Source organism: Mucilaginibacter aquariorum (assembly GCF_024498135.1).
GTDB classification, from domain to species: domain Bacteria; phylum Bacteroidota; class Bacteroidia; order Sphingobacteriales; family Sphingobacteriaceae; genus Mucilaginibacter; species Mucilaginibacter aquariorum.
The window spans coordinates 1-57,671 of record NZ_JANHOH010000010.1; the positions used below are offsets into that span (position 1 = coordinate 1).

Sequence of the window (57,671 nt, forward strand, 5' to 3'; positions counted from 1 at the left end):
GTCCACAATCTCCAGTTTGAACGCTAAACTGTAATCTTTTTGGGTCTTCCTTTGGTAAACCTTAACTTCTTGTTCTTTCATCTGTTAACACTTTTTGTGTCAACTTATTTTAGGACGCTACAACAATATAAAACAAAAAGGCAAGCTAAGCTTGCCTTTTTTGTTTTATAGGTCATATCACTTGTCCCGAGAGATCCTGAAACAAGTTCAGGATGACGGCTCCGGTTTTGACTTTTGAATTTTTCCTTTTGACTTTGCAACCTACAACATCCCACCATCAACAGGAATAACCTGCCCGGTGATGTATGCTGCCATATCTGATGCCAGAAACACGCAGGCATTGGCCACATCTTCGGGTTCGCCGGCGCGTTTCAATGGGATAGCTGCCGACCAGCCTTCAACCACTTTAGGGTCTAATACCTCGGTCATTTCCGTGCGGATAAAACCCGGTGCTACCACGTTGGTACGGATGTTACGCGAACCTAATTCTTTAGCTATGGATTTAGAGAACCCTATAATACCCGATTTTGAAGCCGCATAATTGGCCTGGCCTGCATTACCCTGTACCCCCACTACCGAGCTCATGTTGATAAAAACACCCTTACGGTTCTTCATCATAATTTTAGAAGCGGCCTTGGTAACGTTGAATATCGATTTAAGGTTCACGTTCAGTACATCATCCCATTGTTCTTCGGTCATGCGCATTAGCAGGCCATCTTTGGTTATACCCGCATTGTTCACTACAATATCTAAAGTGCCAAAATCGGCAACAATATCGTTGATCAGTTTTTCGGCTTCGTCAAATTTTGAGGCATCGCTGCGGTAACCTTTTACCTGCGTGCCAAAGCTTTGCAGCTCCTGCTCAAGCGCCTGGCCTCTTTCAACCGATGATAAATATGTAAAGGCAACCTTAGCGCCATGCTCTGCAAATTTCTCTGCTATTTTACGGCCTATACCTTTTGATGCACCTGTTATCAGTGCTGTTTTTCCTTCTAATAATTTCATAATTTAAGTATGAGTTTTCGAGTGGGTGAAGGTAAGTAATTAGTCGGAAAGACAAAAGCAAGTAATCTACAGGGACTGTTAAAAGCTATACGTTAAAAAAATATTGCCGGCATAAGAGTTAAAACCGGGTGTAGTCGAGCCACCCTCCCGGGAGTTATAATTTGCGCCAACAATGCCCAGGCTGTACCTTGCTTCTAAGCCTATACTTATATTATTACTTACCGGAAGGTTGAAGCCTGCTTTAGGCCCGATATAGATAGCACTGGTACTTGCCGATTGAGATAAAATTACGTTTTCGCCATCCTGCATACTCATTTCATATTTGGTGATCATATATCCACCGTTTACGCCTCCATAGAGGCTGGCAAAACCGCCCAACGGCACCTCGTACGCGATACCGGCGTATAAGCCAATACCCGAGTAATTGCCATAAGTAGCGGTATAGGAGTATGTATCGTCTTCGCTGTATGTAAAAGTGCTTTCTTTTGGTTTGTATTGGCGATAATCTATTGTGCCCGAATACACCAGGCTGCCCATTCTTTTACGAACGGTTACACCAAATGTAGGTGCACCTTTGTAAATCTCTTTTAAGTCGCCAAGGGGAGATTCATAGCCGCCATTTAGGGATACCGACCAGCCATCCTGCGTTACATAACCACCGCTATTATGGCTGCTGCCGCTAAGTACGTCACCATCACCGTTGATGCCTGGTGTGTTACGTCGTTGTGCCTTTGAAGGCGACCAAATAATTACCAATAAAATAAAAAGGATTGAGTAAACCCAACGAACGGGGTTCTTAGAAGAATTAGGGTACATTGTTAGATAAGGAATAGTTTAAGTTGCCCCTAATTTATGAAAATTTATTTACCCGAGCGAAAAAGTACCAAGATTCTCAATAAAGGGCTAACTAAATATCCCCCACCTCAAACACTTGGCGCTATTGGTTAGGCTTATACACACATTAGCGCTACCTGTAATATGATAACAGCCAAGATCATTCGCCACCGCCATAAGTACCACCATTATATGACAATTAGGTCAACCGCTGGTGTAGAAGAGCTGTATGAATAAGCAGCAAGTTCCGTTTGTTCCGTTCCACTGAAATGGAACAAACGGAACAAGTGGAACACATTGATAATATATACTGACGAGATCTTGTCAGTATTAAATAGAAATCACCAAATAAAAAACGACTTTTTTCGTCCTTTTTCGCCCCTATTCCGGCCTTTTTATGGTGCCGGTAAGGGAAAGGGGGCATTGGACTATTAATTCATAAACATTTGATTTATAAGTAATTAATTATTTATCGCTTGTTCCACTCTGTTCCGGATGGAACAGGGTTTTTTGCCGCCCTTGTTGGTGTTCCGGAAGAAACAAAATAACGCTCAGCCTCCTGATTTTGGCTAAAGCCTTATGGGCTTTTGTTTGTAATCCGTTGGCTGAAGCCAACGGCAATGATATACACAAGTGATTCTTATAATTTCTATTTCATTGCCGTCCCATTTATGGGACGGATAGAGAGGGTAGAAAATCGGCTTTAGCCAAAACTCTAATCTTCCGAACACTTATAGTGACAATACCAACAATGGCGAGAAAAATTAATACTACATTTGATAGCAATATCATCGTTAATGAAAACAAAAATTAACATATTTTTTACGTTATTATTATTAACAACTTTAAGTTGTAAAGGCCAGGCTCAAAAAAAAGCAGATATTCCAGCAGAAAAATTCTCGATTATTGAGACCCGCTTAAGTGATGGCAGACCAGCGATAGGTTCTTTTAATATTGCTTACAAAAATTACAGTCATAAGCCTAAATATTTATGGTGTTTAAAGATAAACATGGCCCTCGAATTAAAAAACGTAAGTAAAAACGGGCTACCAATTAAAGCTGAATCTGACATTGCCAACAGGTATGAGGACTCGTTGATAAATGTTATTAAAAAAATAGCTACAGTACATTACATAGGCCATTTATACAACGACAGCTTCCTGGATATCTTTATTTATCTGGATGATCCTGAAAAAGTAAACCGTTTTTTGCAAGCCGAGGTAAATAAGAAAACCGTGACCCGCCAATTTGCCTATGAAATTAAACAGGACCCAACATGGAGTACAGTAGTCCCGTTTTTGAAATAGATTCCTACAATCCCTCTTGATATTCCTGCCGCCCTTGTTGGTGTTGTCACCAACAAGCCGTTATACAATATACGATATTTGGTACCTGCCTAAATGTTGTTGGTGACAACACCAACAACGGCGAGTTAAATTAAAAACTATATTCGTGTATATTATAACTATATGCAAACCAGCTTACCCACTGTCACACTAAAACAAATAATTCTGGCGAAAACACACTATCTCTATATACTAATTGGATTGTTTTTAACATCTGGTGTTTATATCCTTTTAACTATCCTGAACATTTTTATTTGGTGGTTTTGGTTTGGCGAAGGTGAAAGTTCTGATGAAAGATATCACCCCGTAATAGCCCAGTTATATGCAATATCACCCTTAGTTATAATTTATATTATTTATTGTCTGTTGATATTTAGAGGCTTAAAGTCTCATAACCTTCCCCGTGTAAAATCATTTGTAATTTTAACACTGCTAATGATCGTGTTTCATTTAATGAGAGATGTCCTTCTTTCGGCGGTTGTCTAAAAATAAACCTAATACAATGAAAAATCTATTTTTCACCCTGCTCTTCATATCCGCGAGTTTTTCTGCATACGCACAATATAGTGCTCAAATAAAAAATGGTGCAGATATTTTGGCGAAAGCAACCTTGAACGGTGATTACAAAACGCTTGTAGATTACACTTATCCTAAAGCCGTAGCAATGGCAGGTGGGAAACAATCAATGATCAGCCTTATCATAAAAGGAATGGACGATATGAAGAAAAACGGACAGGGATTTAAACTTGTTACGACAGGTGAACCTGGCAAGGTGTATCGTTCCGGAAAAGAGTTGCATAGCGTTGTACCGCAATACATGGAAATGATTTATAAGAATGGATATTTATCATTCTCAACAAGTATGCTTGCAGTTAGCCAGGATGATGGTAAAACATGGAGTTATATTTCTGCCGGGAATATCGCTCCTGAACGATTAAAAAGTATGTTCCCCGATTTAAATAAAAATCTTGTGATCATTAAATCTACAGAACCCGTCTTCCATACTGAATAGCATTACTTTGACTCGTAGCCGGTGTTATCATCCTAACTATCCAACAGGTCAATGACGAACACCTCTATAAAATCGCTCTACAACCCTTCCTGATACTCCTTCTGCAGCTCCAGCAGGCAATTAGCGCACAGGCAGCCATCATATAGTTCGCTTACATACTGCACCTCGTTTATGCTCAACTGCACGGTACTGCACTGGCATTTGGTGAATGAATTTGCTTTACATTCAAATGGGGTGCTGCAGCGTTCGCAATGGAGTACTTCGTGTTTCGCGGATATGATCATCTTTAGTCCATAGTCTATGGTCGATAATCCATAGAAGCTGCACAATAGTAATTTAAATTCTTTTAAACGACATCACTTAAACGTAAAAAGACCATAGCCAATATAAATGGGCTATGGTCTATGAACTATGGTCTATCGACTAAATTAGGCTAATTATGCAGAGCAGGTAACGCAACCCTCTTCCATTGAGCAAGATGGGCCGGCCGGCATTTCTTCCTGGCTGTTATCTCCAACAACTTCGGGTATAACGGCTTCCATGTTTTTGCCGCCGCCCTGGTTCTCAACTGTAAATTTAACCGCTTGCGATGCCGCTTGTGTACGCAGGTAATACATACCTGTTTTTAAGCCCTTCTTCCATGCGTAGAAGTGCATCGAAGTCAATTTAGACGCATTTGGTGAGTTGATGAACAAGTTTAATGATTGCGACTGGCAGATATAAGCGCCCCTATCGGCAGCCATATCTATAATGTTACGCATCTTAATTTCCCAAACAGTTTTGTAAATGTCTTTGATATCCTGTGGTATCTCGGCAATGTCCTGGATAGAACCGTTTGCGGTAATAATCCTGTCTTTCATGTTTGTATTCCATACACCACGGTTTACCAGGTCGCGCAGCAAGTGTTTGTTTACAATAATAAACTCACCACTTAATACACGGCGGGTATAGATGTTTGAGGTATATGGCTCAAAGCACTCGTTGTTACCCAATATTTGTGAAGTAGACGCGGTTGGCATTGGCGCTACTAACAGTGAGTTACGCACACCATGGTTCATTACATCTAAACGCAGGTTTTCCCAATCCCAACGGCCGCTTTCCGGTTTTACATCCCAAAGGTCAAACTGGAACTTACCTTTTGATAAAGGCGAACCTTTAAAGGTTTCGTAGGCGCCATCTTTAATAGCCAGATCTTTAGAAGCCGTCATGGCAGCAAAGTAAATGGTTTCAAAAATGTCTTTGTTCAGTTGTTTTGCTTCATCACTTTCAAACGGTAAACGCAGTAGTATGAAAGCATCGGCCAAACCTTGTACACCTAAACCAATTGGGCGGTGGCGCAGGTTAGAGTAACGCGCTTCTTCAACCGGGTAATAGTTATTATCGATGATCTTGTTCAGGTTTAATGTAGCCTGGTAAGTTACTTCGTATAGTTTAGCGTGGTCAAACTCGCCGTTAATTACGTAACGTGGTAAAGCCAGTGAAGCCAGGTTACAAACCGCTACTTCTTTATCAGAAGTGTACTCCATTATCTCGGTACAAAGGTTCGAGCTTTTTATAGTACCCAGGTTTTGCTGGTTAGATTTCGCGTTGGCAGCATCTTTATACAACAGGTATGGTGTACCGGTCTCTACCTGGGCATCTAATACGGCAAACCAAAGTTCTTGCGCCTTGATGGTTTTACGGCCACGGCCTTCTTTCTCGTAACGCTCGTATAATTCTTCAAACTCCTTACCGTGGCATTCTGCCAGGCCTGGTGCCTCGTGCGGGCAAAACAATGTCCACTCTTCGTTAGCTTCAACCCTGCGCATAAACAAGTCAGATACCCAAAGGGCATAGAACAAGTCGCGAGCGCGCATTTCTTCTTTACCGTGGTTTTTACGCAGGTCTAAAAATTCGAATATATCTGCATGCCATGGTTCCAGGTAGATAGCAAAAGCGCCTTTACGCTTGCCACCACCCTGGTCTACATAGCGTGCGGTATCGTTAAATACTTTTAGCATTGGGATGATACCGTTGCTTGTACCGTTTGTACCGCTGATGTATGAACCTGTAGCCCTTACATTGTGGATGCTTAAACCAATACCACCAGCGCTTTGAGAGATCTTGGCAGTTTGTTTTAATGTATCATAGATCCCCTCGATGCTGTCATCTTTCATGGTTAACAAAAAGCATGACGACATTTGTGGTTTTGGTGTACCCGCGTTAAACAAGGTTGGTGTGGCATGTGTAAACCAACGCTCGCTCATCAGGTTGTATGTTTTGATAGCGCTATCGATATCTTCTTTATGGATACCTACCGATACACGCATGAACAGGTGCTGCGGGCGCTCGGCAATTTTACCGTCAATTTTTAACAGGTACGATTTTTCAAGGGTTTTAAAACCGAAGTAGTCAAAACCAAAATCGCGGTCATATATAATGCTGCTGTCTAAGATATCGGCATTAGCCATAATTATCTCATAAACATCATCGGCCAGTAAAGCGGCGTTTTTACCGGTTTTTTTGTCAACGTACTCATACATACGTTTCATGGTTTCAGAGAACGACTTAGTGGTGTTCTTGTGGAGGTTGGACACCGCAATACGTGAGGCAAGCAAAGCATAATCGGGATGTTTGGTAGTTAACGATGCTGCTGTCTCAGCTGCAAGGTTATCCAGTTCGGAGGTGGTAACACCATCAAACAAACCTTCAATTACTTTTTTTGCCACATCAATTGGGTCAACCAGGTTAAACCCATAGCACAGTTTCTCTATACGTGCTGTGATCTTGTCGAATTTTACCGACTCTTTTCTTCCGTCTCTTTTTACTACGAACATTTTGCCACCTCCTTATTCCCTGCCAACCCGACAGGGGGTATTTTATATTAGTTAATTAGTTTATTCTTGTTTCTTAAAGCCCTCTCCTTTGGAGAGGGTTGGGTGAGGCTCCTTAAAAATCCTCGTCCAGCGAAAACGCTTTACTTTCGGCACTGTTCATTACACCGCTTTTTTGGTAATCGCCCACTCTTTTTTCAAAGAAATTGGTTTTACCCTGCAGGCTTATCATCTCCATAAAATCAAACGGATTTGATGCGCCATATACTTTAGGATACCCCAGTTCGTCTAACCATCTGTCGGCCACAAACTCGATATACTGGCTCATCATTTTGGCATTCATACCAATCAGGCTCACCGGCAGGGCATCGCTTACAAATTCTTTTTCTATCTCCACTGCGTCTGTAATAATTTTGGTTGCAGCTTCTGTAGATAATTTATTATCCAGCATTTTGTACAGCAAGCATGCAAACTCGCAGTGCGAACCCTCGTCACGGGATATCAGCTCATTACTAAAGGTTAAGCCTGGCATTAAGCCACGTTTTTTTAACCAGAATATAGAGCAGAAACTACCACTGAAGAAGATGCCTTCTACCGCGGCGAATGCCACTAAACGTTCTGCAAAAGTTCCGTTGTTTATCCAGCGCAGTGCCCATTCCGCTTTTTTACCTACACAGGGTACGGTATCAATAGCATGGAACAAGCGGTCTTTTTCGGCCGGGTCTTTAATATAGGTGTCTATTAGTAAGGCGTAGGTTTCTGAGTGGATATTCTCCATCATTATCTGAAAACCGTAGAAACAACGCGCCTCAGGTAATTGCACCTCGCTCATAAAATTAATGGCCAGGTTCTCGTTCACAATACCATCGCTCGCCGCGAAAAATGCCAATATGTGCGATATAAAATGTTTCTCGCCCGAGTTTAAATTTTCCCAATGCTTCATGTCGTCAGACAGGTCGATCTCTTCTGCCGTCCAAAAGCTGGCTTCAGCTTTTTTGTACATTTCCCAAATAGCGGGGTATTTAATTGGGAGGATAACAAAGCGATCTTTGTTTTCCTTTAGCAGTAATTCGGTTTCCTCTTTCATGCGAGATAAATTATATTTTAAAAATTCTTTGCCTCTTTTAACACTATCTAAATTTGCTTTTGTAACGAGCCGACAATAGACAGAGATTCCATGTGAGTTTTTTATTAAACCGCGAAAAAATTGCTTTTTCGCATTTATTTACTCACTTTTCACCCCCCTCACCAATCGTTACTAAACTATTTTCAGTTGCACATTAGCCCATGTAAAACATGGTGTCTCTTTTCTGTTTCGATAGAACTACCGATAACATAGATAGCGTTAAAAGAACTTCTACTTCAAAGATAGGTCATGATGCTATTTAATGTTAGTCAAAGTTTTTAACATCACCTATGAGTTATGAACACTTTGGCGCCCGCGGTAAAAATTATTGTGTGATGACAAAAAATTCAATCCACTTGTAAACAGCAGCTTAGCGCTACATTTTTTATTTTAGAGTGTGAAGCTATGTGAATTTTTCTAAAAGATTTAGAGGTTATGAACATCTACCTAACAGCCTTAAAAGCAATGCAAACGCTTAAGCTAAAACACTTTGGAAACGCAGTTTTACCACTTGGAAATTCCTAAAAGGAGTAACGTTTTTGCAACAAAAAACAATGTGGAAAAAGAAAAAAACATCCCTGCTATTTTGTGCGGGGATAGCAATTTTTAAATTTTAGAGGCCTGTATTATTGACTTATTTTTTCAGTTCGTCAACCGGTATAAATTTCATAGAAACTGAGTTTACGCAGTGCCTTGTATTTTTAGGCGTCATATACTCACCCTGAAAAACGTGACCTAAATGGGCACCACAATTAGCACAAAGTATTTCGGTACGGCGGCCGTCGGCATCGGTTTCCCACCTTACGGCTCCGGCTATCTCGTCATCAAAGCTTGGCCAGCCACAATGCGATTCAAATTTTGATTCGGATGTGTAAAGCGGGGCATCGCAACGCCTGCAAACGTATACGCCTTCGGCCTTGTTGTTTAGCAGCTCGCCGGTAAACGGGCGCTCTGTTCCTTTATGTAATATGATATATTCCTCTTCGGGGGTTAATTGATTATACATTTTAATTAGTGATTTATTGAATTAGCGAATTAGTGATTAAAGCTCAAAAAAGCAGCCCTTTCACCTTTGATTCTATATAAATATACGACAATTTGGTGGCAAATTTTTTTTGTAAAGAGGATGTTTACACAGGTTTGACGGATGAATAGTATATTTACTTGTTAACTATTTGAACGATGAAGAATATCCTTATTGCGGGCTTTTTAACCCTTGTTGAAACTGTATATCCTAACCAAAGCCGCCCGGTTAAAATCCCACCCAGATTTGAAAATTACCTTACTTCCAAAGATAATGCGAGACGTGCTTTTTTTAAATTCGATAAAAATCGTGATAGCTATTTGTTTAATAAAACCAGTTGCCAATATGATCTATCTAATGATGATGTTTTAAGAATTGAAAAATTAATTAGCAAACGAGTTACAGCATATAATAAAACTGCAAATAGTACTATTAAGCAGCCTGAGAAATACTATAAGCAGTTTGTAGCTATTATAAATACTAAAAGGGAAAAAGAAGTGTGGGTAAACTGTTGTTGCTCCGTTCAAAATACCTGGAAAACTAAAATTCAATTTGTGGAAGATGGAGGCACATGCTATTTTCAAATAAAAATTAACCTAACAAAAAATAGGATTAACTCTTTTATGACGAATGGTTTAGCATAGCAGCAATAATACTCGATGTATAATATCATCCTGGTGAAGGATCTTTCTTCGCTGCTTCAGCTGAACGTAAGCTGAAAGCTTACCTAAATGCAAAGGCATAGTCCACTAATGGCTCGACAAGCTCACCATGACAAGCCTTAAACAATCATTTCACCATCCCGATATGATACTCCTGTATCAGCGCCGGATTCTCTGGCGTTAAGGTAAAACTCACCCTGATATTCGCTTTCTCGCCCGTCATAATAAAATAGCCACGCAGGTTATTTTCGGCTATTACTTCGCCAACGCTCGTAATTTTTCCGGCTTTAGCATAAACGTCGGTCGCTTCTGCTTTTAGCTTATCAGGGAAATAATCCATAAAAAAGTTATCGGCGAATATACCGGTGGATTGCGGGTTGTTCCAATCAGGCAGCAGTTGTACCAGTTCATCGCGGCGTTGGGTTAATATGGCTGATGCAGGTAACGTACGGGGCTTTATACCAGATAGTGCCAGCAGCGTATCTAAAGCAATAGTATTAGCCCTGCCCCCGTTGGCGTAGGTTAAATTGGCAAACGATACTACCCCCACCCCATAATCGGGCAGGATATTCCATTGGCTGCCAAAGCCGGGTAAACCACCACTGTGGCCAACATAAACACGGTTATCACAATCTTTAGCCCAGCGCAAGCCATAACCATAAGCAGAAACCGTAGGGCATGGCCTGCCTGTTGTAGTTTTAGCATTGGCTGTTAAATAGTTTACATCCCATGGGTATTGCATCTCGCGCACCGAACTCCTTTTTACAGGTCCATCCTCGGCATCATCCCTTGCAGGCCAGGCGTTCATGTGCACAGCCATGTATTTGCTAAAATCTTCAATAGTGGTTATCAACCCACCCATAGCGCCGTATGCACCGTCGTGCAACAGGGGCTGCTCCACCCATTTATCATCGAGCCAGCGGTAACCAAGCGCCAGTTGCCCTTTGGGCACTTTGGTATATTCCCAATAAGTATGAGTCATGCCTAAGGGTTTTAGGATATTATCGTTAATATAAGTTTCGTAGGTTTTGCCGGATACTTTTTTAATGATGTAGCCTAATGTTGCAAAACCCAGATTGCTGTACTCATACCCTTGTCCCGGGTTGTTGGAGAACGAAACGCCTTTCTTATAAATAGCGATCAAAGCATCATCAGATACAGCCAGTTGCCTGTCGCCCCAGGGGTTATCTTCGGGATAGCCGGCGGCATGGGTAAGCAGGTGGCGAATGGTTACCGGCACGGCATCTTTTGTGAGATACTTATTATTCTTCATCTCGGGGATGTACAGGTATGCCGGGTCGTCCAGTTTTAGTTTGCCCTCATCGCGCAGTTTTAGGATGGCCATGGCGGTGAGGCTCTTGGTCATACTCGCGATGCGGAAATCTGATTTGGAGGTTACCGGTGTTTTCGCCGCGACATCTGTATAGCCCACATTGCCTGTATGGATCAGTTTGCCATCAACCACAATACCATAAGCCATGCCGGGCCAGTGGTTTTTCTCGGCATAATCCTTATACAGTTGGTCTATAACAGGGAATGTGGCTTCAATCTTTTTTAGCCTGTCGGGATCGGTAAAGGTTGCGGGTTTATATTGAGCGAAGGTGCTAGTGGTGGATAATAGCAGTAGCAGGTAGAAGTAGTTTTTCATATTAATGATCTGGATTACCGAATTTAGGAATTCTTTTTGTCATCCTGAACTTGTTTCAGGACCCCTCAGGATAGTTCGCCACCTTGCTTATGGCTGCCGAAATAAATTCGGCATAACGGATTGTTTTGCGTTAGGGAGTGCAGCGGATACCGGCCCTGTGATTAAGGCCTGTGCAGTATGAGCGAAAAGCCCGGGCCGCAGGCAACGCCCCTAATAGTTCAAGAATGTATGTCGGCGATTAGATGCTTCGCTATCGCTCAGCATGACAAATTGGACAAAAAAAATCCCGGCCAAATGACCGGGATCTCCATATATCTTGATTCTTGACTCTTATCGTCCTGAATCTATTTAAGCTTAGCTAACTCCTCTGCCATGGCAGCGCCAATTTCGGCAGGAGATTCTACTACACGGATACCACACTCGCGCATGATCTTCATTTTAGCGGCAGCTGTATCATCGGCACCGCCAACAATTGCACCGGCGTGGCCCATACGGCGGCCCGGAGGCGCAGTTTGGCCGGCAATGAAACCAACGACAGGCTTTGTACCGTTCTCTTTGATCCAGCGGGCAGCATCAGCTTCCATGCCACCACCAATTTCACCAATCATGATGATACCGTGTGTTTCGGGGTCGTTCATTAATAATTCAACAGCTTCTTTGGTTGGGGTACCAATGATTGGGTCGCCACCAATACCAATAGCGGTAGTAATACCTAAACCGGCTTTAACAACCTGATCAACCGCTTCGTAAGTAAGCGTACCTGATTTTGAAACTACACCAACGTTACCTTTTTTGAAGATAAAGCCCGGCATAATACCAATTTTGGTTTCGTCTGCAGTAATAATACCCGGGCAGTTAGGGCCAATAAGGCGGCTATCTTTATCGGTTAAATACTCTTTCACCAGTATCATATCCTTTGTAGGGATACCTTCGGTGATACATACAATAACTTTGATACCGGCTTCTGCGGCCTCCATAATAGCATCGGCAGCAAATGCAGGCGGTACAAATATGATAGATACATCAGCACCGGTTGCATCAACCGCGTCTTTAACGGTATTAAAAACTGGTTTGTCCAGGTGTTTCTGACCACCTTTACCCGGTGTAACACCACCAACTAACTGTGTGCCATACTCAATCATCTGGGTAGCATGGTAAGTACCTTCGTTACCTGTAAAACCTTGTACTATAACTTTAGAATCTTTATTTACGAGAACGCTCATTGGCTTTTTTGTTTTGTATGGCAAAGCTAAAAAAAAAATCGCCCCTCCACCCTTTAATGGGTTAATTTTTCAAAAATTACTTTTAGGTTATGTACCCATACATCTAAAACTTACAGCAGAAAAAGGCATCAATTTTAATCATAACATAGTTTTAATATCATTTTGGTTATTTTAGCCTGCAAACAAACACCTATCCATCTCATGAAAAAACACCAATTGTTACTTTTAGGTTTAATTTACTGCCTGTTTTTTACCACTAATGCAAATGCGCAGTTTGGCAGCTTTGGCAAAAAGCTACTCGACAAAGGCACCGAAATGGTATCGGGCGGCGGGCTTAACAAGATCCTGAAACAACCGCAAGCCATTACTACTAATTTTAAGGACGTTGATAAAACAGGCTCCAAGCCACCCTCTTATTTAGAAGGGCAACAACCACAGCCATTGTATTTATTGCCAAAAGCGCCAAATGGCGGCTATAAACTTTGCGCCGGCTTTTACGAAATGACCAACAAAAGCTATTGCCTGCATGCCGGTACACGTGGCCCAAGTAAAGGCGATGGTTATATGCTGGCCCCGGTGCTTGGCCCTAAAAGCGAGGTGGTGATACGCATACTTAAAAGTGCCGAGCAACACCCTAACGTTAAACAGCATGATATACAAGTATTACTATGGGCTATTATTGCCCGCACGCGCTTTGTTGATATGGGGACTGATATTAAGCTAACTGCAACTACCCTATTAACTACGCAAGAATTGCTGATGCTGGAAGGCGGCGCACTGGGCGTATTGCCTGCCAATGTGATGGATAAAGCCAAAGGCCAGTTACCACCTGCGGTACAGGCAGTTTTTGAAGCAGAGAACAACATCCGCAGACTTGCAGCATCCGGAAACTCATCTTACGAGGAAATGGAAAAGTACGCTGTGCTTGCTGGTATTGCTGCCCAGCCGGACCCTGAAGTACCGTCGGGCATTTGGTCGCTGCATCCGGATGGTTATTATGTTAGATATTTCCCAAGCGGTTATTCCATTACACGGGTACAGGTATACGTGCCACAAGAATTGGTAGGCACCAAACCCGACTTAGTTTATGATGGCCCCAAAGGTATTGCCTGCCCAGCCAACGTAGGCGCACAACGCCTAGCACAAACCAACGAACCGCTAAACCCGGACTATACCAAAAAACTAACAATAATTTGCAAGTAATTAGTTTTACAAGGGCAGCTTAAACAAGCTGCCTTTTTTGTATTACATTATTTCCCGCCTGTTAAAATCTGTTAAACGCTATTCATTGTAAAATTATAGCCTTATATTTATATCAACACATTTTTACCGATGAGATACCTGTTAGCCTTATTGTTTTTGCTGCTTTGCATTCAGGCGAATGCGCAAATAGTTACGGGCTTTGTCATCGATAAAAAAACCCGTAAACCAATGGAGTACATTATGGTGGCGGCTTCTACTACCAACACCATGACCAACGAGCAAGGTGCTTTTACCCTGCGGATATCAAAGATCACCGATACCCTGCGCATTAAGGCCATGGGATATATGCCTTATACAAAAGCAATTACCCCATGGAACGGGCAATTGAAACTGATAGAGCTGGAAACTGCATCCATCAGGCTGAATGAAGTAGCCATTGTAGCCAAGCGCAACTTTATCCGTGACAGTGTAAATAACCGAAAGCAGTTTGCCAAAGAGTTTGCCTTTAAAGGTCCTACTTTTAAAGAGATAATGCGGCCAACCGCCATCAATATACCGTTTGCCTGGGCCACAATTGATCTGTTATCTTTATTTCGCTCGATAAATAAAAAAAATACGAAGGAATATCATCTGCAGCAAACTATGCTGCGTTACGAGCGGGAAGATCATACGGCCCAACGCTTTAACCGTGCCCTGGTTGGGCGGATAACTAACCTGCAAGGCGACGCCCTGGATGATTTTATAACCGAATACCGCCCCACCCCTGCCCAGATAAATGTAATGACCGATTACAACCTGGTATTTTATATCAAAGACAGCCTGCGGAAATTCAAGGCAAAAAACGAAAAGGGCATAGGCAGCAAGCCGGATTTCAAGGTGGATACAACATTAGCAGATTAGCTTGCTATCAAAAACTCCCCCTTCAGGGGAGTAATACCCATTAACAGACATAAAGGTAATTTACTGGTTAGGATTCCCTCCCTGGGGAGGGGTGTGTAGGGATGTGTAGTGGCAGGGAGGGGTTTATTCGCCCTGCTTTACGCCGAAACCCCTCCCTATACCCTCCCGTTGGGAGGGAATCGCACAAGCCTCATGCTTTTTTTTACTCATGCGCTATTACATTCAGGGGGGGCATTATAAACTCCTTCTCACTCTTCGCCACCACTATAGTTGCTATGCCATTGCCAATCACATTGGTGATAGCCCGTGCTTCGCTCATAAACCGATCTACCCCCAGCAATATAGCCACACCTTCAACAGGAATAATTTTAATAGCCGCCAGCGTGGATGTGAGCACAATAAAGCCACTGCCGGTTACCCCCGCCGCACCCTTTGAGGTGATCATGAGGATGCCGATAATGGTAAGCTGCTGCTCTATCGAAAGGTCTATCTTAAACACCTGCGCCAGGAAAATTACCGACATGGAAAGATAAATAGTTGTACCATCCAGATTAAACGAATATCCTGCGGGTATCACCAATCCGACTACTGATTTTGAGCAGCCAAACTTCTCCAGCTTTTCCATCATCCCCGGCAGGGCCGATTCTGATGAGGATGTGCCCAATACGATCAGGATCTCTTCCTTAATATGTTTCAGGTATTGCCACAGGCTAAATTTGTACAGGTAACAGATAATATTGAGCACTACAAATATGAACAGGAACATAGTCAGGTATACCGATCCCATCAGCAACGCCAATGGCTTAAGAGTTGCAAGTCCATAAGTACTAATGGTATACGCCATCCCGCCGAAAGCGCCGATAGGTGCCACCTTCATTACGATGTGCATCATGTTAAAAAACACTTTGGATAGTTTATCAAATGTTTTAATAACCGATTGCCCCGTCTCCCCCATCCGGCTAAGGCCGAAGCCAAATAGTATAGCAAAGAAAAGGATCTGCAGGATATCGCCTTTGGCAAAAGCCTCGAAGGCATTGGTGGGGACAATGTGGGTTATAAAATCGCCCCATTTCATTTCAGATGCTGCCTTTTCATAAACGGCAAGCTTACTGGCATCAACCTTAACATGGTTATTGATAAAGTTGGCACCGGGTTTTATCACATTGGCTACTGTAACACCAATTACAAGGGCCAGCGTAGTAACTATTTCAAAGTAAAGCAGGGCTTTACCACCTACCCGGCCAACCTTTTTCATATCACTCATGCCGGCAATACCCAGCACTATGGTAAAGAAAATAATAGGGGCTATCAGCAGCGTTATCAGGCTGATAAAGATCTTGCTGATCATCTGCGCGGTTGGCGCAAAATCTTTAAAAAACAATCCCACTACCACGCCCAATATTATGGCAATGATAACCTGGAAGGTGAGGTTGGTGACAAGGCGTTTCATTACAAACAATAATACGATTATTTATAAACAAGTTAGCCCGAGCCGCAAAACCAATTTAAGGTAAATGCGTACATTGCTTATCTCATTAAATGCCTGCCGAAATGAATACTTCTCCAAATAATCAACAAGCTGCTAAGGCCCAAACTTTTAAAGCATTACATGAACGAACAGGGCTTTTTGTGATCCCTAACCCATGGGATGCCGGTTCGGCAAAAATGCTTGCGGCTTTGGGTTTTGAAGCGCTGGCTACCACAAGCGCCGGACTTGCTTATGCGCTGGGTCGTCCTGATGGTAGCGTCAGTCGGGATGAGGCCCTGGAAAATTCTCGCGCAATTGTTGAGGCGACAAGCCTGCCCGTGGCTGCCGATCTGGAAAATGGGTATGGAGATGATTCCGAAGCATGTGCAGAAACTATCCTGCTTGCCGCAAAGGCGGGTTTGGCCGGTGGCTCTATTGAAGATGCTACCGGCAATGCCGAAGATCCTATTTATTCATTTGAACATTCGGTAGCACGTATTAAAGCCGCTGTAAAAGCCGCGCGCAGCTTGCCCGATCCATTTATGCTTACTGCAAGGGCCGAAAATTTTTTACATGGCCGTACCGATCTGAAAGATACCATCCGCAGGTTAGAGGCTTATGCCGATGCAGGGGCAGATGTGCTTTACGCGCCCGGTTTAACTACATTAGAAGAGGTTGATGCCGTTGTACGGGCTGTTTCTCCAAAACCGGTAAACGTTTTATTAAGTGTAAACAGCCCCGATTTTACGTTAGATGCACTGGCCAAATTGGGCGTACGAAGGGTAAGCGTTGGTTCATTGCTGGCGCGGGTTGCCTACGGTTCGTTTTTTACAGCAGCGCAAGAACTGCAGCAGAAAGGCACGTTCAATTTTGTTGAAAATGCTATTGGCTACGTCGATATCAATAAGATGTTTAAATAACCAGAGGTTTATATCTTTCCGGTGATACCGTTATAGATCATTTGCCCGGCTAAAAAGGTAACCACAATAGCAAATACCCACCTTAACCAGCGCGATGATTTGGTATGTACCAGTATTTTAGAGCCTGTTAAAGCGCCAAGCAGAACGCCTATTACCACAGGCATAGATATCCCCGGGTCGATATAACCACGCTGCAGGTAAACTACCGCGCTGGCTGCCGCCGTTACCCCTATCATAAAATTACTGGTAGTGGTTGATACCTTAAAAGGGATACGCATAATGGTATCCATAGCAATTACTTTTAGCGCGCCCGAGCCTATGCCCAAAAGCCCCGATATTACCCCGGCAAAAAGCATCATGAAGAAACCACCGCTAACACGGGTAACACCATATGCTATCTGTTCACCGTTACCATCGGGGTAACTGCCATAGAGTTTCAGTTTCGCCGCCAGATAGGTAGGTTCACTAATGATATTCTCGGCCTTTTTACGTAAAGACATTAGTGCCGAAAAGATCAATATCACCCCAAATAAAATAGCGATGTATTGGATTGGAATGTAAATGGCAACCAAAGCGCCAACCAAAGCGCCTATTGTGGTAGCAATCTCAAGGAACATGCCCAGTCGTATATTGGTGATCCCTTCTTTTACGTATGCCGCTGCCGAACCCGATGACGTAGCGATCACCGAAACCAGCGATGCACCAATAGCATAATGGATATCAACCCCCAATAAAAGTGTGAGTAAGGGAATAATAACAACCCCGCCGCCAAGCCCCGTTAATGAACCCAGCAAACCCGCGAAATAGGCACCAATAAGTATAATGATAGTAAAAACAATTACCGACATAGAAGGCAATATATGATTGAGATTGTAAAAGTAAGATAAGTTTTTTAGAATAGGTTTGAAGAAATATAATTGATATTAGGATAGTGGTGTTTGAGAAATCTCCTAATTCACCACCCCAAAGTAATACACCCAGACTATAAAAAACACCTGCAGCGGTACCCTAAACCATAAATAATTGAGGCCGTATCCGCAATAATCGGCACGCTCCAGGTTTACTTTATTTTTGGCGGCGTAAATGTTAGCCGGCAACAACACTACCAGAAAGCCAATTACAAACCATGCCACCGGCAACCGTACCTTGTTTACCAGCAGGCCTATCGCCGCCAATATTTCTATATAGCCGGTTATATAGACGACCATTTTTTTGAGGGGTACAAATGATGGCAGCATCAGCACCATGCCTTTATTAAATTTAAAATGGGCCGTGGCGGCAAATATCAGCATCACAGCCATAGCCAGCCGCCCGCAGAAATAATAATCTGGCGGATGGCCGGCAATAAATGTAGCCAGGCAGCTCACCCCAAATACGGACAGTAAAACTATAAGCGGTTTCATGAGCTAAATATCGTTAAAAACATTAAAATGTATAATATCTTTGGGCCTAAATGGGATACAATAGTTTACAGGCCTGCATTACCGATCTTGAAAAGAACGGCCATCTTATCCGTATTAAGGAAGAAGTTGACCCTTACCTGCAAATGGCAGCTATTCATCTGCGTGTTTTTGAACACGAGGGGCCTGCTATATTGTTCGAGAACGTAAAGGGCAGCAAGTTCCCGGCGGTATCTAATTTATTTGGTACACTGGATAGGTCGCGCTTTATTTTTAGGGATACGCTGGAGAAAATAAAGACCCTGATTGATATAAAAAACGACCCAATAAAGGCCATAAAACACCCTTTTAAGTATGCCAACACGGCACTGACCGCACTATCGGCCCTGCCGATGAAAGTGCGCAAAGATGCCCCCATAAATTTTGGCCGTACCCTGATCAGCGAGCTGCCGCAAATAGTCAACTGGCCAAAAGATGGCGGCCCATTTGTGACCATGCCACAGGTTTATACCGAGGACGCCGACATGCCCGGCATCATGAATGCCAACCTGGGCATGTACCGCATACAAATGGCCGGTAACGATTATATCCAAGACAAAGAGATTGGCTTGCACTATCAGCTGCATCGTGGTATTGGTGTACACCAAACCAAGGCCAATGCAAAAGGCCAGCCTTTAAAGGTGAGCATATTTGTAGGCGGCCCACCGGCACACCCCGTTGCGGCAGTAATGCCCCTGCCCGAGGGTTTATCTGAAATGACCTTTGGCGGCGCTTTGGGTAACCGCCGGTTCCGTTATTTTTATGATGATGAGGGGTTCTGTATTTCGGCAGATGCTGACTTTGTTATCACAGGCACTGTGATGCCTATGGAGAACAAACCCGAGGGCCCTTTTGGCGATCACCTGGGTTATTATAGCCTGGCGCACCCTTTTCCGTTGATGAAAGTGCATAACGTTTATCACCGTAAGGATGCTATCTGGTCGTTTACGGTAGTGGGCAGGCCGCCGCAGGAGGATACCAGCTTTGGGGCATTGATACACGAGATTACCGGTAACGCCATACCCAAAGAGATCCCCGGCTTGCATGCCGTTAACGCGGTTGACGCTGCGGGTGTGCACCCCCTATTATTCGCTATAGGCAGCGAGCGCTACACGCCTTATGTGAAAGAACGCCATCCGCAGGAAATTATCACCATTGCCAATCATATTTTGGGTAAAGGGCAGCTAAGTCTTGCCAAATACCTGTTCATTGCCGCTAAGGAAGATAACCCCAATTTGGACGTAAACGATATAGGCGGTTTTCTGAAACATATATTGCAACGCATAGACCTGACCCGCGACCTGCATTTTCATACCCGTACCACAATAGACACCCTTGATTATAGCGGCGAAGGATTAAACAGCGGCAGCAAGGTTGCCATTACCGTTGCCGGCGATATTAAACGCGGGCTTTGGAATGAGTTGCCATCATCCTTTACCCTGCCACGCCCGTTTGTAAACTACAAAATGGTGATGCCGGGTGTATTGGCCGTTGAAGTGCCGAAGAACATCCGCGCCAGCGATATGCCTTTAATGCTGGAAATTTTACAGGAGCATTTGGCCGAAGCTGAATTAGGTGGCTTGCCCCTAATGGTCTTATGTGACGATGCCGGTTTCACGGCGCAAAACCTTAACAATTTTGTATGGGTAACTTTTACCCGCAGCAACCCAAGTCATGATATTTATGGCATTAACAGTTTTACCGAGCATAAGCATTGGGGCTGTAACGGTCCGCTGATGATCGATGCCCGCATAAAGCCACATCACGCGCCCGTTTTGGAACGCGACCCTGGAGTGGAGAAGCTGGTTGATAAAATGGGTGAAAAAGGTGGGGTGCTGCACGGGGTGATATAGTTTCCCCTTTGTCATCCTGAACTTAGTGAAGGATCTATTATACTACATGCTTGTCGGCGATTAGATGCTTCCCTGCCGTTACCCATGACAATTATTAGTAAATGGCGTGAAAAGTGTTCACGTTCACGTCCGTGAACGCCATCACGAACGAATAAATAACTGATAATGACTGGTTTAAAAATAAGCTACTAACAAAATAACGTCACCATTAAATCCAAACCTGGCACAGGCAAACATGCATATAATATAGTCGGTCACGCTCCCCCCGCAAAGATCTGTCATTGCACCTTCAAAGGCCACGGGATTTGATAACTCAGATGACAGTTGTTTTTTTTTGCGTTAGGGCTTATATAATCTATTGCTGCCGCGAGATTAGCGTAGCGTATCTCGTGATGTGCATGTTGCAAGCTTTTAGCTTGCGTCAGCATATAGTTAAGCCCACACGAACTTGTTTGGCATTTCTCGTGCTCGGTGTTCCAATATAACATTGGCCCACTCATTCGCCGCGGAAGGGCTTCTTCTTTTTGCTTGATCAAAAAGAAGCAAAAAATCAAGTCGGCAAAAATGTTTCTTTGCGCACACGGCCCTTGCCCTGCAAACCGTGCAGAACCACGGGCTGGAATCTTTTGCCCTACTGCGTTCCCTCTTGCCCTTGCTTCAGCAAAATTTCCTATGCCCTTGCCACGCTCAAGGCCACCATTGTTCTGCCCGCTTTCGCCCGAAGCTGTTTTGCCGACGGGGAAAGAAAAATCCTGTCCCTTTTCCCGACTTGTCATCCTGAGCGAGAGCGAAGGATCTATTAGCGAACTTTGCCTATCGAAATTGCATATCGGCTATTAGATGCTTCACGATGTTCAGCATGACAAAGGGGCTATCCCTGCGTTAGGGATTGCAGCGGATACCGGCCAGTGCCTAATGCCTGCAGGCGTATGAGCGGAAAGCCCGGGCCGCAGGCAACGCCATAATATTGACAAAAGAGAAAAGAATGAAGAAACAAGACACAGAAACGCCCGTGATGGCATACTGCTTAGATCCTTCGACCACGCCCGGGATGACAAATTTGCATCATTTGCATATTTGCACATCTGCCTATCCGCACATTAAACCACATTTTACTATCTTAGCACCCTTATAATATTTCAAGCACATGAACAAATTTCACGGAACAGGAGTTGCAATGGTCACTCCTTTTCAGGCAGATGGACAGGTAGACTACGACGCTTTAAAAAAGCTGATAGATCACCTGATTGATGGCGGGATAAATTACCTGGTATCACTTGGTACAACCGGCGAAAGCGCCACATTAAGTAAGGAAGAAAAGAAGCAAGTTTTCGCCTTTACTGCCAAGGCCGTGAATAAACGTGTGTTGTTAGTTGCAGGTATTGCAGGTAACAACACCCTGGAAACTGTTGCCGAAATAAAAGCTTTTGATACAACGGGTTACGATGCGATACTATCGGCAAGTCCGCATTATAATAAACCAACACAAGAGGGGATTTATCAGCACTATAAGGCTATTGCCGAGGCTGCACCTTTGCCAATAATATTATATAATGTACCCAGCCGTACAGGTACATCGGTAAGTGCCGAAACTACGGTTAGACTGGCTACTGATTTTAAAAACATTATTGGTATAAAAGAAGCATCGGGTAATTTTGAACTGCTTAACCAGTTGATGCGCGATAAACCCGAAGAGTTTCTGGTAATATCGGGCGATGACCCTATAAGCCTGCCGATGATAGCCATGGGCGCTGTTGGCGTAATATCTGTAGTGGGTAATGCTTTGCCAAGGCAGTTTTCTGACATGATAAGAAAATGCCTTACCGGCGATTTTAAAGGCGCGCAGCCCGCGCATTACAGCATGATAGAATTTACCCGGTTAATGTTTGCCGAAGGCAGCCCGGCGGGTGTAAAATCGGCCCTGAAGCATTTAGGTGTTTGTGGTGATACCTTGCGTTTACCGCTGGTACCTGTAAGTGAAAGCGCCGCAGAAGATATAAAAGTGCAGATTGGGGTGATTGGGTAGTAAAAAACCTGCGCCCCCCCCCCAGTCAACCACGTCATTGCGAGGTACGAAGCAATCTCTTTAAGCAATTCGTTTATGCAAGGGGTATAACTATCCTAAAGAGATTGCTTCGTACCTCGCAATGACGCGCGGAGTATGTACACAAACAAAAAAGTCCGGTTAGCCTTAACTAACCGGACTTTTATTTAAAGTAAAATAACCTTTCGACTATTTTAATTACGCTTTGTTTTTCGATTCCTGAACTTCAAGACGGATAGACTGCGCTAAGTTTTTTAGGTCTTGCATACCTTTACGAACGCGGGTACCAGCAGCGCTGTTACCTTTGTTATAAAATTTGTCGGCATCAGCTTCCAGCGATGCAACCAGTTCTTTTACTTCAGTAAATTTTTTCATTGTGAGTGCTCCTTTAATTTTTGAGGTTTATTGTTATAATATAGGCTAAGCTAAAGGGTTTTTTTTTAAATAAAAACTTTTAATACATAAAAATAGTGCCTTTAAAGCGGTTTTTTTCCACATTTTTCATTCACAAGGGTTTAAAACTACACTGCTTTTTCGCCCTTTAAAAATTCTTGAAATAACACAGTCGGTTATTTTTTGCCGATTTATCGAATAACAAGCAATAATTTTATTTATCATTTAAAAAAACGCCCTAATTATTGCTAAAACCGTACAAATCAGGTCTTTTAAAAAATAAAATAGGCCCGGCAGAATATCTGTCGGGCCTATTTATATTATGCGCATGTTAACAAATCAGGCAACCGCCAATTTGTTAATTTTATATTGCCCGTTAGTTAGTTTTGCAGACACATCGCTAAAGGCGTCCAGCGTGTGTTGTACGTCTTGCAGGGTATGCATGGCGGTTGGTATCAACCTAAGCATAATTAGGCCTTTAGGGATAACCGGGTAAACCACAATAGAACAGAATATGCCGTGCTTCTCGCGCAGTTCCATGGTTAGGCTTGTAGCTTCGGTAAGGTCGCCTTTTAAAAATACGGGGGTAACCATGGTATCGGTAACACCTATATCAAAACCCTGCTCAACCAGTCCGTTTTGTAATGCTTTGGCAATTAGCCAAAGGTTCTCGCGCAATTGCGGGTTTGATTTTAACAGTTCAAAGCGTTTTTTTAGCCCTATTACCATTGGCATGGGTAAAGCCTTGGCAAATGTTTGTGAACGCATATTGTAACGCAGAAAATTGATAATCTCCGTATCGGCTGCAATAAAAGCGCCAATACCGGCCATTGATTTAGCGAAGGTACCGAAGTACAGATCAACCCCATCAATGCAACCCTGTGCTTCGTGCGTACCCGAACCTTTTGCGCCCATGGTACCAAAACCATGCGCATCATCAACCAGCAGGCGAAACTTGTATCTATCTTTTAAGGCGATAATATCTGTTAGTTTGCCCTGCGCGCCCGACATGCCAAAAACACCTTCGGTGATTACCAGGATCCCTCCTCCGGTTTGCCGGGTCATACGTTCGGCACGTTCCAGTTGCTTGGCAAAGCTTTCCATATCGTTGTGCTTGTACACAAAGCGCTTACCCATATGCAGGCGAACACCATCAACTATACACGCATGCGATTCGGCATCGTAAATGATAACATCGTTACGATCAACCAGTGCATCAATAATAGATACCATTCCCTGGTAGCCATAGTTAAGCAGGAACGCCGCTTCTTTGCCTACAAATTCGGCAAGGCCATCTTCCAGTTCTTCGTGATGTTTGGTATTGCCCGACATCATCCTTGCACCCATCGGGTAAGCCATGCCATAATCGGCAGCAGCCTGTGCATCGGCCTCCCGTACTTCGGGATGATTGGCCAGGCCCAGGTAATTGTTTAAGCTCCAAACTAAATGTTTTTTACCCTTGAACATCATGTGCGGGTGTATCTCCCCCTCTAAATGTGGGAAAGAAAAATAACCATGCGACCACTTTTGGTGCTGCCCAATTGGGCCGCCCATGTTCTTATTAATCTTATCAAACAGATCCAAAATGTATTTCTATTAGTGTAAATGTGCTGCAAATATAACCGCTTTATAAAAACGGTATTTAAACTTTTTATTATTTTGAATGATAACAAAAAAGCCCCTGCATTGTTGCGAGGGGCTTCATATAATGGGTTTAGATCAATTAGTCAACGTTATCGTGAAGGAAAGAGTTGTTGTTCCTTATCTCTGTTTTACCCTCGCTATCAGGCAGTAAAGAGAACCTCGAAACCTGGCTTTCGTCAGACGCAGGGGTTTGTTGCAAAGCAATTTCTTTACGTTTATAAGCAGGGATGTTCTCCAGTTCCTGAATGTTACCGTTACGCAGTTTCATGCTCAGGTCTTTCAAACGCATAATACGCTCTCGCGATTTACGCAGTTGCTCTTCTATTGATTCGTCAGTCTTATTTTCGTCGGCGTTAACCACTTCAGGTTCAGGCTCCGGCTCGGGTGCTTTTACTTCGGCAGCTACCGGTTCAAAGTTCATAACGGTTTCGGTAACCTTAAAAGTAAACTCCGACGGATCGTTTTCTTCCGCAGCAGCCGGGGCCGAATCATTAAGATCGTACTTAATAATACCCTTATCGGCGGCATCCTGCTCTTCGGCACGGGCAAACAGGTCAAATAAACCGGTTTGTTTTGGCTCGTCCTTCAGCTTCATGTATGGGTTGGCATCCATTTCGGCATCAGCTTTAACCGGGGTGATAAACTCATTCACCGGTTTCACCAATGGCTCGCTTTCAGGAACCAGCATTGATACAACTTTTTTGTTGCTATTTTCTTTTTCGCGCTCGTCTTTGGTTTGGAAACCTGTTGCGATGATGGTAACAGATAATTTTTCGCCAAGGTTCTCGTCAACGCAGTTACCCCATATCAGGTCGGCAGCCAAACCGGCTTCTTCCTGTATATAATCGGTAATAATGCTCACTTCATCCATGGTAACCTCTTTTAGGCCCGAGCTGATATTAAGCAGGATGTAACGTGCACCTTCAATTTCGTTATCTTTTAACAATGGCGATGATAAAGCACCTTCAACCGCTTTTAAAGCACGGTTTTCGCCTTCGGCAGTACAGCTACCCATTATAGATACACCGCTGTCTTTCATCACAGTGCGCACATCCTTAAAGTCGACGTTTATATAACCCGGCAATGTGATAATTTCGGCAATACCTTTTGCAGCTGTAGTTAAGATATCATCGGCCTGGCCAAAAGCAGAGCTCATGGTAAGGTTACCAAAGATCTGGCGTAACCTATCGTTGGAGATCACCAGGAAAGAATCTACATATTTCTTCAACTCTTCCATACCGGCATCTGCCTGCATTTTACGGCGCTTGCCTTCAAAAGAGAAAGGAGTTGTGATGATACCTACAGTAAGGATATCCATTTCGCGTGCTGCTTTGGCAATGATAGGGCTTGCGCCTGTACCGGTACCACCACCCATACCTGCTGTAATGAACAGCATTTTGGTGTTAGAACCAAGCATTTGCTTAATGTCGTCTATGTTTTCTATAGCAGAATTTTTACCTACTTCGGGTATCGAACCGGCACCCATACCTTCGGTAAGGCTTGCACCCAACTGAACTTTGTTTGGGATAGGGCTTAGCTCAAGCGCCTGGGCATCGGTGTTACAAATTATAAAGTCAACACCGGTAATTCCTTGCCTGTACATATGGTTTACCGCGTTTCCGCCGCCGCCGCCAACACCAATTACTTTGATGATTGACGATTTTTCCTTTAACATCTCAAACTGCATAATCCTTATTTTCAGCTATGTATATTCTGGTGAATAGATAGTTTTTCTTATTGTAATATTATGACTTTTTCCACAAGGTTTATCCACAATTGTCAACAATGTGGAAAAGTTTCCGGATGTGAATAAATAAACACCAGCCCCACCCAAACCCTCCCCGAAGGGGATGGCTTTTAAAGTCTCCCCTATTGGGGGAGATTTAGAGGGGGCTTCCCCTATTTCAAAAAGTCTTCGTCTTTTATATCGTCTTTTATAAATTTCTTACCCGATTCCAATATTTTGCCTAATAAACCAAACTTCCTGTCGTCGGTATATTTTGTTTTTTCGGCTTTAACAGAAGCTGCCTCGGGCACCTGGGTTAAGCCGTTGTATTCCATTTTCTGGATACCTTTTATCAACAGGCCAATACCTGTAGCAAAGGTTGGGCTCTGTAACTCTTCGTATATGTTTTTAGGCAATACTTCGTTTTTGGCCAGGTGCTCGTTAGGGTAACCTACGCGGCAATCTAAACCTGTTACATATTCAATTAACTGGGTTAAATGCTTTAACTGCGCGCCACCACCGGTAACCACAATACCTGCTATCAGTTTCTTTTCGTAGCCGGATGACTTGATCTCGTAGTACACATGCTCTACAATTTCTTCCATACGTGCCTGTATTACAAAGGCCAGGTTTTTAACCGAGATCTCTTTTGGTTCGCGGCCGCGCAAGCCCGGTACGCAAACTATTTCGTTCTCTTTGTTCTCTTCTGCCAATGCCGAACCAAACCTTACCTTTAATTGCTCTGCAATGTTGCGCATTACTGAACAGCCTTCGCGGATATCCTCGGTTACGCTGTTACCACCAAACGGGATAACCGCTGTATGACGGATGATACCTTCGTGGAAAATGGCCACATCTGTTGTACCACCACCTATATCTACTAAAACTACACCTGCTTCTTTTTCCTCGTCACTCAACACAGATTCTGACGATGCTAAAGGCTCCAGTATCAGCTCCTGGCTTTCCAGGTTGGCTTTATTAACACACTTAACAATATTTTTAATGGCAGTTACCTGGCCGGATATGATGTGGAAGTTGGCTTCCAAACGTACGCCTGCCATGCCTATAGGGTCTTTTACGCCCGGCTCGTTATCTACAGTAAACTCCTGCGGCAATACATGGATGATCTCTTCGCCCGGGGGCATTACCAGGTTGTACATATCTTCAACCAGCTTATCAATATCCTTGCGGCCTATTTCCGAGCTCAGGTCCTTACGGGTGATTAGCCCCCTGTGCTGCAAACTTTTTATATGCTGACCGGCTATACCTACGTTAACTATCCTGATCTCGACATTTGATTGCGTGCCGGCAATATCAACCGCCAGGGTAATACCCTGTACTGTTTTGTCAATATTTGATACCATGCCACGCGTAACACCAGCCGATTCGGCCTTACCTATACCCAATACCTCTATTTTACCGTTTTTGCTTCTACGGCCAACTATCGCGCAAATTTTAGTGGTTCCTATATCAAGGCCTACTACAATTGGCGAACTCTTTTCTTGTGTTGAACTTTTGTCCATATAATTAGTTTTTAATAGATGTCTTCTCTTTTGTGTTATCTAATACCGGCGCCGCATCACCCCTGCCGGTTGTATCCTGTTTAAATGCATTAATAGTGGCTTTCTTTACCGAGTCGGCCATAAACTCCTTACGACGTTTTAGCGAATCAATCAGGGTTTCGTTCCTTACCCCTACAACCTGGTTATAATATTTTATGTTGATAAGCTTGTAAGCGTCCCAGCCAACCAAAGGCAATGCCTGCTTATAAAACACTTTCAGGTTATTAAACTTCACTTCCAGCGAATCGGCATTGCCCAGCAAAATGCGCTGGTTGCCAACACGCGGTATCAATTCTATCTCGTGGTCCTTGTTCACGTAAAGCTGTGCTATCTGCGCATCCCAAAGCGAATCCTTCCTGATAAAATCGGCGGTTTTAAAGATCTCTTTTGCCAGCGCTGTGTGTAACGAATCCACCTTGTTAGCAAACAGCTCGTCTATATAACCATTCACTGCCAATACCCTTGCAGTGAAGTTTTGCGACAGCGGCATTTTTAAGCCATGCTGATCAACATAAAAATCCTGATCGAACCTGTTCATGATACGCAGTATAGGCTGGCGCTGGCTTACCTCTACCTGTATGGTACCATCCATATCCAGATAAACCTTTGCAAACTCAACAAAGGGATTATGCCTCAATTTGTTTTCGAGCGCGTGTATATCAATACGCTGTACCTTACGGCCAATAAGCGAATGGCTGGTGGTTTGCAATATGTTATCTATCTCCTGCCTGTCTAAAAAATACTGGTTACCAGGGATATATACGTTCACCTTTTTGCAAACCAGCTCTTCTTTCTTCACCTCAATGAAACTCATAAGCACCACCAGGCCGGCCAGGCTAACAAGCCAGCCAAAGCCAATAAGCAGCGGTTTCCATATGTGTTTCTTAAACATTTTCTAAAACTTGTTTTAGTGGTAAAACCAAAGTATCTATATCTCCTGCACCCACCGTTAAAAGCAACTCAGGTTTTTCAAGCTGTATAATTTCAATGCTTTCCTGCTTTCCGCAAATGCGTTTATTGGCCAGTTTCATTCTGCTCAGTATGGTATTGCTGTCTACTCCTTCAATAGGCAGCTCTCGCGCCGGATAGATATCTAACAGTAATAATTCATCAGCCATATCCAGCACTTCGGCAAAGCCATCGGCAAAATCGCGGGTGCGGGTAAACAAATGCGGCTGAAAAATAACCGTCAGTTTTTTATCAGGATACAACCTTTTTACTGATGTTATGGCAGCCCTTAATTCTTCAGGGTGATGCGCATAATCGTCAATATAAATTGTATCACTATTCTTTACAACGTACTCAAAACGGCGTTTAACCCCTTTAAATGAACCCAAAGCCTCATGGATAGCATCAGCAGATACCTCTACATGCAGGGCCGCTTCAATTGCTGCAACCGCGTTCTCTATATTATGCAGGCCGGCTATACCCATTTTTATATTGGGGATACTGGTGCTGCCATCGTTAAAATCAAAATAGAAGTTTCCTTCTTCCACACGCACATTGGTAGCCATTGCCTGCGCCTCATCGTTTATGGCGTAAGTAAAGCCCTCGCCTAACGGTAAACCTTTACGGTAAATAAGCGTACCACCCTGTTTTATCTGCGAAGCAAACAGCTTAAACGATTCTTCCAATTTGGAATGGTCGCCATAGATATCCAGGTGGTCGGCATCCATGGAGGTGATAATGGCAATATCAGGGTGCAGGGTTAAAAACGAGCGGTCGTACTCATCGGCCTCTACCACCATAATATTATTATCGCCATACAACACATTGGTTTGATAGTTTGACGATATCCCACCCAAAAACGCTGAGCAATCTTTGCCCGAATCTTTAAGGATATGCGCTATCATGCAAGATGTAGTGGTTTTACCGTGCGTGCCCGCCACCGCAATAGTGAACATACTTTTACTGATCAGCCCCAACACCTGCGAACGTTTCTGCAGATCAAAACCCTTCCGGCGGAAGAAGTTCAGGATCTCGGCATCTTTTGGAATAGCCGGCGTGTAAATTATTAAAGTACCCGCATCCAACTCCTGGAAACTCATTGGGATCCAGTCGGCCCGATCCTCGAACACCACACAAATGCCTTCGTTATGCAGGTCATCGGTTAAAGGCGTGTGGGTTTTATCGTAACCGCAAACAACACAGCCTAAATGATGGAAATAGCGCGCCAGGCCACTCATGCCTATGCCGCCGATACCTACCAGGTAAACTCTTTTTATGTTGTTTAGTTCCATGTGTTTGGTGAGTGGTTGATTGAGTTAAGTGGTGAGTGGTTTTTACCAATCGTTTAACTCATCAACGCTTTTTTAATTTTTAACTATCTAATTTCCTTAACCATTCTCTATTCACTTAATCAACTATTCTCTATTAACCATTTAACTACTCTTTTAAAAAGGTCCCTGCCCTAAGGCAGGGGCCTTTACTTAATTGTTGTTTGTTATTTGGATAACTTCTTTCGCAATTACTTCATCGGCATTTGGCAGGGCCAGCTTACCAATGTTATTGCTTAATTTTTTTTGTAAATCATTATCATTTAAAAGCGCGAGCGCTTTATCTATCAATTTTGCTTCTGCATCCCTATCGGCAACAAATACCGCGGCGTTCTCTTCTACCAATGCCAGCGCGTTCTTGGTCTGGTGATCTTCGGCCACGTTTGGCGATGGCACCAGTATAACCGGCTTTTTTATTACGCAAAGTTCGGCTATGGTACCCGCCCCTGCCCTTGAAATTATTACATCTGCGGCGGCATAAGCCAGGTCCATACGGTTTAAAAACTCCACCACACAAATGTCCGCGTGGCGGTTTGGACCTAACTGCTCTACTATGGTTTTGTAGTAGAACTTACCTGTTTGCCATATCACCTGCACATCGGCAGCAATAATTTTATCGATGCCTGCCAGTATGCTGTTATTCAAAGTACGCGCACCAAGGCTGCCCCCGGTTATCAGTATTGTTTTTTTAAACGATGACAGCTTATAAAGCTCCAGCGCCTGCATGTGTTTACCTGCAATATTCACCGACTCCTTACGGATAGGGTTGCCGGTTTTGATGATCTTATCAAAGGGGAAAAATTTCTCCATCCCATCAAAGGCCACACATATTTTTTTTGCCTTGGCACCTAACCATTTATTGGTGATACCGGCGTACGAGTTTTGCTCCTGTATCAGCGTTGGTATCCCTCTTAACGATGCCGCGTACAATAAAGGCCCCGAAGCATAACCACCTACGCCAACAGCTGCATCGGGCTTAAAATCTTTTATGATCTTAATAGCCTTGCGAACACTATTCAACAGTTTAACCGGGAACATTACATTCTTCCAAAGGGATTTACGCTGTATGCCCTGGATGTCAAGCCCAATAATTTTATAACCCGCAGCCGGAACCTTTTCCATTTCCATGCGGCCACTGGCGCCAACAAACAAGATCTCGGTATCAGGATCAAGCTTTTTCAAAGCATTAGCAATAGCAATAGCCGGGAAGATATGCCCTCCTGTACCGCCGCCGCTTATGATTATTCTTTTTGCCATTCCTGTTATCTTATCTTTTGTCTTGTATCTTGATTCTTAACTCTTGATTCTTTTATCTTTTATTGCGCCACGCTTATTTCCCCTACCACAACCTTCTTCGGTTCGTCAATATCACGGCTTACCGATAGTATGATGCCAAACGCCACACTTGTAAACAGCATAGATGTACCACCCATACTTACAAACGGCAGGGGCACCCCTGTTACCGGGCCTAAGCCCACCGCTACCGCCATATTGGCAAACGCCTGTATGGTTAAACTAAAGCTTAAGCCGGCAGCTAATAATGCCCCAAATGCCTTTGGCGCTTTAGTTACAATTTTTATACATCGGTATAGCAGGAACAGGTAGATCCCTACCAATGCGAAACCTCCCATTAAACCATATTCTTCAACAATGGTTGCATAAATAAAATCTGAATACGGGTGCGGCAAATAGTTACGTTCGGTACTGTTACCCGGGCCTTTACCCATTATACCACCTGTAGCAATAGCTATTTTAGAGTGATCTGACTGGAACGATTTATCCGGATTAGCCTGCTCGGGGTGCATAAACGCATGGATACGCGAAATGTATGTGGTACGGCGCGGACCCAAAAGCACAACGCCTGTTAACAACACCGCCCCTGCCAAACAAACCACAGCAATTTGCTTAATGCTGATACGGCCTATAATTAACAGTAAAATACTTACCCCAAACAGCATCAGCGCCGTTGAAAGGTTAGCCAATGCGATCAATATAAAAACCACACACACCGAACCCATGATAGGGATGAAAGAGTTTTTTACATCCTTAATGTTTTCCTGCTTACGCGATAAGGTACGTGCCAGGTAGGTAATTAAAGCCAGCTTGGCCAAATCCGATGTTTGGAAAGTTAAGCCTGTACCGGGTATAGAGATCCACCTGCTGGCATCATTTACATGGTTACCAAATATTAGGGTATACAGCAATAAAGGGATAGTAATAACCATCAGTATTTTTGAGATACCGGCATAGTAACGGTAATCCAGCCTGTGCGAAATATACATGAGCGCTATACCGCCAATAACCATGGCCAGGTGTTTCATCAAAATAGATTCGGCGCCAACACCACGCTTATAGGCAAGCGTACCCGTTGAGCTATAAACAGCCAGCAATGATATAACCGAAAGCAATATGACGATAAGCCATATCCAGCGGTCCCCTTTTACGTTACTGAGTATTTGATTCATAAGCCCCCTCTAAATCTCCCCCGATAGGGGAGACTTTTATTTAATTGTTAATCTTATTTTATTTAGCCTTTTTAAGCCCTCTCCTTCGGGGAGGGTTTGGGTGGGGCTAATTACAACTCCTTTACCGCATCTTTAAACTGTTTGCCTCTATCTTCATAGTTCTTGAACAGATCGAAACTCGCGCAAGCGGGCGATAGCAATACGGTATCGCCTTTGGTAGCCAGATGATAAGCTACCTGTGCCGCTTCGGCTGCCGATGAAGTATTTACTATTACTTCCACATCATCTTCAAAAGCATCATGGATACGCTTATTATCTTTCCCTAAACATACTATGGCCTTTACTTTTTGCTTAACCAATGATTTAAGCATACTGTAATCGTTGCCTTTGTCAACGCCGCCTAATATCAAAATCACATCACTGGTCATGCTTTCCAGCGCGTACCAGGTAGAGTTTACGTTGGTAGCTTTAGAATCATTGATAAAGCTGATGCCCGAGATCTTTCCAACCGACTCCAGTCTGTGCTCAATGTTCCGGAAGTTACCCATGCTCTCTCTCATCGTTTCGTTGCGTAGCTCCAGCACCTTGGCAACAATACCTGATGCCATTGAGTTGTAGATGTTGTGCTTACCCTGCAGGGCCAGTTCATTAATTGACATTTGAAAATGTTCTTGGTGTACGTTTATGACAATATTGTCTTGATCGAGATATGCTCCCTTTGTAATCTTTTTTTTTATCGAGAACGGCAATTGCTGCGCCTCAATTTTTTTCCCTTCCATCACCTTTATTGTCTCTTCATCATCTGCACAATAAATAAAATGATCGTTGCCGGTTTGGTTCTGCGTTATCCTGAATTTGGATGCCGCGTAGTTTTCCAGCTTGTAATCGTACCTGTCTAAGTGGTCGGGTGTAATATTTAGTAACACTGCTATATCCGCTTTAAACTGATACATATTATCCAGCATAAAGCTGCTTATCTCCAGTACGTAGTATTCAAACTTTTCGGTGGCTACCTGGTAAGCAAAGCTTTTGCCTATGTTACCTGCCAGGCCCACATTTAAGCCGCCGTTTTTAAGGATATGATAAGTAAGGCTTGCAGTGGTTGTTTTACCGTTTGAGCCTGTTATGCATATCATTTTGGCATTGCTGTAGCGCCCTGCAAACTCGATCTCGGATATCACCGGGATGTTGTTCTCTACCAGTTTTTTCACAATTGGTGCCTTATCCGGTATGCCCGGGCTTTTCACCACTTCGGCCGCTTTTAATATCTCGGCTTCGGTATGGCCGTTCTCTTCAAACTTTATATTCCAGTCTTTCAACTGTTGTTTGTAATGATCTGCAACCTGCCCAAAATCAGAAACAAAAACATCATACCCCTGCTGCAAAGCCAGGTATGCCGCCCCAACACCGCTTTCGCCGGCGCCAAGAATGCATAGCCTCTCCCCAACCCTCTCCAAAGGAGAGGGAGTTTGTTGGGTCGATATGTTTTTGTTCTCGCTCACTTATATTCTATTGTCTTGTCTCTTGATTCTTACTTCTTGACTCTGTCTCTTATCTCAGTTTCAACGTTATTACCGTTATTATAGCCAGCATAATGCATATGATCCAGAAACGGGTTACGATCTTGGATTCGTGAAAGCCTTTCTTTTGATAATGGTGATGCAAAGGCGCCATCAGGAAGATCCTGCGGCCCTCACCATATCGTTTCTTGGTAAATTTGAACCAGCTTACCTGCATAATTACCGACAGGTTTTCCACCAAAAACACACCGCATAATACCGGCACCAATAATTCCTTCCGGATAATAATAGCGAACACCGCTATGATACCACCTATTGCTAAACTGCCTGTATCGCCCATAAACACCTGCGCCGGATACGAGTTATACCAAAGGAAACCTACACAGGCCCCCACAAACGCGCCTGCAAAAATTACCAGCTCGCCCGAGTTGGGGATGTACATGATATTCAAATAATCGGCTATCAGCGTGTTACCGGATACGTAGGCCAGTATAGCCAATGTTAAACCTATAATAGCAGATGTACCAGTAGCCAACCCATCGATACCGTCAGTAATATTTGCACCATTTGATACCGCTGTTATAATCACAATTACAAACAGCATAAATACCAGCAGGGCGTATTGCTCGTAACCATGCCCTATAAACTTTAATACCTTGGCGTAATCAAACTCGTTGTTTTTGTAGAACGGCATGGTGGTTTTGGTAGATTTTACATCCTGTGTATAAACGGGCTTATCGCCACGCATATGAAAATCAACCGGCACATCGTATTTAACCGGTAGTTTAACTTCCTGCCTTATGGTAATATTGGTGTGGAAATACATAGTCCACCCAATAATGAGCGCCAAACCAACCTGGCCTGTTATTTTAAACTTGCCTGCAAGGCCTTCTTTATTCTTTTTAAATACTTTGATATAATCGTCAAGGAAACCTATTAAGCCAAGCCAAATAGTGGTAACCAGCATCATTATGATGTAGATATTATCAAGCTTAGCAAACAAAAGCGTTGGGATAAGTATGCCCAATATGATAATGATACCCCCCATTGTTGGTGTACCCGATTTTTGCATCTGGCCTTCTAAACCCAGGTTACGCACGGTTTCGCCAACCTGTTTAAAACGCAGATAATCTATCAGCCTGCGGCCATAAACAGTAGTTACCAATAACGATACTATTACCGCCATAGCCATACGGAACGTGATGTATTGAAATACACCTATCCCCGGGATACTGTAATTTTTATTCAGATAGCTAAACAGGTAATATAGCATACGCTTCGCTTTAATATGCAGATGTGCAGATGTGCAGATATGCAGATTATTGTTTAATTATTTAATTTATTTTGATCTTGTTAATTTCTTCATTTGCACATCTGCAAATACACGCATCTGCACATCTACATCATTTCTTTAAATTGTTCCAGCAACTCTTCCATATCATCAAAGTGGTTTTTTACACCATTTATTTCCTGGTATTTCTCATGCCCTTTACCGGCAAGCAAAATAATATCTCCCGGATGCGCAAACATACAGGCGGTTTTAATAGCCTCGCGCCTATCGGCAATGCTTACAGTGTGGCGTTTAAATGCCGGGTCGATACCTGCTTCCATATCTTTTATGATCTGGCCCGGGTCTTCGGTACGCGGGTTATCCGATGTCAGGATCACTTTATCGCTCCACTCGCTTGCAACCTTTGCCATAACCGGGCGTTTGGCTTTATCCCTATCGCCGCCGCAACCTATCACGGTTATCACTTTCTCACTTCCCTTACGGATATCGTGAATGGTGCTTAACACGTTTTGCACGGCATCCGGCGTGTGGGCATAATCAACAATACCTATCACCTTGTTTGGCGCTACTATGTATTCAAACCTGCCTTCGGCACCGGTCAGTTTACTCAGGCTCACCAATACTTTCGACCTGTCCTGCTCCAGCAACATAGCTGTGGCATAAACCGCTAATAAATTGTAGGCATTAAATGTGCCTACCAGTTTAAACCAAACTTCTTCATTATCAATATTCAGCAACAAGCCGCCAAACTGGTTCTCTATTATGCGGGCCTTATAATCGGCCATGCTTTTTAGGCCATAAGTTTTTTTATGTGCCGATGTATTCTGCAGCATTACATTACCATTCTTATCATCGCCATTGGTTAAAGCGAAGGCGCTTTTTGGCAGATTATCAAAAAATGTTTTTTTGGCTTTCAGATAGCTGTCGAATGTTTTATGATAATCTAAATGGTCATGTGTTAAGTTAGAGAAGATCCCTCCCGAAAAGCTCAACCCATCTATACGGTGCTGCGCTATAGCATGCGAGCTTACTTCCATAAAGCAGTAATCGCAGCCTTCATCCACCATATCTGCCAGCAGCTTGTTAAGCGCCACCGGGTCTGGTGTGGTGTGGGTTGATGGGATAACGCGACCGTTCACCTGGTTCTCTACAGTTGAAAGCAGGCCGCACTTATACCCCATATCACGGAATAGCTTATATAATAGTGTAGCAATAGTGGTTTTACCGTTAGTACCGGTAACGCCAACTAATTTTAGGTTTGATGACGGGTTCTCGTAAAAGTTAGCCGCAAGGGTTGCCAAAGCTCTAGCAGAATCGGCTACCATTAAAAAATCAACCTCACCGGCTGTATGGGCGGGCAGTTCTTCGCAGATGATAGCGATAGCCCCGTCTTTTATAGCCTGCTCGATATAATCATGCCCATCAACAGCGGTGCCTTTAACGGCTACAAACATACAACCCGGCACCACCTGTCGCGAGTCGAAAACAACCGCGGATATTTCTACATCGGCACTACCTTGCAGTTCGGTAAATGCCACCCCCTCTAATATGTCGCTCAAATATCTCATTGCAGTTCTATTGTTATTTTTGAACCCTTAGGTATAAGGCTTCCGCCGGTTACCGATTGCGTGGTTACCGTGCCGCTGCCTTTTACCGTTACTTTATAACCTGCATTTCCTAAAGAGTAAAGCGCATCGCTTAAACCCATGCCGGTAACATTTGGTACTGTACCTGTTTTGTACTTATTATCCTCAAAAGCGATGCCGCTGCTGGTATCAATACCGTTTGGCGTGGCCGATGCATACAATGGTTTTACACCTAATTTATTGTACACCTTTTTAAGCGCTTTAAGGTTGCCTTGTTTAAACTTAGGCAGGGTTGTGTTACCTATTAAATGCGCCGGAGTTTGGTTCACCTCCATATCGCTTGCATAGATCCTGTCGGCAATTTCCCTGAAAGCAGGGCCCGAAACAGATGCTGCATAGTAACCGTTCTTAGGGTCGTTTATAACCACTATTAATGAATATTTTGGATGATCTGCCGGGAAGTACCCGCAAAAAGATGCCTGGTATTGTTTTTTAGCTTTGTACCCTTTATTAGCATCTGCCACTTGCGCGGTACCGGTTTTACCAGCTATTTTATATAACGGATTATAAACATACTCTCTACCGCTACCCTCAAGAACAACGCCTTCCAGCATTTCCTGCATCTTTTTCAGCGTTACATCAGAGCATATTTTTTCATTTACTACACGTGTTTGAAAACGTTCTACCGTATTACCTAACCTCCGTATCTCTTTTACAAAAACTGGCGTTACCAGCTTACCATTATTTGCAACTGCGTTATAAAAAGTTAACATTTTTAATGGCGTTAGCTGCATTTCGTACCCGTAGGCCATTTGCGGCAGGGTCATGTTTTTATTCCAGCTGCGGTTGCCCGGGTTTTTTACTACAGGCTGTGCTTCGCCCGGTATTTGCAGTTGCATTTTTTCATTCAAATGCCAATCGTATAAATGATCGGTAAATTTCGACTGATCGTTTTTATAGCTGGTGTTCACCAAGTAAGCAACTGCCGCGTTTGATGACTTTTCGAACGCTTTTTTTACCGATACCCGGCCAATGCTCCCGTGCGAATCTTTAATAAGGTGGCCCGGAATAGGATATTCACCGGTATTAACCATAGTGCTGGTGTCTACCTTATTATCCTCAAGCAAGGCCATGTACGATGCCAGTTTAAAAGTAGAACCCGGGTCCTGGTTACCTGCAATAGCGTAATTAAACTTCTCTTTAAATGTACCATCGGGCATACGGGTGTAATTAGCAACAGCCCTTACTTCGCCTGTAGCTACTTCCATTAAAATAGCTGTACCGTGGTCGGCCTTGGTAAATATCAATTGCTTTTCCAGAGCGGTTTGCACCACATCCTGCATATTCACATCAATGGTTGATATAATATCAGCACCTTCTTTTGGGGCTATCTCATCGTCATCGTTCACAGGCATCCAAACGCCACCCGCCATACGGCGCTCTAAACGCTTACCGCTTTCGCCATTTATATAGCTGGCATATGCACCTTCAAGGCCTACACCATTTTTCACATTCTCGTTTTTATAGCCAATGGTACGCTCTGCTAAAAAACGGAACGGCCTGATGCGTTTATTTTGCTGCACCACTATTAACCCGCCTTTATACTTACCCAAGTTAAAAATCGGGAATTTACGGATCTCCTTTAGCTCGTGATAAGTAACCTTACGCCTAACCAGTTGGTAACGCGAACTATCCTTGCGGGCATCGCGGAAGATCCTTGAATACTCGCGTGCCGATTTATCGCCAAAAAAGCCGGACAATTTCATGGCCAGCGAATCTATCTTCTCGTTAAAGATCTTATCGTTCTCTATGCCACCGGCTAGCATATCCATGCGTAGTTCATACTCCGGCACTGATGTTGCCAGCAGGCTGCCATCTACCGAAAATATATTGCCCCGGGCCGCCTCAATGTTTTTGTAACGTGTTGACTGGACCTTTGACATAGCCTGCCATTTTTTACCCTGTACAAATTGAACACGGCAAAGCTGAAATAATACCGCTGCCGCAAACAGAAGGATCAACCCAAATGCAAGGTAAACCCTTAACAGTATGTTGGTTCTGATACTCATTCCTGTACGTCCTCCTTCACAGTTATTTTTTGAGGTGGCTGATTCGATTCCTTGATACCCAATGTATCGGCACGTTTTGCCACCTCGGTCAGTGTGCTTTTAAAGGCCAGATCAGCTTTGCTACTTTTATACTCCCAGCTTAGCTCTTTAACCTCTTTACCTATTTTATCAATATCACGTATGTTATTTTCTGACAGGTGCCTGTTACCTATATATAACATCCCCAAAAAAGCCACGTACAATATGAAAGGCAAAGCATGGGTAGCATCATCAGTGGTGATGACCCCATTTTTCAAGAATTGCGTAAAAAAGTTATCGGGAATTTCCTTCACAGGCTTTTCTTCCACTACAAGTTTTTGCTCTTCTAACTCTTCCTCCGGAATTTCTGTACGCAAACGATTCGTCATTTTTTTACAGCTATTCTTAGTTTAGCACTACGTGCCCTATTGTTACTTAATATCTCTTCGTCGCTTGCTATAATAGCACCACGACTAACCGCATCAAACGGGCGGTTGTTATTCCCGTATAGGTCTTTCTCTACCTCGCCGCTAAATTTGCCTTTGGCGATGAAGTTCTTTACCAGCCTATCCTCTAACGAATGGTAAGACATCACTACCAACCGGCCGCCCGGTTTAAGCACCTCTGCCGATTGCATCAAGAAATCTTTAAGGGCTTCCAACTCTTGGTTAACCTCTATCCTCAACGCCTGAAAAACCTGCGCCAGGTATTTATTTTCTTTCCCCCGGGGGATAATATTGCTTATCGCGTTCTTCAGATCGGCCACGGTAATTATAGGCCCATTTAGCCTTGCGGTTACAATGGTTTTAGCCAGCGATTTTGCATTTTGCACTTCGCCGTACATACCAAAAATGCGGTGCAGATCGGCCTCGCTATAGGTGTTAACCACTTCTTTGGCGCTTAAGTCTGATGCCTGGTTCATGCGCATGTCCAACTCCGCATCAAAACGGATAGAAAAACCACGCTCGGCCTGGTCAAACTGATATGATGACACACCCAGATCTGCCAGTATCCCATCAACCGGGATAGCATCATGCAGGCGGGTAAAGTTTTTCAGATATCTAAAGTTTTGATCAATGAAAGTAAAGCGCTCATCATCAATAACATTTTGCTGTGCATCGGCATCCTGATCAAACGCGAGCAACTGCCCACCCTCGCCCAAATGTTTCATTATTTCGCGCGAGTGGCCGCCACCACCAAAAGTTACGTCAACGTAGGTACCGTTTGGTTTAATGTTTAAAGCCTCTATACATTCGGCCAGCATAACCGGGGTGTGGTAATTACTCATCGCGCCCCCTTCCTTTGTTGCCCATTACCTCTTCGGCCAGATCGGCAAAGTTATCGGGCTCGTTGCTTATCATTTCCTGGTGCGCTTTCTTGTCCCAAACCTCCACTTTATTCAATAAACAGGTAAGCACAACCTCGCCGGTAATGCCCGCGTAATCCAATAAATGCTTCGGCAAATTCACTCTTCCGGCGGCATCAGGCTGCAATAAAGTTGCCCCTCCGGTAAAATACCTTACAAATTTGATGCTTTTTCTATCGTATTCGTTAAGTTTGCTGAGTTCGCCGAGCTTTATGTCCCACTCCGATTTAGTGTAAATAACAAGATAGTTCTCAAGGCCACGATTGATCACAAGACCTTCATTATCAGCTTCAGGAAGCTGTTTTTTAAGGTCCGCAGGGATCATCATCCGCCCTTTGGCATCCAGTTTACAATTAAATTCTCCGGTTAAATAGGACATTCTATACGGTCTACAGTATTTGTAAAGTAAAAGTAGATTACTTTTACCACTTTTTACCACTTTTTACCACCAAAAAGTTTTCAACATTTTTGGTGCCTTTTCGGCTATTTTATGTTGCGAATAATTATAGCTTTGAAACTGTATTTATACCCCCAAACATGATAATTGTTATACAATGCACAGACCGTGTAGGCCTTGTTGCAGCTATATCGGGCTTGCTGGCCCAAAAACAGTTCAATATCATTAGCATGCACGAGCATGTAGACAACACCGCAAACCTCTTTTTTATGCGCCTGGAAGTTGATAAAACCGGTGGTGTTGAAGGACTTGAAGAAAACCTGCGGGATATTTTGCCGGAAAACGCGCTCATAAAAATAAACCCGCTGCCCGAAAAAAAGATAATTGTGCTGGTTACAAAAGAGTATCACTGCCTTGCGGATATTTTGATACGTAATTATTTTAAAACATTGGGTGCCAGCGTGCAATGTGTAATTGGCAACCACAACACCCTACAGGATATTTGCCAAAGATTTGACATTCCCTTTTACCCCGTGCAGGCTACCGAAGACAAGGCCGCGTTTGAAAAAAGCATTATTGATATCACCAAAAACTACGCGTTTGATTACCTGGTGCTGGCCAAATTTATGCGGATATTATCGCATGATTTTGTGAGCCGCTTCCCAATGCAGATCATCAATATCCATCACTCTTTTTTACCGGCATTCGCGGGTGCAAGCCCCTATCGCCAGGCCTACGAACGTGGGGTTAAACTGATAGGCGCCACCGCACATTATGTGACCGACGAACTGGACGAAGGCCCCATCATAGCGCAGCAAATTATACCTGCCGACCACTCGCATACTGTACAGGATATGGTTAAAGCCGGTAAAGAAATAGAAACCGCCGTTTTAGCCAAAGCCCTAAAGCTGGTATTTGATGACAGGGTGTTTGTGTATAAGAATAAAACGGTGGTACTGGAATAATGCCCGTATAACAATACTTAAATCGAGTATTGTTAATTAAGAAAAAATTGTACTTTAACGGTACTATAACCTTGTTAATGAAACTATACCTAATCACCTTACTCACAGCAATTTGCTGCTACTCTGCGGCTGCACAAGAAAACGCCGCTCCCATCCAAAGGAACATTCGTTTTGATTTTATTAAGGGTGACAGCACCCGCATAAGCTTAAATGAAGAATTTAATTTAATTGAGGATAGCTGCAGCCTGATATACCGCTATGCACACGTAAGTATGCAGAATAAAATATTTACAGGCCCATTTATGGACGTAAGCCGCGCCAATCCAAAACAGCTTATTACCCAAGGGACCTATTCTGCCGAAGGGCTTAAAGAAGGGGCTTTTATTATTAACTATTTAAATGGCAGCCTGCAGGCTAAGGGGAATTTTAAAAACGGCTTGTTTGATGGCAGGTGGGAAGTTCTTTACGATACCGGCAAACCTTTTATAACTTTTGAGGCAAACGGTACCGACATTAAAATTATTGATGTGTGGGATAACAAAGGTGTTAAAACAGTGAACAACGGAAATGGCACCTACACGGTAGACATGGGCTATATGTACTGGAAAGGAAAGCTATTGAACGGCAGGCCTGAAGGTAAATGGAAATCAAAAAAATCGGCCGATGATACTGATCTTACAGCAGAAGTTTACAAGAATGGCGTTTTTCAAAAAGGCGTTACACCATTTGCAGAATATACAGATAAGGCAAGGTTGGCGCTGATCTCACCAAACATATTCCTGTTTGTAACTACAGAAAGATTTCAGATATCAAGCGTGCCCTGTAACGGCACCAAAAGAAAAAAGATTGTTAATGCAGATTACAAAGGTGGGATAACTTCTTTTTCGCAACATATAGGAGACCTGGTAAGTGAATACCTTAAATCTGTTGACCTAAGCTCGTACGACGATCAACTTACTTTAGAAGGTGAGATAAACGAAATGGGCGGCATTGTAAAGTTGCGAAGCCACAATCCTTTCAATAATAACTTATCGCAGGGCCTAATTAACAAATTGCGCATGTTGCCAAATTTAGAGCCTGCAACTGCCGATGGCAAGCCCGTTAAACAAAACTTTACCATTACCTTCCAGTTTCATAATGGCATTTACAGCTTCAGTTACCGGTTTTTACCTATTCAACAATAAGCGCAGTATTACCATATCGATTTAAGCGGCTGTATCTGCAGATCTTCAATCTCCATTCCGTTGTTTACAATACTTAAACGGGTATAGGGTATCTTGGGGAAATAAATACCGGTAAGGTTGCTCAATCCGCCATCGGCGAAGAGCTCAACAGATGAAGCATCTACCAGCAGCTCAAAATCAGATGTTGGCGAGAGCGATAACCTTGGTGCATACGCTATTGATGCGAACTGCTTGTTGAATTTATTTTGCCCCGCCCTAGTACGGTCGATATAATAACGGCTGTTTTTGGCATTGTAACCTATTACCAACTTCTCGCCTGCATTGTTAGATAGTATTACCGAATAATCTTTTACTGCCTGTGTATTAAATTTAAGTCTGTATTGCGTTGGGGTTTGTTTGATCACCGAAAATATGTTGTTATCTTTTGCTAAAAGCCCGGCGTCTACATTTATAGTTTTGGTTACAATATTCTCCAGCTCTTCTACCGGGTTGGAAGTCAGCCAGATATCGCCTGCGGCAGATTTTAAAGAAAGTTCGCGGGGGATGGTTGTAGCGCTGCGCCATTTAACAGTTGGCGTTTCGTTAGCATATAGCCAGTTACTCATCCATCCTAAAAATATTTTACGGTTACCGGTATTTGACCATGTTACGCCCGCATAATTATCGGGCCCATGATCAATCCATTTGGTTTCTGTACTGGTTGGGGTAAATTTGTTGCCATCAAAGTGGCCCACAAAATACTGCGTAGCCGACCCGCCATTGGGGCCACCCGGGTTAATACTTACCAGCAATGCCCAATATTCTTTCCCGTTAAGTTTTAATGGGATAAGGTCCGGGCATTCCCAAACGCCGCCGTGGGCGCCAAGCATCCGGCCAAACTCGCTTTCTTTTTTCCAGTCCTTTAAGTTGGGCGACGAGTAGAAGGTTATCCTGTCTTTGGTGGCAAGTGTCATAACCCATTTATTGCCGGGCGCGTACCAAAACACTTTGGGGTCGCGAAAATCTTTTATACCGGGGTTCTTAACTACAGGGTTGCCTTTATACTTTGTCCAGGTGGTGCCCTCATCCAGGCTGTAAGCAATGCTTTGATTTTGATATGTTGATGTACCCGCCTTCTCTCCTTTTGGGTTGTGGTGGGTAAATATCGCTACCATGGCGGGTTTGCCCTTAGTGCCCAAGCCGGATGTATTGTCCTTATCGATCACCACACTGCCCGAGAATATGTAGCCCAGCTTATCGGGATACAACGCTATTGATAATTGCTTCCAATGGATCAGATCGTTACTTACGGCATGCCCCCAGTGCATAGGCCCCCAAACGGTGGCTTTGGGGTAGTATTGAAAAAACAGGTGATACACACCTTTATAATATACCATCCCGTTTGGGTCGTTCATCCATTTCTCTTTAGGCGAAAAATGCGCCTGCAGCCGGTAAGGTTCCTGATATAGTTTGGTGGGTGCTTTTTGTGCCTGCGTTGTTATTGCAGCTAAAATAATACCTATTGTAAGTAATGTTTTTTTGATCTCCATCGATGAAAATTCAGGTTAATATTATCCGGCTTTTACATTTAATGCTAAAGCTAAGTACTATTGAACTGATTTGTAACAACGATAGTATAAAATTGTTAGTCGAATGTAACCGTTTCAGGTCCGGATACTTTGGTCACATGACAATTGCAACCGTTGGATATTTTTAAAATTGTCGTGTTTACCTGCCCTGTAGTAACACTGGTGGCGGTAATGCGCACATCGTCGCCCTCGGCAGAAAACTCATCCTTAGTGCCGTCTGATGCGATAAGTACAAAACCAGCCACAAAACTGGCAGCGGGTGGATATGAAGGCGGGATTATTGTTTTACCCGTACGCAGGTTTACTATAGTAACATCTTTTACCTGCGCGGCATCCCCATTATGGTTATTGTAAACAATACCCAAATACGCAAACATAGCCGTACATGCCTGCAGCTCGCAAGCGGGCTTATTATTATTTTTTTTACAAGCCGATATACTGAAGGCCAAAAGCAGTACACAAAGTAGTTTCTTATACATAATTGGTTGGTTTATTAGTATTACGAGATATGCGGCCCAAACGCAACATATATATATATAATAAAATGCAGCCTGTGCGCTGCATTTTATTTATCAAATAAGCTTAATTTATCAATTAAGCTTATTTACTTTTTTTAAGTTGGTCCACTTCAGTTTTAAGTTGCTCTATTTGTGCCTGCTGTTCTTTTATGGCACCAACCAATAGCGGCACGAGCTTTTCCAGGTCAACTTCGGGCGTAGTAACGGTACGCTGTGTACCCTTGCCTGCTGTATACCAGTTATGGCGGTTACTTATAGCCGATGGCACAATAAGTTTGGCATCGTTAGCAATAAAACCAAATTGCTTCCCGGCAGGTAGGTTAAGCTGCTTGTACTCGCCGCGGTTATACTCATAACTTACAGGTTGCAGTTGGGTGATATAACCAAGCGAATTGGCTACCGGTGCGGTATTGGTTTTAATGCTGCCGTCACTTACTTTTTGGGCAAATGTGGCAGTACTAATAGTAACGAACAATATAGATGACAATATGAATTTAACACAAGATTTCATGATTATAAGATTTAATTTTTAGATAATAGAAATACACCCGCGTATGGCAGGAGCATTTAACAATACAATAAATTAAACCGTATAATTTGGCGGAGGGGTGGGTACAGGTGAAACCCAGGCCAAATGATGGCTGCTTTTTTCGTCGGGATAAATGACGGCTTTACAATAAATATGCGGCTGGGGAAATGCGAGATCATGATGAATAGCCCAAAATTCTTTCAGGCTGCTTTCTTTGCTTTCATTCCTTTCGGCCGCATCATCATCATCGTTAACCACATGGCAATCGCTTTGGCAAGTATTGGTTTTTATCAGCAAAGAGGTGATAGATACGCCTGTACTTTCCAGTATGGAAAATATGCATATAAAAACCAAGAGCCGTTTTAACCAGATGAATCGCATAAGTAAATTACTATGCAAACATAGCAATTTCAGAATTTATGCCAAACAGTTTATAAAAATCATTACTAATCAACCACTATTTTTTCCGGGCCTGATAGTTTTTCGACATGGCAATTACACCCACCTGAAATTTTATAGATGGCGGATATTGGTTTATTGGTAGCAGCATTTATAGCGGTAATCTTTAGTTCGTCGCCTTCGGTAGAAAGTTCTTTTTTGTTGGCATCGCTTACAATAGTATGGATCATGGGCGAGAATCCGGGATCTCCCATATTTTTAGCCACAATGGGCTTATTGGTGCGCAGATTGACAACCGTAAAATCTTTTACTGTTACATTATTGCCATCCTTATCAACAAATTGCGTACCTACCGAAGCAAAGATATCAGTACAGATCTGGTTTGTGGGGCAACCACCATTATTCAGCTTTTTTGTGCATGATGAGGTAACAATTGCCAGTGATAAACAAAGAATGATCAGCTTTTTCATAGTGGGATATTTTATTGTTAACGCATAACTATTAAAAAGGTTAATATAACGGCTTATAATATCTGGTTAAATTCCAGCCGCTCACCATCGGGGCCGGTTATGTTAAAGTACTTACAGCCGTTGGCCCAAAACTGCAGAAACACCGGTTCGGGTTCGATGATAGTAAAGCCGGCTTGCTGTATAGTTGTGAAGGCTTCATCAATATCGCGCACGTTAAAAGCCACATGGTCTATATGCCCGTTCTTCCGGGTGCGGATCTCACTTAAAGCAGGCTCAGGCAACTGGTAAAGTTCAATGATCATTTCGCCGCGCTGCATCATTACGCAGGTGCCGGGCTTCCCGCCATCTATAAAGCCCGCCTGCATTACATTTGCAAAGCCCAGGCGCTCGTAAAAAGCCTGCGAGTTGGTAATATCGGTTACCGGGATGCCGATGTGTTGGATAGCGGTGATGTTGATTGGATTTTGCATAATTATAAAGTTAGCAGAAGCTCTATATGTTTTAGGCCGATTTATAAACTTTGGACATTAGGTGTTCACGTTCACGGCCGTGAACACTTACGAATGTATATGAATGCTTGATAATCAAGTAATTAATATTTACCGTACTGACAAAACAGTGTCAGCGGATTATAGAATTTTACATTTGCTGATTACACCCATGTTCGCTTTTTTTCGCCATTAAGACAGACGCAATACATCCATTTCACATCATGTAAAAAGGCGCGAAGTATCGCGCCTCTACAATATTGATGCTTACAACACCCTTACCTTTAAATAACTCGGATGCAGTTTTGAGCTATAAACCTTGTGGGTTGCCTTTTTAAAGTCGGTATCCTTAGCTTTCATAATATCCTGAAACTGCTGGGTGTTCCTGTCTATCAACGGGAACCAGGTGCTTTGGATCTGTACCATTATGCGGTGGCCTTTTTTAAAGGTATGTAACACATCCTGCAGCTCGAAGTTTACCGGGGTAACTTTGCCGGGCACAAATGGCTCGGGTTTTCCAAAGCTGTTACGGAACTTGCCGCGCATAGCCTCGCTGCGTACCATTTGCTCGTAACCGGCCATGTTTACATCCTTGCCAGTGAATTTATTGGCGGTAGCCGTATCCGGGTAAACATCCAGCACTTTCACTACCCAGTCGGCATCAGTACCGGTGGTGCTCACCTTAAGGTTGGCCCATATGTTACCGGCAATAGTAATGTCTTTATCCAATACTTCGGTTTTGTAGGTTAGCACATCCGGGCGTTTCTCGGCGAAGCGCTGGTCGGCGGTCATGTACTCCCGTTTCATATCAAAATCTATCCCTTCAATAAAAGGAACCGGGTTCATTGGGTCTGATACAAATTCTTTAAAATCATCTTTAGCGGTTGTTGGCGCTGTGAACGACAGCTTACCGCCCGGCAGCAAGTACAGATTCTTCTCAACAGCCTCAGCAGGTGGCCATGCCTTGTAGGTTTTCCATTGGTTTACACCGGTTTCAAAAGTTGATACTTTCGGCAGATCCAGATCGGTACCCTTTAAATAATGACTAAAAAACGCGAATTCTATCTTCTCCCTGTAAAACGGACCTGTAGCATCGCCAAAGCTAACATCGCCTAAATGGTCGCCGGCACCACGTGCCCAGCCGCCATGCACCCAGGGGCCCATAGCAAAGTAAACAGGTGTGGTTGGGTTCTTTTTGGCTAATACTTTATAGGTATTGATCGCGCCGTACAAATCTTCGGCATCGTACCAGCCGCCTGTAACCAATACGGCTGTTTTTATATCATGCAGGTGCGTTAAAACGTTGCGATCTTTCCAGTGTTGGTCGTAGTTTGGATGATCCATCATTTCATTCCACAAACGGATAGTATCCTTATAATACTTTACGTTTGAATTGCGCATACTGCCCATATCCAAAAAGAATTTGTAACCATCTTCGGTACCTGGGTTAAAGCCTTTTGCCCTGCGTTGGGTAGGTTTATCATCCTGCCTGTTTGTAAAGCCCGGATAGAATCCAAAGTTGGCTACCAGCATAAAAGCGCCGTTGTGGAAAGCATCATCGCGGTACAGATCCGCGATTGGTGCCTGCGGCGATGCAGCAACCAAAGCCGGGTGGCGGCTTAATAAAGCAGTTGTAGTATAAAAGCCCGGATAAGAAACACCCCACACCCCTACCTTGCCGCTATTATTCGGCAGGTTTTTTATCAGCCAGTCGATAGTATCGTAAGTATCGGTGCCTTCATCAACATCTTTGTTGGTTTTATGCACTTCCAGTTCGGGAGTCATTTCTTCGTAAAGGCCTTCGCTCATCCAGCGGCCCCGTACATCCTGGTAAACAAATATGTACCCATCATGCACAAACTGGGTTGAGGGGCCAAGGCTGCCTTTGTATTTATCTGTACCGTACGGAGCCACACTGTAGCAGGTGCGGTCCATTATAATAGGGTATTTTTTGGTTTGATCTTTAGGTACGTAAACCGATGTGAACAGCTTTTTGCCATCGCGCATGGGGATCTGGTATTCAAACTTGGTATAGTTCTCTTTTATGTATGCAGCATCGCCCTGGGCGAAAGAGCTAATAGTAAAAAGGATAAAGCAGAAGGCTAATAAGGCGGTCTTTTTCATTAATGTTGGGTTGATGCTTTAAAAGTAATGAATAAAACAAAAAAGGCACTGATAAATCAGTGCCTTCAAACAAAATCGTTACTTCCACCTCCACTCTAATTGTTTTTGGATAACAATATTAGGGTTTTGGAAAATTGATAATATTTCGGTTAAGAAGGATGTTTGATTGACTTGCTGTTTTGGGATAATTAAAGATTCACCCACCTTAAATTTGATAAAATAATGAGTGCCGATTTCATTTATCTGTTCTATCTCGCTTGTAAACAGCTTACCCTCGTAAGTTATGTCCTTTATCTCGATATAATCGGGTTGAAAGGTTACCAATGATTCTTTACCGAACCTATACTCGTTATTTTTAACAACATGCTTTTTATAAAACTTTTTGTATTGAACTCTCTGGTATAAAGGATAAAAAAAAAGAGCTGCAACACCTACAAATAAAGCGTAATAAAAAAGAAACATGTCGCCACTAACATAAAAGGCTAAAGCTGTTAAAAAGGATAAACCCGTAACTGTTAACCATGATTTTAAACGCTTTTTTCTGGCTTCTTTATTTACAGATGCGGTATACAGTTGATATGTTAAATAATCTTCTGCATTTAAAATAAGGTTTATGATCATCTATAAATTTTAAAATTTTAAAATTTTAACTCAATAATACAAAAAAGGCACTGATAAATCAGTGCCTTTAACAAAATCGTTACTCAAGGTTATTTACCCTGCTTGCTGCGTAGGTATTTATCCGAAAAGTTACCCATATCTGTATTACGCAGGTAATCGTACATCGCCCAATCTTCTACATCCTTTGCTTTTATCAATACAGGGTCGCCCATTTTTATATTTTTTAGGTAGATGGCCGAGTCGGCAAAGATCCCGGTGAATTTTCCATCCGCATATTTATAAACCACACTCCACATATGTTCGTGTTTTTTACCTTCCGCAAAATCCGACTTAACCAAGAAACGGTAATTGCTATCCAGCGCATGTGGTTTCAGGCTATCCAAAAAGATATGCAGTTTGGCCTGCGCGGTATCTTTAAGAGAAAGAAATTTCTGATCGTCGGTTTTCAGTTTAACTACACCAACACTGTCGGTTTTATCCTTTTCTAAGGAATCCTTTTTTGTATTATCCTTTTTTGCATTTTGGCAGGCGCTAACGCTAAATAGCACAAGCAATATGGCCGACAGCTTTAAACAATTTTTCATCATGGCAGATAGATTTTATAACCTGTTTAAATAAAAAAGGCAACCATTTGCATGATTGCCTCCGTTTAGTTTATCTCTAATTAATCTTCGTTAATAGCTTTAACACCCGGTAACTCTTTACCTTCCATATATTCAAGCAAAGCGCCACCACCTGTTGATACATAGCTAACATCGGCTGTCATATCAAACTTGGCTACAGCAGCAGCAGAGTCGCCGCCACCAATTAGTGAGAAAGCGCCATTGTCAGTTGCTTTAGCAACTGCTTCAGCTATAGCTTTGGTACCAACCAGGAATTTTTCCATTTCAAAAACACCCATCGGGCCGTTCCAAAGTATGGTTTTTGATTCTTCAACAACTTTGCTGAACAGTGCAACCGTTTCCGGACCAATGTCTAAACCCATCCAGTTATCAGGGATCTCGCCGGTTTTGGCAATGTTTGTATTGGCATCGTTCGAAAAAGCATCGGCAATAACATTATCAACCGGTAATAACAGGTTAACACCTTTTTCTTTTGCTTTTTTCACCAGGCTCAATGCCAGGTCTAATTTATCAGCCTCAACTAATGATGTACCAATGTTGCCACCATCTGCTTTAGCAAATGTATAAGCCATACCACCTCCAATGATCAGGTTATCTACCTTATCTAGCAATTTTTCAATCAATTCTATTTTGTCAGATACTTTAGACCCACCCATAATAGCTGTGAATGGTTTTGCAGCATCATTCAATATTTTTTCGGCATTAGCTAATTCGGCACCCATCAGGTAACCAAATACCTTTGCATCAGGGAAAAACTGCGCTATAATAGCTGTTGAAGCATGTGCACGGTGCGCGGTACCAAAGGCATCATTCACGTATACATCGCCTAATTTTGATAGTTTTTCGGCAAATGCCTTATCGCCTTTTTCTTCTTCTTTGTAAAAACGAAGGTTCTCTAATAATAACACTTCACCTTTTTCAAGCTCTCTTGATTTCTGAACAGCATCTTCGCCTATACAATCATCAGCAAAATCTACATGCTGGCCTAATAAATCGGCCAGGTGTGGTACAATGTGTTTTAAACTAAATTCTTCTGTAGGGCCGTTTTTAGGGCGACCTAAATGCGACATTAATATAACGGCACCGCCATCTTTTAAAATCTTTTTAATGGTAGGTAAAGCCGCGGTCATACGGTTATCATCGGTAATATTGTAGTCCTTATCCAAAGGCACATTAAAATCTACACGGATAAGCGCTCTTTTACCGTTAAAACTGATCTGATCTATTGTCTTCATGTGATGTTTTATAATTATGAACGGGGGCAAGTTGTCAAAATTTATCCTAAAAGCCAACGTAAAAGTTAAAAAGGTGTTTGTTTTTACTTAAAACTTCATTGTATCTTAACATACATTACATAGTGGGGGCCTATACCAGGCACCTCAAACTCAGGCGATACCACCTCGAAACCCACACCTAAATAAAATTGAAACGCCTTTTTACGGGCATTGCACCAAATGTAGTTTACCTTTTGCCCACGCAAGTAGGTTATTGCAAAATTCACCAAACGGTTGCCTAATCCTTTGCCCCTGTATTTTTCGGTAGTGGCCATGCCACGCAGCTGGTATGCCTTGCCTTTAAACTCGCCATACGTTTGCGGATGAAAAGATGCGATGCAGGCCAGTTCATCATCCATATAAAAACCAAAATGAAAAGCCCCTTCCTGGTCATCGTTTGGGAAACGGCATTCATCTAAGGTTAGTTTCCCTTCGCGTAATACCTCATTACGGATGGGCAGCACATCATCAACGGTTATAAATTTTATCATTATTTAAGCAGGCTTATTTTTTCAACCAGGTCTGCCAACCGGCTGGAGTAACCCATCTCATTATCGTACCAGCCCACAACTTTTACCAGACCGCCCACTATTGAAGTAAGCTGCGCATCAAAAATGCAGCTATGCGGGTTGTCCAATATATCTGTCGATACTATTGGATCCTCGGTGTACTCCAGCACATTTTTCATAGGGCCGTCTGCAGCGGTTTTAAAAGCCGCGTTTATTTCGGCTACGGTTGGTTGTTTATCCAAACTGCAGGTAAAATCGGTTAATGAGCCGTTTAGCACCGGTACACGTATACCTGCCCCACCCAACCTGCCCTCCAGGTGCGGAAAAATATTGGTGATAGCCTTGGCCGCACCTGTAGTTGTTGGGATAATAGATGCCGAAGCCGCCCTTGCCCTGCGCAGATCTTTATGCGGTGCATCGTGCAGGTTTTGGTCGCCGGTCATCGAATGCACTGTGGTGATATAACCATCCTTTATGCCCCAGTTTTCGTCCAGTATCTTCACCATAGTAGCCACGTTATTGGTGGTGCACGATGCATTGGATAATATAGGCGAACGCAGGTCTACCTCTCCGTCATTCACGGCCAGTACAACGGTGGGTACGCTTTTATCGCCCGCAGGGGCAGATATAATTACCTGTTTAGCCCCGGCTGTAAGATGTTTTGTTGCACCATCGGCCGTTATAAATTTACCGGTTGATTCAATTACAAGGTCGATATTCAGATCCTCCCACGGTAATAATGCCGGGTCGGCCTGCTGCAGCACCTTTATTTTATTGCCGTTAATGTAAATATTACCCTCATCGTGTGTTACCGTACCTTTAAAGCCACGGTGTACAGAATCATATTTAAAAAGATGGGCCAGTGTTGCAGTATCGGCCTGGTCATTTATAGCAATAACTTCTATACCTGGTTTTGCAAGAATGGTTCTTAGAAATATACGGCCTATACGGCCAAAGCCGTTTATAGCAATCCTCATTACATTTAAATTAAAGATGCAAAATTAGCAAAATTAAACAGGTGCTAAAGCTATATAAACAGGTTACGTAATGATACGTTTTCTCGTTCTTTAGATCGCAGTAAAAAGGTTACTGCCCAGTTAAACAGTAGTGATATTGAAAATATGAGCACCATTAAATCGAAGTTACCCAAACCGGCAAACAATAATACCGTACTAATTAAAAGGATTTTGATGCCGCTTAAAATAAGGGTTGCCTGAAGGTGTGTGTAGCCAAGCCTTAACACACGGTGATGGATATGGTTGCGATCGGCTATAAAAGGTGATTTGCCGTTCAGCACACGTAGTGTAAATACCCGCAGCGTGTCAAATATTGGCCCCATTAGTATGGCACATGTTAATGCCGGCGCCGAAATTATCTCGGGTGTTGTTATAGTATTAGATTTATTTAATTCGATAAACCTTACGGCCATTATTGCCGATATAAGCCCTATTAGCAATGAACCAGCATCGCCCATAAAAATTTTTGCCGGGGTAAGGTTATAGCGTAAAAAACCAAATACGGCGCCTACTATAGTTAATGATACTACAGCCAGTTCGTAATGTTTCATGTAAATAAACAGTGCAGAGAATGTACCGTTCACAATAATACAGGTAGTACCTGCCAGCCCATCTATCCCATCGATGAGATTGAAGGCATTAATAATAAGGATGATAAACAGAATGGAAAGTATAGCGCTTGTGATATAGGAGATATCATAAACGCCAAATATGCCATACATGCTGGTAAAACGTATATCGCCTAAAATAACAAGTATAGTTGCAACTATAAATTGTATCAGGAACTTTGTGCTGGAGTTTACGCCCGAAAGGTCATCTTTTAAACCCATTATAAACAAAACTATACTGGCAGTAAGCAGGTAGCTAATCGGTATGGTTTTATCAATAACGCTGAATAATAAAAGGGTGATGGTAAAACTTACGAATATGGCCACCCCGCCTAAACGTGGTATACCGTGATCGTGCTGTTTGCGAAAATGACCAACGTCATCATATAAATGCCTTGTGCGGGCAACGTGTAATATTGAGGGGATAGATAACAGTGTTATCAGAATTGATAACGCTACCACTAACAAATAATATAAAAAATAGTACGTACTTATATTTTCAAGCATCAAAGTTATATAATTGTCAGGGGGCCAGTTATATGGTGTAAATGTATCAATTTATTCAGAATTAAAAAAACTGCTTAAGTTTTCTTAAAGGTTTGAATATCAGAGTTATAGGCGGGAATAATATTTTATTAATGTACATGGCCTTCACATCAAAAAATAAGGCTTTAATACGATTACTAATCCCGCTGTTACTAACTCCTCCTATGCTCATTTTAACCAATACTCTTTGTACGTAATAAACTGATAAATGGTTTAGGTGAATAAATCTTAACATTAATTCGTAATCTGCAGCAGTGCCGAAGTCAAGGCTGTAATTCCCAAATTTATTAAACAGCTCTCTTTTACAGTAAAATGCCGGATGAGGCGGCATCCAGCCGTGGTTAAACATCCCTTTTTTGTATTGGCCCGTACGCCATTTACGACTAACGCTCCCATCCAATTTTATATAATCCAGGTCACCGTAAACTATATCGGTATTATGATTTGTAAACGCCGTGGCTATATCGCTAAGAACGTGATCATCGGCAAAAAAATCATCGGCATTTAGTATGCCAATAACATCTCCCTGCGCCAGAGCTATCCCTTTATTCATGGCATCGTAGATTCCCCTATCAGGTTCTGAAACAAGAAATTGAATGTGCTTTTTATATTTTTCGATTATTGGAACAGTACCATCTGTTGAGCCGCCATCAATAATAATATACCCGATATCCTTATAATTTTGACTTATAACCGATTGTATACATCGCTCAATGGTTCTTTCGGCATTGTAAGAAACAGTTATTACAGATATTTTAAGTCCGGGCACTTTGGAAAAATACGTTTATTTAGGTGCAAAATATGTAAATTTGAAATCGTTGCCTAATTTATTAATAACATTGTGTGGTAATTATTTGATATGCGTGCATTATATTTTATTTGTTTTGTTGGTATAATGATATTAGGCAGTTCGTGCTCCTATAAACAAAACCAAATACTTTTCGAGAAAAAGGCGCCAATTGCCGATACCCTATCACAAACTGCAGCTACAATTAGCTATCACATACAACCGCAGGATATTTTACAGATCAGGAATCTTCAAAACCTGAAGTATATTGTTGATGAGGCGCCCACCTCTAATTCATCAGTTAGCAATGGCGGTTCTGCATCCGGGCAGGGGCAAACTTTCCAGGTGGAAGAAGATGGTACTGTTGCACTACCGGCCCTAGGGCATATACAGGTTGCGGGTTTAACACGTACACAGGCAACAAAACTAATTGAAGACCTTTACCGTAAAAGCCTGTTAAAAGATCCTATAATTGAATTAAAGGTAATTAACTTAAAAGTAACTTTATTGGGCGAAGTAAAATCACCGGGTAATTTCCCTATTTTAAAAGACAATACAACTTTGGTAGAACTTATTGGACAAGCAGGGGGGTTAACTCCTGCAGCAAACGAGAAAAATATTAAAATTATACGGGGCAAAAATAAAACTCAAAACGTAACCGAAATTGATTTGAGTAATTTAAACTCGTTATCAGACCCCAGAACCTTATTGCAAAATGGCGATATAATTTATGTTGCCCAAAACAAACGCGCTATACGTACCGATAACTTACAAAACTTTAACACATGGGTGCAGCCTGCGCTGTTGCTGTTAAACACTGCGCTGATCATTTTTACCCTTAGCAGGCAATAATGGAAGACGAAAAGATCATAAAAAAATTACCGAACCAGGAAATTGACTATTTTAAAATAGGTAAAATATTATTAAGCCGTTGGTACTGGATAGCAGGTTCCCTTTTTATATTCATACTGTGGTCATATGTTTATTTGTGGTACACACCCAAAACATTTGCAACATCCGGCACAATGAAACTGGAAGAAAAAAAGTCGGAGATATCAGACCTCGTAAATGTAATGAGCACTTCTGACAGGGGGCCTTCAAAAATACAAAGCGAAACATCGGTAATACAAAGCCCCACGGTTATTTTAAGTGCCATTAAAGACCTTGATTACGACATTAGCTTTTATATAGAAGGCCGTGTACGCACAAGTGAGGTATATCCCCTAAAACCGCTTGATATACAAACCATACAGTTTGATAGTTTAAATTTTTACCGCGATATAATAACTTTTAAAGCCCTTAATAAAAACAGCTTTAACCTTTCCTATAAAGCAGGCGCTAAAGAGGTTTCCAAATCCTATAAATACAATACCCCAATTACCGTTGGGCCTACTACATTTAGCATAAAACCTACTGATTATATAGGCGACAACACCTTATATCTTTTTAAATTTAATATCCCCGAAGATTTTATTGGCCGTGTAAGAGGCGGTTTACGTACCAGCGAAATGGTAAAAAACTCTAACATACTTTTATTGCAACAAACCGATGCAAACCCACAGTTTGCTGCCGATGTGTTAAACGCGATAATGAAGGAGTATTTAATATACGACCGAAACCGCAAAACACAATCGGCCAGCCAAATGATCAATTTTATTGATGATCAGTTAAAGTATCTGTCAGGTGCGGTAAAGGGTTCAGAAAAATCTATTCTGGAATTTAAGCAGAAAAATAAATTAATGGAGGTTAGCTCTTCTGCCGAAACAGCTTTATCCAAGGCAAAGGATATAGAATCGCAGCAAGCTATATTAAAGCTACAGCTAATAGCTATTGAGCAGTTAAGGGATCAGATAGATAAAGAAAAAAACAACGTAAACCTTAATTTTAACGCCGGTAGCGGTATTGACCCCGCACTAACTACTTTAATAGAAAGGCTTGATAACTTACTTAACCAGCGTTATGAGTTATTAAAAACGTATAACTACAATTCGCAACCCATACAGGATATTAACCGCTCTATCTTACAGCTAAAAGGCAATGCTTTAAACAGCATTAACGCTACCTACACAACTGTAAAACGAAACCTGGATTATTTAACATCGCAATTAGCGGTGGTTAATAAACAAATATCTATTTTCCCGGTTGCCGAGCGTGATCTCATCGCCCTAAACCGCCCCTATGAGGTAAATGAAAAGGTTTTATCATTTTTATCAGAGAAAAAACTTTCGGCCCAGATAAGCCGTGCGGGCATACTGCCTGGTGCAACAATTATTGAGAAAGCCCAGGCTAACTTTTCTCCCATATCACCGGATGAGCATGGCATTCGCCGCTCGGCAATGATGTTTGGTTTAGCTGCAGGCCTTGGCCTGATCATTTTAATACGGTTACTAAACCCCTATATTTATGATAAAGAAACATTTTCAATATCATTGTATATATGATCATTGCAATAAGCTTATATTATTACACCCGTTACCAGGATAAAGCCATTTCTGTAAATGCAAAAAACTGATCTTTCTATATATAATAATCACCCTTATCATCCCGGCGCCGGTGCTATAAAACGTGCTTTATGGTATTACGTTAATACTATATTTTTCAGATCGGGT

At 42.7% G+C, this 57,671-nt stretch carries 54 protein-coding genes (1 of these 54 running past the window's edge); 13 read left to right on the plus strand and 41 right to left on the minus strand.

The window, feature by feature from the left end; all coding sequences use genetic code 11:
- Nucleotides 1-261 precede the first annotated feature (261 nt).
- Both fabG and NPE20_RS22755 read right to left on the minus strand, forming a co-directional pair.
- On the minus strand, nt 262-1,005 hold the full coding sequence (gene fabG / locus NPE20_RS22750) for a 3-oxoacyl-[acyl-carrier-protein] reductase (RefSeq protein ID WP_256541006.1): 744 nt from the start codon (nt 1,003-1,005) through the stop codon (nt 262-264).
- Between the two features lie 78 nt (nt 1,006-1,083).
- Nucleotides 1,084-1,821: an outer membrane protein gene (locus NPE20_RS22755; protein ID WP_256541007.1), complete on the minus strand. Its 738-nt coding sequence runs from the start codon at nt 1,819-1,821 to the stop codon at nt 1,084-1,086.
- Nucleotides 1,822-2,636: 815 nt separating this feature from the next.
- Here NPE20_RS22755 and NPE20_RS22760 point away from each other — a divergent pair.
- On the plus strand, nt 2,637-3,146 hold the full coding sequence (locus tag NPE20_RS22760) for a DUF695 domain-containing protein (protein WP_256541008.1): 510 nt from the start codon (nt 2,637-2,639) through the stop codon (nt 3,144-3,146).
- A 541-nt stretch (nt 3,147-3,687) separates the two neighbouring features.
- Nucleotides 3,688-4,197: a hypothetical protein gene (locus NPE20_RS22765; protein ID WP_256541009.1), complete on the plus strand. Its 510-nt coding sequence runs from the start codon at nt 3,688-3,690 to the stop codon at nt 4,195-4,197.
- 77 nt (nt 4,198-4,274) lie between these two features.
- Here NPE20_RS22765 and NPE20_RS22770 read toward each other — a convergent pair whose 3' ends face one another.
- The 4 genes from NPE20_RS22770 to NPE20_RS22785 all read right to left on the minus strand — a co-directional run bounded on the left by NPE20_RS22770 (nt 4,275) and on the right by NPE20_RS22785 (nt 9,142).
- Nucleotides 4,275-4,481: a cysteine-rich CWC family protein gene (locus tag NPE20_RS22770; protein WP_256541010.1), complete on the minus strand. Its 207-nt coding sequence runs from the start codon at nt 4,479-4,481 to the stop codon at nt 4,275-4,277.
- A gap of 153 nt (nt 4,482-4,634) precedes the next feature.
- Nucleotides 4,635-7,013, minus strand: coding sequence for a ribonucleoside-diphosphate reductase subunit alpha (locus NPE20_RS22775; RefSeq protein WP_256541011.1), 2,379 nt, complete (start codon nt 7,011-7,013; stop codon nt 4,635-4,637).
- Nucleotides 7,014-7,125: 112 nt separating this feature from the next.
- On the minus strand, nt 7,126-8,097 hold the full coding sequence (locus NPE20_RS22780) for a ribonucleoside-diphosphate reductase small subunit (protein WP_256541012.1): 972 nt from the start codon (nt 8,095-8,097) through the stop codon (nt 7,126-7,128).
- Between the two features lie 673 nt (nt 8,098-8,770).
- Entirely contained in the window at nt 8,771-9,142 is a 372-nt protein-coding gene (locus tag NPE20_RS22785) for a methionine-R-sulfoxide reductase (protein WP_256541013.1), read from the minus strand.
- Between the two features lie 176 nt (nt 9,143-9,318).
- On the opposite strand from NPE20_RS22785, the gene NPE20_RS22790 reads away from it, so the two are divergent.
- A complete protein-coding gene (locus NPE20_RS22790; RefSeq protein ID WP_256541014.1) occupies nt 9,319-9,804 on the plus strand; it encodes a hypothetical protein in 486 nt (161 codons plus the stop codon).
- Nucleotides 9,805-9,949: 145 nt separating this feature from the next.
- Here the strand turns inward: NPE20_RS22790 and NPE20_RS22795 are convergent, their stop codons facing one another.
- Together NPE20_RS22795 and sucD are read right to left on the minus strand one after the other, a co-directional pair.
- Nucleotides 9,950-11,470, minus strand: a complete 1,521-nt coding sequence (locus NPE20_RS22795; RefSeq protein WP_256541015.1) for a serine hydrolase domain-containing protein — start codon at nt 11,468-11,470, stop codon at nt 9,950-9,952.
- Between the two features lie 344 nt (nt 11,471-11,814).
- Nucleotides 11,815-12,693, minus strand: a complete 879-nt coding sequence (sucD, locus tag NPE20_RS22800; protein WP_256541016.1) for a succinate--CoA ligase subunit alpha — start codon at nt 12,691-12,693, stop codon at nt 11,815-11,817.
- 201 nt (nt 12,694-12,894) lie between these two features.
- Here sucD and NPE20_RS22805 point away from each other — a divergent pair, with 201 nt between their 5' ends.
- Both NPE20_RS22805 and NPE20_RS22810 read left to right on the plus strand, forming a co-directional pair.
- Nucleotides 12,895-13,896 (plus strand): hypothetical protein, encoded by a 1,002-nt coding sequence (locus NPE20_RS22805; protein ID WP_256541017.1) that lies wholly within the window; start codon nt 12,895-12,897, stop codon nt 13,894-13,896.
- Nucleotides 13,897-14,025: 129 nt separating this feature from the next.
- Complete coding sequence (locus NPE20_RS22810) at nt 14,026-14,796, plus strand: carboxypeptidase-like regulatory domain-containing protein (RefSeq protein WP_256541018.1); 771 nt, start codon at nt 14,026-14,028, stop codon at nt 14,794-14,796.
- A gap of 202 nt (nt 14,797-14,998) precedes the next feature.
- On the opposite strand, the gene dctA is transcribed toward NPE20_RS22810, so the two are convergent.
- Nucleotides 14,999-16,246 carry a C4-dicarboxylate transporter DctA gene (gene dctA, locus NPE20_RS22815; protein ID WP_256541019.1) on the minus strand — a complete coding sequence of 416 codons (1,248 nt, stop codon included), beginning with the start codon at nt 16,244-16,246 and terminating at the stop codon, nt 14,999-15,001.
- A 101-nt stretch (nt 16,247-16,347) separates the two neighbouring features.
- Between dctA and NPE20_RS22820 the strand changes: the two genes are divergently transcribed.
- Nucleotides 16,348-17,184: an isocitrate lyase/PEP mutase family protein gene (locus tag NPE20_RS22820; RefSeq protein WP_256541020.1), complete on the plus strand. Its 837-nt coding sequence runs from the start codon at nt 16,348-16,350 to the stop codon at nt 17,182-17,184.
- An 8-nt stretch (nt 17,185-17,192) separates the two neighbouring features.
- Here the strand turns inward: NPE20_RS22820 and NPE20_RS22825 are convergent, their stop codons facing one another.
- Both NPE20_RS22825 and NPE20_RS22830 read right to left on the minus strand, forming a co-directional pair.
- On the minus strand, nt 17,193-18,032 hold the full coding sequence (locus NPE20_RS22825; protein ID WP_256541021.1) for a sulfite exporter TauE/SafE family protein: 840 nt from the start codon (nt 18,030-18,032) through the stop codon (nt 17,193-17,195).
- Nucleotides 18,033-18,134: 102 nt separating this feature from the next.
- On the minus strand, nt 18,135-18,587 hold the full coding sequence (locus NPE20_RS22830; protein ID WP_256541022.1) for a DoxX family protein: 453 nt from the start codon (nt 18,585-18,587) through the stop codon (nt 18,135-18,137).
- Nucleotides 18,588-18,637: 50 nt separating this feature from the next.
- Between NPE20_RS22830 and NPE20_RS22835 the strand changes: the two genes are divergently transcribed.
- Nucleotides 18,638-20,476 carry a UbiD family decarboxylase gene (locus tag NPE20_RS22835; protein WP_256541023.1) on the plus strand — a complete coding sequence of 613 codons (1,839 nt, stop codon included), beginning with the start codon at nt 18,638-18,640 and terminating at the stop codon, nt 20,474-20,476.
- 278 nt (nt 20,477-20,754) lie between these two features.
- Here NPE20_RS22835 and NPE20_RS22840 read toward each other — a convergent pair whose 3' ends face one another.
- The gene (locus NPE20_RS22840) at nt 20,755-21,252 is read right to left on the minus strand and encodes a hypothetical protein (protein WP_256541024.1); all 498 of its coding nucleotides are present in this window, start codon (nt 21,250-21,252) and stop codon (nt 20,755-20,757) included.
- Nucleotides 21,253-21,623: 371 nt separating this feature from the next.
- On the opposite strand from NPE20_RS22840, the gene dapA reads away from it, so the two are divergent.
- Nucleotides 21,624-22,502, plus strand: a complete 879-nt coding sequence (gene dapA, locus NPE20_RS22845; RefSeq protein WP_256541025.1) for a 4-hydroxy-tetrahydrodipicolinate synthase — start codon at nt 21,624-21,626, stop codon at nt 22,500-22,502.
- A gap of 216 nt (nt 22,503-22,718) precedes the next feature.
- On the opposite strand, the gene NPE20_RS22850 is transcribed toward dapA, so the two are convergent.
- The 15 genes from NPE20_RS22850 to mraZ form a co-directional block, all read right to left on the minus strand.
- Nucleotides 22,719-22,895 (minus strand): BF3379 family histone-like protein, encoded by a 177-nt coding sequence (locus NPE20_RS22850; protein WP_256541026.1) that lies wholly within the window; start codon nt 22,893-22,895, stop codon nt 22,719-22,721.
- A gap of 357 nt (nt 22,896-23,252) precedes the next feature.
- Nucleotides 23,253-24,497, minus strand: a complete 1,245-nt coding sequence (locus NPE20_RS22855) for an aminotransferase class I/II-fold pyridoxal phosphate-dependent enzyme (protein ID WP_256541027.1) — start codon at nt 24,495-24,497, stop codon at nt 23,253-23,255.
- 139 nt (nt 24,498-24,636) lie between these two features.
- The gene (gene ftsZ, locus NPE20_RS22860; protein WP_256541028.1) at nt 24,637-26,244 is read right to left on the minus strand and encodes a cell division protein FtsZ; all 1,608 of its coding nucleotides are present in this window, start codon (nt 26,242-26,244) and stop codon (nt 24,637-24,639) included.
- Between the two features lie 212 nt (nt 26,245-26,456).
- A complete protein-coding gene (gene ftsA, locus NPE20_RS22865; RefSeq protein WP_256541029.1) occupies nt 26,457-27,806 on the minus strand; it encodes a cell division protein FtsA in 1,350 nt (449 codons plus the stop codon).
- A 4-nt stretch (nt 27,807-27,810) separates the two neighbouring features.
- Nucleotides 27,811-28,737 carry a cell division protein FtsQ/DivIB gene (locus NPE20_RS22870; RefSeq protein WP_256541030.1) on the minus strand — a complete coding sequence of 309 codons (927 nt, stop codon included), beginning with the start codon at nt 28,735-28,737 and terminating at the stop codon, nt 27,811-27,813.
- Entirely contained in the window at nt 28,730-30,085 is a 1,356-nt protein-coding gene (gene murC, locus NPE20_RS22875; RefSeq protein ID WP_256541031.1) for a UDP-N-acetylmuramate--L-alanine ligase, read from the minus strand. Before murC ends, NPE20_RS22870 begins: the two co-directional genes overlap by 8 nt.
- 189 nt (nt 30,086-30,274) lie before the next feature.
- A complete protein-coding gene (gene murG / locus NPE20_RS22880; RefSeq protein ID WP_256541032.1) occupies nt 30,275-31,378 on the minus strand; it encodes an undecaprenyldiphospho-muramoylpentapeptide beta-N-acetylglucosaminyltransferase in 1,104 nt (367 codons plus the stop codon).
- 59 nt (nt 31,379-31,437) lie between these two features.
- Nucleotides 31,438-32,586: an FtsW/RodA/SpoVE family cell cycle protein gene (locus NPE20_RS22885; protein WP_256541033.1), complete on the minus strand. Its 1,149-nt coding sequence runs from the start codon at nt 32,584-32,586 to the stop codon at nt 31,438-31,440.
- Between the two features lie 110 nt (nt 32,587-32,696).
- Nucleotides 32,697-34,043, minus strand: coding sequence for a UDP-N-acetylmuramoyl-L-alanine--D-glutamate ligase (murD, locus tag NPE20_RS22890; protein ID WP_256541034.1), 1,347 nt, complete (start codon nt 34,041-34,043; stop codon nt 32,697-32,699).
- Between the two features lie 94 nt (nt 34,044-34,137).
- Nucleotides 34,138-35,379: a phospho-N-acetylmuramoyl-pentapeptide-transferase gene (gene mraY, locus NPE20_RS22895; RefSeq protein WP_256541035.1), complete on the minus strand. Its 1,242-nt coding sequence runs from the start codon at nt 35,377-35,379 to the stop codon at nt 34,138-34,140.
- Between the two features lie 125 nt (nt 35,380-35,504).
- Nucleotides 35,505-36,965, minus strand: a complete 1,461-nt coding sequence (locus NPE20_RS22900; RefSeq protein ID WP_256541036.1) for a UDP-N-acetylmuramoyl-L-alanyl-D-glutamate--2,6-diaminopimelate ligase — start codon at nt 36,963-36,965, stop codon at nt 35,505-35,507.
- Entirely contained in the window at nt 36,962-39,052 is a 2,091-nt protein-coding gene (locus NPE20_RS22905; protein ID WP_256541037.1) for a penicillin-binding protein, read from the minus strand. The genes NPE20_RS22900 and NPE20_RS22905 overlap by 4 nt, the downstream gene beginning before the upstream one ends.
- Complete coding sequence (locus NPE20_RS22910) at nt 39,049-39,459, minus strand: FtsL-like putative cell division protein (protein WP_256541038.1); 411 nt, start codon at nt 39,457-39,459, stop codon at nt 39,049-39,051. The genes NPE20_RS22905 and NPE20_RS22910 overlap by 4 nt, the downstream gene beginning before the upstream one ends.
- The gene (gene rsmH, locus NPE20_RS22915; protein WP_256541039.1) at nt 39,456-40,358 is read right to left on the minus strand and encodes a 16S rRNA (cytosine(1402)-N(4))-methyltransferase RsmH; all 903 of its coding nucleotides are present in this window, start codon (nt 40,356-40,358) and stop codon (nt 39,456-39,458) included. The genes NPE20_RS22910 and rsmH overlap by 4 nt, the downstream gene beginning before the upstream one ends.
- Nucleotides 40,351-40,815 carry a division/cell wall cluster transcriptional repressor MraZ gene (gene mraZ / locus NPE20_RS22920; protein WP_256541040.1) on the minus strand — a complete coding sequence of 155 codons (465 nt, stop codon included), beginning with the start codon at nt 40,813-40,815 and terminating at the stop codon, nt 40,351-40,353. Before mraZ ends, rsmH begins: the two co-directional genes overlap by 8 nt.
- Before the next feature lie 158 nt (nt 40,816-40,973).
- Between mraZ and purU the strand changes: the two genes are divergently transcribed.
- Entirely contained in the window at nt 40,974-41,798 is an 825-nt protein-coding gene (purU, locus tag NPE20_RS22925) for a formyltetrahydrofolate deformylase (protein WP_256541041.1), read from the plus strand.
- 77 nt (nt 41,799-41,875) lie between these two features.
- Entirely contained in the window at nt 41,876-42,982 is a 1,107-nt protein-coding gene (locus NPE20_RS22930; RefSeq protein WP_256541042.1) for a toxin-antitoxin system YwqK family antitoxin, read from the plus strand.
- A gap of 8 nt (nt 42,983-42,990) precedes the next feature.
- Here the strand turns inward: NPE20_RS22930 and NPE20_RS22935 are convergent, their stop codons facing one another.
- The 14 genes from NPE20_RS22935 to NPE20_RS23000 all read right to left on the minus strand — a co-directional run bounded on the left by NPE20_RS22935 (nt 42,991) and on the right by NPE20_RS23000 (nt 55,044).
- Nucleotides 42,991-44,511 (minus strand): glycoside hydrolase family 32 protein, encoded by a 1,521-nt coding sequence (locus NPE20_RS22935; protein ID WP_256541043.1) that lies wholly within the window; start codon nt 44,509-44,511, stop codon nt 42,991-42,993.
- A gap of 95 nt (nt 44,512-44,606) precedes the next feature.
- Entirely contained in the window at nt 44,607-45,029 is a 423-nt protein-coding gene (locus NPE20_RS22940; RefSeq protein ID WP_256541044.1) for a hypothetical protein, read from the minus strand.
- A gap of 121 nt (nt 45,030-45,150) precedes the next feature.
- The gene (locus NPE20_RS22945; protein ID WP_256541045.1) at nt 45,151-45,579 is read right to left on the minus strand and encodes a tail fiber domain-containing protein; all 429 of its coding nucleotides are present in this window, start codon (nt 45,577-45,579) and stop codon (nt 45,151-45,153) included.
- Nucleotides 45,580-45,651: 72 nt separating this feature from the next.
- Nucleotides 45,652-45,978 carry a hypothetical protein gene (locus NPE20_RS22950; RefSeq protein ID WP_256541046.1) on the minus strand — a complete coding sequence of 109 codons (327 nt, stop codon included), beginning with the start codon at nt 45,976-45,978 and terminating at the stop codon, nt 45,652-45,654.
- A gap of 65 nt (nt 45,979-46,043) precedes the next feature.
- Entirely contained in the window at nt 46,044-46,466 is a 423-nt protein-coding gene (locus tag NPE20_RS22955) for a hypothetical protein (protein ID WP_256541047.1), read from the minus strand.
- A gap of 53 nt (nt 46,467-46,519) precedes the next feature.
- Nucleotides 46,520-46,936: a VOC family protein gene (locus NPE20_RS22960; RefSeq protein WP_256541048.1), complete on the minus strand. Its 417-nt coding sequence runs from the start codon at nt 46,934-46,936 to the stop codon at nt 46,520-46,522.
- 285 nt (nt 46,937-47,221) lie between these two features.
- Complete coding sequence (locus NPE20_RS22965; RefSeq protein WP_256541049.1) at nt 47,222-49,078, minus strand: CocE/NonD family hydrolase; 1,857 nt, start codon at nt 49,076-49,078, stop codon at nt 47,222-47,224.
- A gap of 78 nt (nt 49,079-49,156) precedes the next feature.
- Nucleotides 49,157-49,699 carry a hypothetical protein gene (locus NPE20_RS22970; protein ID WP_256541050.1) on the minus strand — a complete coding sequence of 181 codons (543 nt, stop codon included), beginning with the start codon at nt 49,697-49,699 and terminating at the stop codon, nt 49,157-49,159.
- A gap of 89 nt (nt 49,700-49,788) precedes the next feature.
- Entirely contained in the window at nt 49,789-50,286 is a 498-nt protein-coding gene (locus tag NPE20_RS22975; RefSeq protein WP_256541051.1) for a DUF2314 domain-containing protein, read from the minus strand.
- Between the two features lie 77 nt (nt 50,287-50,363).
- On the minus strand, nt 50,364-51,557 hold the full coding sequence (locus NPE20_RS22980) for a phosphoglycerate kinase (protein ID WP_256541052.1): 1,194 nt from the start codon (nt 51,555-51,557) through the stop codon (nt 50,364-50,366).
- A gap of 95 nt (nt 51,558-51,652) precedes the next feature.
- Nucleotides 51,653-52,087: a GNAT family N-acetyltransferase gene (locus tag NPE20_RS22985; protein WP_256541053.1), complete on the minus strand. Its 435-nt coding sequence runs from the start codon at nt 52,085-52,087 to the stop codon at nt 51,653-51,655.
- On the minus strand, nt 52,087-53,082 hold the full coding sequence (gene gap, locus NPE20_RS22990) for a type I glyceraldehyde-3-phosphate dehydrogenase (RefSeq protein ID WP_256541054.1): 996 nt from the start codon (nt 53,080-53,082) through the stop codon (nt 52,087-52,089). Before gap ends, NPE20_RS22985 begins: the two co-directional genes overlap by 1 nt.
- Before the next feature lie 50 nt (nt 53,083-53,132).
- Entirely contained in the window at nt 53,133-54,236 is a 1,104-nt protein-coding gene (locus NPE20_RS22995) for an MraY family glycosyltransferase (protein ID WP_256541055.1), read from the minus strand.
- A 61-nt stretch (nt 54,237-54,297) separates the two neighbouring features.
- Nucleotides 54,298-55,044: a glycosyltransferase family 2 protein gene (locus NPE20_RS23000; protein WP_256541056.1), complete on the minus strand. Its 747-nt coding sequence runs from the start codon at nt 55,042-55,044 to the stop codon at nt 54,298-54,300.
- A 90-nt stretch (nt 55,045-55,134) separates the two neighbouring features.
- Between NPE20_RS23000 and NPE20_RS23005 the strand changes: the two genes are divergently transcribed.
- The 3 genes in view from NPE20_RS23005 to NPE20_RS23015 are tightly spaced (at most 57 nt apart) and all read left to right on the plus strand, a layout consistent with a single transcriptional unit that may run on beyond the window.
- Nucleotides 55,135-55,914, plus strand: a complete 780-nt coding sequence (locus tag NPE20_RS23005) for a polysaccharide biosynthesis/export family protein (protein ID WP_256541057.1) — start codon at nt 55,135-55,137, stop codon at nt 55,912-55,914.
- Nucleotides 55,914-57,503, plus strand: coding sequence for a GumC family protein (locus NPE20_RS23010; RefSeq protein ID WP_256541058.1), 1,590 nt, complete (start codon nt 55,914-55,916; stop codon nt 57,501-57,503). Before NPE20_RS23005 ends, NPE20_RS23010 begins: the two co-directional genes overlap by 1 nt.
- A 57-nt stretch (nt 57,504-57,560) precedes the next feature.
- Nucleotides 57,561-57,671, plus strand: the beginning of a protein-coding gene (locus NPE20_RS23015) for a WcaF family extracellular polysaccharide biosynthesis acetyltransferase (protein ID WP_256541059.1). Its footprint extends 441 nt past the window's final position; the window shows 111 of its 552 coding nt (coding positions 1-111); the start codon lies at nt 57,561-57,563; the stop codon falls past the right edge of the window.

Excerpts from the sequence above, each read along its gene's own strand:
- NPE20_RS22850 (WP_256541026.1), bottom strand. The coding sequence starts at position 22,895 with ATGAAAAAATTTACTGAAGTAAAAGAACTGGTTGCATCGCTGGAAGCT.
- NPE20_RS22965 (WP_256541049.1), bottom strand. The coding sequence starts at position 49,078 with ATGAAAAAGACCGCCTTATTAGCCTTCTGCTTTATCCTTTTTACTATT.
- mraZ (WP_256541040.1), bottom strand. The coding sequence starts at position 40,815 with ATGTCCTATTTAACCGGAGAATTTAATTGTAAACTGGATGCCAAAGGG.
- NPE20_RS22780 (WP_256541012.1), bottom strand. The coding sequence starts at position 8,097 with ATGAAAGAGGAAACCGAATTACTGCTAAAGGAAAACAAAGATCGCTTT.
- fabG (WP_256541006.1), bottom strand. The coding sequence starts at position 1,005 with ATGAAATTATTAGAAGGAAAAACAGCACTGATAACAGGTGCATCAAAA.
- NPE20_RS22950 (WP_256541046.1), bottom strand. The coding sequence starts at position 45,978 with ATGCGATTCATCTGGTTAAAACGGCTCTTGGTTTTTATATGCATATTT.
- mraY (WP_256541035.1), bottom strand. The coding sequence starts at position 35,379 with ATGCTATATTACCTGTTTAGCTATCTGAATAAAAATTACAGTATCCCG.
- purU (WP_256541041.1), top strand. The coding sequence starts at position 40,974 with ATGATAATTGTTATACAATGCACAGACCGTGTAGGCCTTGTTGCAGCT.
- NPE20_RS22825 (WP_256541021.1), bottom strand. The coding sequence starts at position 18,032 with ATGTCGGTAATTGTTTTTACTATCATTATACTTATTGGTGCCTATTTC.
- NPE20_RS23010 (WP_256541058.1), top strand. The coding sequence starts at position 55,914 with ATGGAAGACGAAAAGATCATAAAAAAATTACCGAACCAGGAAATTGAC.
- NPE20_RS22910 (WP_256541038.1), bottom strand. The coding sequence starts at position 39,459 with ATGACGAATCGTTTGCGTACAGAAATTCCGGAGGAAGAGTTAGAAGAG.
- NPE20_RS22820 (WP_256541020.1), top strand. The coding sequence starts at position 16,348 with ATGAATACTTCTCCAAATAATCAACAAGCTGCTAAGGCCCAAACTTTT.
- NPE20_RS22930 (WP_256541042.1), top strand. The coding sequence starts at position 41,876 with ATGAAACTATACCTAATCACCTTACTCACAGCAATTTGCTGCTACTCT.
- NPE20_RS22770 (WP_256541010.1), bottom strand. The coding sequence starts at position 4,481 with ATGATCATATCCGCGAAACACGAAGTACTCCATTGCGAACGCTGCAGC.
- ftsA (WP_256541029.1), bottom strand. The coding sequence starts at position 27,806 with ATGGACAAAAGTTCAACACAAGAAAAGAGTTCGCCAATTGTAGTAGGC.
- NPE20_RS22955 (WP_256541047.1), bottom strand. The coding sequence starts at position 46,466 with ATGAAAAAGCTGATCATTCTTTGTTTATCACTGGCAATTGTTACCTCA.
- NPE20_RS22760 (WP_256541008.1), top strand. The coding sequence starts at position 2,637 with ATGAAAACAAAAATTAACATATTTTTTACGTTATTATTATTAACAACT.
- NPE20_RS22835 (WP_256541023.1), top strand. The coding sequence starts at position 18,638 with ATGGGATACAATAGTTTACAGGCCTGCATTACCGATCTTGAAAAGAAC.
- NPE20_RS23005 (WP_256541057.1), top strand. The coding sequence starts at position 55,135 with ATGCGTGCATTATATTTTATTTGTTTTGTTGGTATAATGATATTAGGC.
- NPE20_RS22795 (WP_256541015.1), bottom strand. The coding sequence starts at position 11,470 with ATGAAAAACTACTTCTACCTGCTACTGCTATTATCCACCACTAGCACC.
- ftsZ (WP_256541028.1), bottom strand. The coding sequence starts at position 26,244 with ATGCAGTTTGAGATGTTAAAGGAAAAATCGTCAATCATCAAAGTAATT.
- NPE20_RS22785 (WP_256541013.1), bottom strand. The coding sequence starts at position 9,142 with ATGTATAATCAATTAACCCCCGAAGAGGAATATATCATATTACATAAA.
- sucD (WP_256541016.1), bottom strand. The coding sequence starts at position 12,693 with ATGAGCGTTCTCGTAAATAAAGATTCTAAAGTTATAGTACAAGGTTTT.
- NPE20_RS22970 (WP_256541050.1), bottom strand. The coding sequence starts at position 49,699 with ATGATCATAAACCTTATTTTAAATGCAGAAGATTATTTAACATATCAA.
- murG (WP_256541032.1), bottom strand. The coding sequence starts at position 31,378 with ATGGCAAAAAGAATAATCATAAGCGGCGGCGGTACAGGAGGGCATATC.
- gap (WP_256541054.1), bottom strand. The coding sequence starts at position 53,082 with ATGAGGATTGCTATAAACGGCTTTGGCCGTATAGGCCGTATATTTCTA.
- NPE20_RS22840 (WP_256541024.1), bottom strand. The coding sequence starts at position 21,252 with ATGACAAGTCGGGAAAAGGGACAGGATTTTTCTTTCCCCGTCGGCAAA.
- NPE20_RS22995 (WP_256541055.1), bottom strand. The coding sequence starts at position 54,236 with ATGCTTGAAAATATAAGTACGTACTATTTTTTATATTATTTGTTAGTG.
- NPE20_RS22980 (WP_256541052.1), bottom strand. The coding sequence starts at position 51,557 with ATGAAGACAATAGATCAGATCAGTTTTAACGGTAAAAGAGCGCTTATC.
- NPE20_RS22945 (WP_256541045.1), bottom strand. The coding sequence starts at position 45,579 with ATGAAATCTTGTGTTAAATTCATATTGTCATCTATATTGTTCGTTACT.
- NPE20_RS22830 (WP_256541022.1), bottom strand. The coding sequence starts at position 18,587 with ATGAAACCGCTTATAGTTTTACTGTCCGTATTTGGGGTGAGCTGCCTG.
- NPE20_RS22935 (WP_256541043.1), bottom strand. The coding sequence starts at position 44,511 with ATGGAGATCAAAAAAACATTACTTACAATAGGTATTATTTTAGCTGCA.
- NPE20_RS22810 (WP_256541018.1), top strand. The coding sequence starts at position 14,026 with ATGAGATACCTGTTAGCCTTATTGTTTTTGCTGCTTTGCATTCAGGCG.
- rsmH (WP_256541039.1), bottom strand. The coding sequence starts at position 40,358 with ATGAGTAATTACCACACCCCGGTTATGCTGGCCGAATGTATAGAGGCT.
- NPE20_RS22975 (WP_256541051.1), bottom strand. The coding sequence starts at position 50,286 with ATGATGAAAAATTGTTTAAAGCTGTCGGCCATATTGCTTGTGCTATTT.
- NPE20_RS22790 (WP_256541014.1), top strand. The coding sequence starts at position 9,319 with ATGAAGAATATCCTTATTGCGGGCTTTTTAACCCTTGTTGAAACTGTA.
- NPE20_RS22805 (WP_256541017.1), top strand. The coding sequence starts at position 12,895 with ATGAAAAAACACCAATTGTTACTTTTAGGTTTAATTTACTGCCTGTTT.
- NPE20_RS22765 (WP_256541009.1), top strand. The coding sequence starts at position 3,688 with ATGAAAAATCTATTTTTCACCCTGCTCTTCATATCCGCGAGTTTTTCT.
- dctA (WP_256541019.1), bottom strand. The coding sequence starts at position 16,246 with ATGAAACGCCTTGTCACCAACCTCACCTTCCAGGTTATCATTGCCATA.
- NPE20_RS22870 (WP_256541030.1), bottom strand. The coding sequence starts at position 28,737 with ATGTTTAAGAAACACATATGGAAACCGCTGCTTATTGGCTTTGGCTGG.
- NPE20_RS22960 (WP_256541048.1), bottom strand. The coding sequence starts at position 46,936 with ATGCAAAATCCAATCAACATCACCGCTATCCAACACATCGGCATCCCG.
- NPE20_RS22885 (WP_256541033.1), bottom strand. The coding sequence starts at position 32,586 with ATGAATCAAATACTCAGTAACGTAAAAGGGGACCGCTGGATATGGCTT.
- NPE20_RS22940 (WP_256541044.1), bottom strand. The coding sequence starts at position 45,029 with ATGTATAAGAAACTACTTTGTGTACTGCTTTTGGCCTTCAGTATATCG.
- NPE20_RS22905 (WP_256541037.1), bottom strand. The coding sequence starts at position 39,052 with ATGAGTATCAGAACCAACATACTGTTAAGGGTTTACCTTGCATTTGGG.
- dapA (WP_256541025.1), top strand. The coding sequence starts at position 21,624 with ATGAACAAATTTCACGGAACAGGAGTTGCAATGGTCACTCCTTTTCAG.
- NPE20_RS22985 (WP_256541053.1), bottom strand. The coding sequence starts at position 52,087 with ATGATAAAATTTATAACCGTTGATGATGTGCTGCCCATCCGTAATGAG.
- NPE20_RS22900 (WP_256541036.1), bottom strand. The coding sequence starts at position 36,965 with ATGAGATATTTGAGCGACATATTAGAGGGGGTGGCATTTACCGAACTG.
- murC (WP_256541031.1), bottom strand. The coding sequence starts at position 30,085 with ATGGAACTAAACAACATAAAAAGAGTTTACCTGGTAGGTATCGGCGGC.
- NPE20_RS22775 (WP_256541011.1), bottom strand. The coding sequence starts at position 7,013 with ATGTTCGTAGTAAAAAGAGACGGAAGAAAAGAGTCGGTAAAATTCGAC.
- NPE20_RS22755 (WP_256541007.1), bottom strand. The coding sequence starts at position 1,821 with ATGTACCCTAATTCTTCTAAGAACCCCGTTCGTTGGGTTTACTCAATC.